The organism is Rugamonas brunnea (assembly GCF_014042345.1).
Classification (GTDB): Bacteria; Pseudomonadota; Gammaproteobacteria; order Burkholderiales; family Burkholderiaceae_D; genus Rugamonas; species Rugamonas brunnea.
In genome coordinates this window covers 1-57,671 of record NZ_JACEZT010000022.1, presented here as the reverse complement: position 1 = coordinate 57,671, position 57,671 = coordinate 1, and the positions used below count along the sequence as shown (strand labels likewise).

General features: G+C 66.0%; 44 protein-coding genes (1 of these 44 running past the window's edge). 16 read left to right on the top strand and 28 right to left on the bottom strand.

The features are described 5' to 3' along the window. The 9 genes from pbpC to H3H37_RS23300 form a co-directional block, all read right to left on the bottom strand. Window positions 1-2,030, bottom strand: partial view of a penicillin-binding protein 1C gene (pbpC, locus tag H3H37_RS23340; protein WP_182167018.1) — the 5' portion only. Its footprint begins 94 nt before the window's first position; only the first 2,030 of its 2,124 coding nucleotides appear in the window; the start codon lies at window positions 2,028-2,030; the stop codon falls past the left edge of the window. Then, complete coding sequence (locus tag H3H37_RS23335; RefSeq protein WP_182167040.1) at window positions 2,030-7,750, bottom strand: alpha-2-macroglobulin family protein; 5,721 nt, start codon at window positions 7,748-7,750, stop codon at window positions 2,030-2,032. The genes pbpC and H3H37_RS23335 overlap by 1 nt, the downstream gene beginning before the upstream one ends. Before the next feature lie 245 nt (window positions 7,751-7,995). Then, a complete protein-coding gene (rlmD, locus tag H3H37_RS23330; RefSeq protein ID WP_182167016.1) occupies window positions 7,996-9,336 on the bottom strand; it encodes a 23S rRNA (uracil(1939)-C(5))-methyltransferase RlmD in 1,341 nt (446 codons plus the stop codon). A 157-nt stretch (window positions 9,337-9,493) separates the two neighbouring features. Continuing rightward, window positions 9,494-10,519, bottom strand: a complete 1,026-nt coding sequence (rpoS, locus tag H3H37_RS23325) for an RNA polymerase sigma factor RpoS (protein ID WP_182167014.1) — start codon at window positions 10,517-10,519, stop codon at window positions 9,494-9,496. A 10-nt stretch (window positions 10,520-10,529) separates the two neighbouring features. Continuing rightward, complete coding sequence (locus tag H3H37_RS23320; protein ID WP_182167012.1) at window positions 10,530-11,453, bottom strand: peptidoglycan DD-metalloendopeptidase family protein; 924 nt, start codon at window positions 11,451-11,453, stop codon at window positions 10,530-10,532. A 76-nt stretch (window positions 11,454-11,529) separates the two neighbouring features. Next, window positions 11,530-12,432: a protein-L-isoaspartate(D-aspartate) O-methyltransferase gene (locus H3H37_RS23315; protein WP_182167010.1), complete on the bottom strand. Its 903-nt coding sequence runs from the start codon at window positions 12,430-12,432 to the stop codon at window positions 11,530-11,532. Next, window positions 12,429-13,166 (bottom strand): 5'/3'-nucleotidase SurE, encoded by a 738-nt coding sequence (gene surE, locus H3H37_RS23310; protein ID WP_182167008.1) that lies wholly within the window; start codon window positions 13,164-13,166, stop codon window positions 12,429-12,431. Before surE ends, H3H37_RS23315 begins: the two co-directional genes overlap by 4 nt. Window positions 13,167-13,259: 93 nt before the next feature. After that, a complete protein-coding gene (locus H3H37_RS23305; protein WP_182167006.1) occupies window positions 13,260-15,203 on the bottom strand; it encodes a KGGVGR-motif variant AAA ATPase in 1,944 nt (647 codons plus the stop codon). A 9-nt stretch (window positions 15,204-15,212) separates the two neighbouring features. Then, window positions 15,213-15,818: a toll/interleukin-1 receptor domain-containing protein gene (locus H3H37_RS23300; RefSeq protein ID WP_182167004.1), complete on the bottom strand. Its 606-nt coding sequence runs from the start codon at window positions 15,816-15,818 to the stop codon at window positions 15,213-15,215. Between the two features lie 187 nt (window positions 15,819-16,005). Here H3H37_RS23300 and H3H37_RS23295 point away from each other — a divergent pair, with 187 nt between their 5' ends. Then, complete coding sequence (locus tag H3H37_RS23295) at window positions 16,006-16,986, top strand: NADPH:quinone oxidoreductase family protein (protein WP_182167002.1); 981 nt, start codon at window positions 16,006-16,008, stop codon at window positions 16,984-16,986. A gap of 92 nt (window positions 16,987-17,078) precedes the next feature. Here H3H37_RS23295 and yoaA read toward each other — a convergent pair whose 3' ends face one another. Both yoaA and H3H37_RS23285 read right to left on the bottom strand, forming a co-directional pair. Further along, a complete protein-coding gene (gene yoaA / locus H3H37_RS23290; RefSeq protein WP_229218999.1) occupies window positions 17,079-19,166 on the bottom strand; it encodes a DNA repair helicase YoaA in 2,088 nt (695 codons plus the stop codon). Window positions 19,167-19,200: 34 nt separating this feature from the next. Next, entirely contained in the window at window positions 19,201-19,401 is a 201-nt protein-coding gene (locus H3H37_RS23285) for a YdcH family protein (RefSeq protein ID WP_182155475.1), read from the bottom strand. A gap of 197 nt (window positions 19,402-19,598) precedes the next feature. Here H3H37_RS23285 and H3H37_RS23280 point away from each other — a divergent pair, with 197 nt between their 5' ends. Next, on the top strand, window positions 19,599-20,405 hold the full coding sequence (locus H3H37_RS23280; protein ID WP_182167000.1) for a PP2C family protein-serine/threonine phosphatase: 807 nt from the start codon (window positions 19,599-19,601) through the stop codon (window positions 20,403-20,405). Window positions 20,406-20,411: 6 nt separating this feature from the next. Here H3H37_RS23280 and H3H37_RS23275 read toward each other — a convergent pair whose 3' ends face one another. The 7 genes from H3H37_RS23275 to H3H37_RS23245 all read right to left on the bottom strand — a co-directional run bounded on the left by H3H37_RS23275 (window position 20,412) and on the right by H3H37_RS23245 (window position 29,602). Further along, on the bottom strand, window positions 20,412-21,140 hold the full coding sequence (locus tag H3H37_RS23275; RefSeq protein ID WP_182166998.1) for a hypothetical protein: 729 nt from the start codon (window positions 21,138-21,140) through the stop codon (window positions 20,412-20,414). 32 nt (window positions 21,141-21,172) lie between these two features. Further along, window positions 21,173-22,270 (bottom strand): cell division protein ZapE, encoded by a 1,098-nt coding sequence (zapE, locus tag H3H37_RS23270; RefSeq protein ID WP_182166996.1) that lies wholly within the window; start codon window positions 22,268-22,270, stop codon window positions 21,173-21,175. A 102-nt stretch (window positions 22,271-22,372) separates the two neighbouring features. Beyond that, a complete protein-coding gene (gene lpdA / locus H3H37_RS23265) occupies window positions 22,373-23,806 on the bottom strand; it encodes a dihydrolipoyl dehydrogenase (RefSeq protein WP_182166994.1) in 1,434 nt (477 codons plus the stop codon). Window positions 23,807-23,813: 7 nt separating this feature from the next. Continuing rightward, complete coding sequence (locus tag H3H37_RS23260) at window positions 23,814-24,155, bottom strand: PspC domain-containing protein (protein WP_182166992.1); 342 nt, start codon at window positions 24,153-24,155, stop codon at window positions 23,814-23,816. A gap of 83 nt (window positions 24,156-24,238) precedes the next feature. Beyond that, window positions 24,239-25,474, bottom strand: a complete 1,236-nt coding sequence (gene odhB / locus H3H37_RS23255; protein WP_182166991.1) for a 2-oxoglutarate dehydrogenase complex dihydrolipoyllysine-residue succinyltransferase — start codon at window positions 25,472-25,474, stop codon at window positions 24,239-24,241. A gap of 87 nt (window positions 25,475-25,561) precedes the next feature. After that, the gene (locus H3H37_RS23250; RefSeq protein WP_182166989.1) at window positions 25,562-28,417 is read right to left on the bottom strand and encodes a 2-oxoglutarate dehydrogenase E1 component; all 2,856 of its coding nucleotides are present in this window, start codon (window positions 28,415-28,417) and stop codon (window positions 25,562-25,564) included. A 291-nt stretch (window positions 28,418-28,708) separates the two neighbouring features. Next, window positions 28,709-29,602, bottom strand: a complete 894-nt coding sequence (locus tag H3H37_RS23245) for a LysR family transcriptional regulator (RefSeq protein ID WP_182166987.1) — start codon at window positions 29,600-29,602, stop codon at window positions 28,709-28,711. A gap of 103 nt (window positions 29,603-29,705) precedes the next feature. On the opposite strand from H3H37_RS23245, the gene H3H37_RS23240 reads away from it, so the two are divergent. The 3 genes from H3H37_RS23240 (at window position 29,706) to H3H37_RS23230 (ending at window position 34,695) form a co-directional block, all read left to right on the top strand. Beyond that, a complete protein-coding gene (locus H3H37_RS23240; protein WP_182166985.1) occupies window positions 29,706-30,593 on the top strand; it encodes an MBL fold metallo-hydrolase in 888 nt (295 codons plus the stop codon). 230 nt (window positions 30,594-30,823) lie between these two features. Further along, on the top strand, window positions 30,824-33,217 hold the full coding sequence (locus H3H37_RS23235) for a TonB-dependent receptor (protein ID WP_182166983.1): 2,394 nt from the start codon (window positions 30,824-30,826) through the stop codon (window positions 33,215-33,217). A gap of 200 nt (window positions 33,218-33,417) precedes the next feature. Continuing rightward, entirely contained in the window at window positions 33,418-34,695 is a 1,278-nt protein-coding gene (locus H3H37_RS23230; protein WP_182166981.1) for a maltoporin, read from the top strand. A gap of 33 nt (window positions 34,696-34,728) precedes the next feature. Here H3H37_RS23230 and H3H37_RS23225 read toward each other — a convergent pair whose 3' ends face one another. Both H3H37_RS23225 and H3H37_RS23220 read right to left on the bottom strand, forming a co-directional pair. Beyond that, window positions 34,729-35,976, bottom strand: a complete 1,248-nt coding sequence (locus tag H3H37_RS23225; RefSeq protein WP_182166979.1) for an ROK family protein — start codon at window positions 35,974-35,976, stop codon at window positions 34,729-34,731. Between the two features lie 109 nt (window positions 35,977-36,085). Further along, window positions 36,086-36,706, bottom strand: coding sequence for a nucleoside/nucleotide kinase family protein (locus H3H37_RS23220; protein WP_311197580.1), 621 nt, complete (start codon window positions 36,704-36,706; stop codon window positions 36,086-36,088). A 204-nt stretch (window positions 36,707-36,910) separates the two neighbouring features. On the opposite strand from H3H37_RS23220, the gene H3H37_RS23215 reads away from it, so the two are divergent. The 7 genes from H3H37_RS23215 (at window position 36,911) to H3H37_RS23185 (ending at window position 44,731) form a co-directional block, all read left to right on the top strand. Then, a complete protein-coding gene (locus tag H3H37_RS23215; protein ID WP_182166977.1) occupies window positions 36,911-37,903 on the top strand; it encodes a sugar ABC transporter substrate-binding protein in 993 nt (330 codons plus the stop codon). A gap of 135 nt (window positions 37,904-38,038) precedes the next feature. Beyond that, window positions 38,039-38,998, top strand: a complete 960-nt coding sequence (locus H3H37_RS23210; RefSeq protein ID WP_182167034.1) for an ABC transporter permease — start codon at window positions 38,039-38,041, stop codon at window positions 38,996-38,998. Between the two features lie 4 nt (window positions 38,999-39,002). Then, window positions 39,003-39,797, top strand: coding sequence for an ATP-binding cassette domain-containing protein (locus H3H37_RS23205; protein ID WP_182166975.1), 795 nt, complete (start codon window positions 39,003-39,005; stop codon window positions 39,795-39,797). Continuing rightward, window positions 39,790-40,242 carry an RbsD/FucU family protein gene (locus H3H37_RS23200; protein ID WP_182166973.1) on the top strand — a complete coding sequence of 151 codons (453 nt, stop codon included), beginning with the start codon at window positions 39,790-39,792 and terminating at the stop codon, window positions 40,240-40,242. The genes H3H37_RS23205 and H3H37_RS23200 overlap by 8 nt, the downstream gene beginning before the upstream one ends. Continuing rightward, a complete protein-coding gene (locus H3H37_RS23195) occupies window positions 40,239-41,489 on the top strand; it encodes an ROK family transcriptional regulator (RefSeq protein ID WP_229218998.1) in 1,251 nt (416 codons plus the stop codon). Before H3H37_RS23200 ends, H3H37_RS23195 begins: the two co-directional genes overlap by 4 nt. Before the next feature lie 51 nt (window positions 41,490-41,540). After that, window positions 41,541-42,482, top strand: coding sequence for a PfkB family carbohydrate kinase (locus tag H3H37_RS23190; protein ID WP_182166971.1), 942 nt, complete (start codon window positions 41,541-41,543; stop codon window positions 42,480-42,482). Between the two features lie 107 nt (window positions 42,483-42,589). Beyond that, window positions 42,590-44,731, top strand: coding sequence for a TonB-dependent receptor plug domain-containing protein (locus tag H3H37_RS23185; RefSeq protein WP_229218997.1), 2,142 nt, complete (start codon window positions 42,590-42,592; stop codon window positions 44,729-44,731). Between the two features lie 24 nt (window positions 44,732-44,755). Here H3H37_RS23185 and H3H37_RS23180 read toward each other — a convergent pair whose 3' ends face one another. From H3H37_RS23180 to H3H37_RS23145, 8 genes are all read right to left on the bottom strand, one after another. Beyond that, window positions 44,756-45,472, bottom strand: coding sequence for a DUF6058 family natural product biosynthesis protein (locus H3H37_RS23180; RefSeq protein WP_182166969.1), 717 nt, complete (start codon window positions 45,470-45,472; stop codon window positions 44,756-44,758). Between the two features lie 148 nt (window positions 45,473-45,620). Then, window positions 45,621-46,925 carry a citrate synthase gene (gene gltA / locus H3H37_RS23175; protein WP_182166967.1) on the bottom strand — a complete coding sequence of 435 codons (1,305 nt, stop codon included), beginning with the start codon at window positions 46,923-46,925 and terminating at the stop codon, window positions 45,621-45,623. A gap of 104 nt (window positions 46,926-47,029) precedes the next feature. After that, window positions 47,030-47,311 (bottom strand): FAD assembly factor SdhE, encoded by a 282-nt coding sequence (locus H3H37_RS23170; protein ID WP_182166965.1) that lies wholly within the window; start codon window positions 47,309-47,311, stop codon window positions 47,030-47,032. Window positions 47,312-47,389: 78 nt separating this feature from the next. Further along, window positions 47,390-48,100: a succinate dehydrogenase iron-sulfur subunit gene (locus H3H37_RS23165; RefSeq protein WP_182166963.1), complete on the bottom strand. Its 711-nt coding sequence runs from the start codon at window positions 48,098-48,100 to the stop codon at window positions 47,390-47,392. Between the two features lie 10 nt (window positions 48,101-48,110). Continuing rightward, window positions 48,111-49,889, bottom strand: coding sequence for a succinate dehydrogenase flavoprotein subunit (gene sdhA / locus H3H37_RS23160; protein WP_182166961.1), 1,779 nt, complete (start codon window positions 49,887-49,889; stop codon window positions 48,111-48,113). Window positions 49,890-49,891: 2 nt separating this feature from the next. After that, on the bottom strand, window positions 49,892-50,257 hold the full coding sequence (gene sdhD, locus H3H37_RS23155) for a succinate dehydrogenase, hydrophobic membrane anchor protein (RefSeq protein ID WP_182166959.1): 366 nt from the start codon (window positions 50,255-50,257) through the stop codon (window positions 49,892-49,894). Beyond that, the gene (gene sdhC / locus H3H37_RS23150; protein WP_182166957.1) at window positions 50,257-50,679 is read right to left on the bottom strand and encodes a succinate dehydrogenase, cytochrome b556 subunit; all 423 of its coding nucleotides are present in this window, start codon (window positions 50,677-50,679) and stop codon (window positions 50,257-50,259) included. The genes sdhD and sdhC overlap by 1 nt, the downstream gene beginning before the upstream one ends. A gap of 233 nt (window positions 50,680-50,912) precedes the next feature. Then, window positions 50,913-51,722, bottom strand: a complete 810-nt coding sequence (locus tag H3H37_RS23145; RefSeq protein ID WP_182166955.1) for a GntR family transcriptional regulator — start codon at window positions 51,720-51,722, stop codon at window positions 50,913-50,915. Between the two features lie 346 nt (window positions 51,723-52,068). Here H3H37_RS23145 and H3H37_RS23140 point away from each other — a divergent pair, with 346 nt between their 5' ends. The 4 genes from H3H37_RS23140 (at window position 52,069) to acnA (ending at window position 57,466) form a co-directional block, all read left to right on the top strand. Then, entirely contained in the window at window positions 52,069-53,058 is a 990-nt protein-coding gene (locus H3H37_RS23140) for a malate dehydrogenase (protein WP_182166953.1), read from the top strand. A 117-nt stretch (window positions 53,059-53,175) separates the two neighbouring features. Next, window positions 53,176-54,168, top strand: coding sequence for an HpcH/HpaI aldolase/citrate lyase family protein (locus tag H3H37_RS23135; protein ID WP_182166951.1), 993 nt, complete (start codon window positions 53,176-53,178; stop codon window positions 54,166-54,168). A gap of 11 nt (window positions 54,169-54,179) precedes the next feature. Beyond that, window positions 54,180-54,659 (top strand): hypothetical protein, encoded by a 480-nt coding sequence (locus tag H3H37_RS23130; RefSeq protein ID WP_182166949.1) that lies wholly within the window; start codon window positions 54,180-54,182, stop codon window positions 54,657-54,659. A gap of 95 nt (window positions 54,660-54,754) precedes the next feature. Beyond that, entirely contained in the window at window positions 54,755-57,466 is a 2,712-nt protein-coding gene (gene acnA, locus H3H37_RS23125) for an aconitate hydratase AcnA (protein ID WP_182166947.1), read from the top strand. Window positions 57,467-57,671: the final 205 nt, after the last annotated feature.

Here is a 57,671-nt window from a genome sequence, read left to right as displayed (position 1 = left end):
TCGGCGCCGGCCTGGCCCAACACGGCGCCGTCCAGCCGCCATTGCAGGCCCTGCCCGGCTTGCGCCTGGAAGGTGACGCGCTGGCTGGCGTCGGGAATATCGGGGTCGATGGCGATGATGCTGGACTGGCCGGGATAGAGGATGCGCGGCGCGCGGCGCCCGTCGTCCACCAGCGCCACCACGGGGGTCTCCGTGCCGGCCAGGAACCATTCGGCGCGCGGCGCTTCCAGAGCCGGTTCGAAGGCCACCTGGCGCCGCAGCACGCCGGCCGGCGCCACCGGGGCGCGGCTCGGTTCATGCTGGTGCAGATAATCGATCACGTCCCGCCACACGGGCGCCGCGCCGCTCACGCCGGACACATCCCACATCGACTGCCCGTCGAAATTGCCGACCCAGACGCCCACCGTGTAGCGCTCCGTGTAACCGAGGCACCAGTTGTCACGCATGTCCTTGCTGGTGCCGGTCTTGACGGCGCTCCACACCGTCGTGGCCAGCTCGTTCTTCAATCCGAAGGTGACGCTGCGGGCGGCGCGGTCGGCCAGCACATCGCCGACGATGAAGGTGGCGCCGGCATCGAGCACGCGGCGGCGCGCCTGTGCCGGACGGGGCAGCAGCCCGACCGTTCCTTGCAGGCCGCCGCTGGCCAGCGTCCGGTAGGCATTGGTCAATTCCAGCAGGCTCACTTCGGCCGAACCAAGCGCCAGCGAGTAGCCGTAGTAGTCGGCGCCCTCCGTCAGGCTGTCGAGTCCCACCACGTGCAGGCGCTCATAGAATCGGTCCAGCCCCGTCATCAGCAGTGTGCGCACGGCGGGCACGTTCAGGGAACTGGCCAGGCTGGTGCGCGCGCTCACGTAACCCTTGAATTCCTTGTCGTAGTTCTGCGGGATGTACAGGCCGGACGGCGTGGAGATGTCGATCTGACTATCCTCCAGCAGCGAGGCGGCCGTGATCAGGCGCCGCTCCAGCGCCAGCTCATACAGGAAAGGCTTGAGCGTGGACCCGGCCTGCCGCAGCGCCGCCACGCCATCGACGTCGCTGCCGCCCGCGTTGCCGACGTAGGCCAGGATGTCGCCGCTGGCGTTGTCGAGCACGACGACGGCGCCATCATTGACGTTGCGCGTGCGGAGCGCCATCAGCTGCTGGCGCAGCGCGGCTTGGGCGTAGCGCTGCAGGTCGCCGTCGAGCGTGCTACGCACGGGGCCGGCCCCCTCCTTCAGCAACTGGCGCGCCACCTGCGGCGCCGGCGGCAGCGGCGAGGCCAGCAAAGGACGGCTCAACGCCAGCACCGTGCTTTGTTCGATGGCGGCGCAGCTGTCGGCCAGGCGCAGCTCGCGCGCCAGCGCACACGCGCGGCTGGCCACCTGCGGCGCCGGCGCCTCGGGCGCGCGCAGCAGGCTGGCCAGGATCACCGATTCCGTCTGATTGAGCCCGGACGGCGCCTTGCCGAACAGACCGCGCGCGGCCGCACCCACGCCTTGCAGCTCGCCCCGGAATGACACCAGGTTCAGGTACGCTTCCAGGATCTGCGGTTTACTCCATCCGGCTTCCAGCTGGCGGGCGGCCAGCATCTGGTCCCACTTCTGGCCCCAGCTGCGGCCAGCCGCGCCGCCCCGTATGGCCGGATCGAGCTGCGCGGCCAGTTGCATGGTGACAGTGGACGCGCCGCGCGCGCGCTTGCGCCACAGGTTGTCCCAGGCCGCCTTGCCGATCGCCTTCAGGTCCACGCCGTCGTGCTGGTAAAAGCGCTGGTCCTCGGCCTGCAACACAGCGCCCGGCAGGCTGGGCGAGATGTCATCCAGCGCCGTCCACGGCAGGCGCCGCACCCGCAAATTGACCCGCAGCGATTGCACGGGCTGGCCGTGGCGGTCCAGCAGTTGCGCGTCCGAAGGCATGTAAGCGGCCCGCACCTGCTCCGGCGTGGGGATGGCGGCTGCGCCAGCCGGCGCGGCCTTTGCCGGCGCGCCGCCCATCGCCAATTCCGCCGCCAGCGCCGCCGCCAGCACCGTGGCCGCGCTCCCGCCTCTGCCCATCACTGCACCCCCACCGCCGCATTGGGCGACTGGCCGAACATCTCGGGGCTGTACATGGCTTCCACACGCGTGGGCGGCAGCACGAACTGGCCGGCGTTATTCAGCCGCACCGTGTATTCGACGCTCCACTTCCCTTTCGGGACGAAGGCGTAGTAGGCACGGAAGGCATCGAAGCTGCGCTCCTCGAACGCGGGCCAGGTCCAGCCGGCACGCTGCTCGCCACCACTCAATATCTTCGAATCGCGGCCCAGCCCAGTGCCCAGCACACTGGCGCCGGCTGGAATCGGATCATCCACCACCACCCAGGTCATGTCCGACTGCGCCTCCAGGTCAAGGTGCACGCGGTACACATCCCCCCGTGACCAGACGCCGGGCGCCTTGCGCTCGATGGGCGTGACCGTGCGGCTGATGGTGTAGCCACTCGATTGCGGCTTGTGCAAGGGCATGGCGGCCAGGCTTTGCACCGTCACCCACGGTTTGCCCTTGCCCGCATGTTCCAGTTGCAGTTCCCCTTCCCCGCGCGGCCAGGGCAGCAAGGCGCTGCCGCCGGCCACGTTCTTGTCGAACGCGATACTCTTGGTCGATTCCGCCAGCGAGGCGCTGCTGATACCTGTCACTGGCGTCGCTTCGAACTTACGGGTGAATTTGTCGAACGCCAGCACACCCCAGGTATTGGCCACCGTGGTGCGCCAGCGGCCCTGCACCTGCCGCCCCAGCGCGCCGCGCGCCAGCCGGCCCATGTCCGCCTGCCAGGCCGGGTTGTCCATCACAGCCAGCAGCAGGCGGTTGGCGTTGACGTCGGGTGAAGCCATCAGCCACCACCAGTCGTCGCTGCGCTCGGTGGAAAAGCCCATTGTCGTGCCCTGCAGGTTCAGGCGCGTGCGCAGCACCTGCTGCGCGTGGGCCATCCGTTCCGTATGGTGCGGCAAACCGGCGCTGCGCTGCAGGATCAGATACCAGTCGATCACGGCGGAGGTGGGCCACAGGTCGGGCGCCAGCGTGAACGATTCCAGCTCGCGCGCCGCCACCGGACGGCTGCGCGACAGCGCTTCCAGCGCGGCCAGCTTGCGCACCGCCAGGTCAGCCGTGTGCAAGGCGGAACCGCGGATCACCTTGCCTTGCACGAAGCCCAGCAAGCCCTCCTCCATACGCGCCTTGAGTTCCGGCGGGATCTCGTAGCCCGCCTCGTCGGCCGCCGACAGCACGTAGGCCGTCAGGCTGTCGCTCCCCTCCGGCATCACCGGGAAATATTTGAGCAAGCCATCCGCATCCATGTGGGCCGGCAGCGTGCCCACCAGCGCTTGCCAGCGGGCCTTGTCCTGCAACACGATGGCGCGCGAAGCCTGCTGCTCCAGGCACGTGTAGGGATAGCTGCGCATGTATTCACGCACACCGGGCAGCTCGTTGCCCAGCCGCGCGCTGAACGTGGCCTGTACGCCGCCACGGCCCGGAATGGCGCCGGCCGGCAGCCGTACCGTCATGTTGTTGGTCTTCTCCAGTTGCAGCAGCGTGGCCTGCACCGTGCGCACCGGTACGGCCGGTACCACCTTCTGCCGCACGCGCAGGCGGTCGGCCGATCCGGCGACGGCGCCGTCGCTGCCGTGGATGGCTGCGCTCACGTCCCACTGCAATTCCTCCGCTCCCGCCGGCGCCTGATACTCCCAGCCGATCTCGCGCGCCTGCCCGGCCGCCAGCGCCAGCTTCTGCGGCGGCAGCGCCTTGCCGCCGACGCTGGCGCCCAGGTCCACCTGCACCTCGCCATCGGTCGTATTGCGCAGCGTGAAACCGGCGCGGAACTTGTCCCCCTCGCGCACCAGCGCCGGCAGGCCGGACAACAGGATCAAGTCCTGCGTGCTGCGCACCTCCGTGCGGCCGGTGCCGAACAGGTCGGCGTTCGCACTGGCCACGGCGACGATGCGGAACGCCGTCAGCGAATCATTGAGCGGCACCTGCACGGTGGCCTCGCCGTTCGCATCCAGCGTCACGCGCGCCTTCCAGAACAGCAGCGTGTCGAACAGTTCGCGGCCCGCGCCCTTGCCGCCGCCACCGCCGGCCGGCACGGCCTTGCGGCCGAAGTGGCGCTTGCCCACCACCTGCATCTGCGCCGTCGCCGTCTGCACCTGCAGGCTGCGCTGGCCCATCATCGCCTCCAGCAGATCCCAGCTGGCGTTGGGCATCAGTTCCAGCAGGCCTACATCGACGGCCGCCAGCGCCACCTCGGCGCCGGCCGGCGCGGGCGTGCCGTCCGGCCGCGTGACCTTGACGGCCACCGTGGCCTTCTCGCGGATCTTGTACACCGGCTTGTCGGCATGGACCTGCACTTTCAATTCATTAGCCGACCAGCCCACCCGCAGCGGCGCGATGCCCAGCTTGTAGGCCGGCTTGCCCAAGTCCACCAGCGCCGTCGGCTGCACGCCCGCCACGCGCCCGCGCACCACCAGCGCCGACACGTAGACGTTCGGCGCGTACTGCGGCTTGACCGGAATCGTGAACACGGGCGCGCTGCCGGACAGCTGGCGCACGTAGGTGTCGATCACGCCTTCGCGCTCCACCGTCACCAGCGCAGTGGCGCTGCGGAACGGCATGCGCAACTGGAAGCTGGCCGTGTCGCCCGGTTCGTAGCGCTTCTTCTCGGGCAGCAGGTCGATGCGGTCGTTGTCGGTGGCCTTGAACCACCAGTCGTCGCCGTCGGCCACCCAGGTTTCGCGGTTGGTCACGGCTTCGTGGCCGGCGCTGTCCCTGGTGCGGGCGTGCAGGATCAGGTTGCCCGCCGCGGGGGCCTTCACTTCGCAGATGAGCAAGCCCTTGTTGTCGGTCTTGCCTTCGCAGGCGGCGCCCAGCGCCTTCACTTCGCTGCTGTTCTCGTAGGCGTAGAAGCCGCCGATCAGGCGCCGCCGGTGCGAGTAATTCTCGCGCTGGAAGTAATCCACGTTGACGGGCGCACCGGCCACTGGCTTGCCCTGCAGGTCCAGCACCACCACCTGGAATTTGAGCGCGGCGCGACTCATCACCCAGCCATCGGGCTGGATGCCGATCACGTAGGCCGACGGCCAGAGGGCGATGCCAGTCGACGCCGTCAGCGTTTCGCCGTTCGCGTCCTGGTAGGACATCTCGGCCACCAGCTGGCGCGGCACGGCCGATGGCGTGAGCCCGTCCAGCGCCACGCGCGCGCCGCCGGCGCGGTCCAGGGTCAGCTCACGCGTGCGCGCGGCGCTGGGCGCGGACTGGCCGCCGCTGTCGTCGTAGCCACCTTCATCCTCATCGAACACCGGTGTGTCATCTTCCTTGCCAACGCGGACATCGCCGGCGCTGAAGGTGAAATCGTCGTAGTCGTCGAAGTGCACGCTCTTGGGTTCGACCATGGTGCGCAGCTTGACGGCGGCGCCACCTGCTCCGCCGCCGGACAGGTAGCTGAGCTGCACATCGAGGTCCACGCTGGACGCCTGCACGGCCGGCGTCTTTGGCCCCTGCAGGATGGCTTTCATGGTCGGCACGCGGAACTGTTCGACACGGAAGCGTCCCGCGCTCTGCCCGCCCAGCATGATCTCGTACCAGCCCTGCTTGGCGTCGGCCGGAATCACCCAGTCGTTGGCGGCCGTGCCGTTGTCGCGCCAGCGCAGCGGCAGTTCGTATTTCTGCTCGCTGCCCTCGTGGATGACGAACATCTTCTCCGGCAGCGCGGCCCGGTCCTGCGCGCCCAGGCGGCGCGCGCGCCAGTCGCGGCTGCTGGTGCGCGGCTCGTCGCTGGCCCGCACGTAGCGCAAGCCCTGCTCTACGTGGCGGCGCAGGAAGTGCTTCATGTGCACCGTCTCGCCGGCCCGCAGCAGGGTGCGGTCGAACACCGTGGCGGCGATGATGTTGTCGGCCTTGAATTCGTCGGTGGGCACATTGAAGCGCCAGGTCTCGATGCCACGGTTCCAGTCCGACAGCGTGAACGTCATGTCGGCGCCGCTGCGGGCGCTGACGAAATAGCCCTCTTTGCCATGGCACGCCAGCAGCGGCAGTTCCTGCGCGATGGCGGCCACGCCCTGGGCGTTGGTGGCCCCCTGCCACAGCAGCTTGCCGGCGCAATCGCGCACCGCCACTTGCGCGCGGGCCACGGGCTGGCCCTTATCGAGCGACGTCACCCACACCAGCGACGAACTGGCGCCATGCTTGAAGTGCGCCACCAGGTTGGTCACCAGCGCGGCGGCGCTGACGTAGGCGGTCGAGGGCTTGGCGTTGAGCGCCGCGCCCAGTTTCGGGCTGGCCAGTTCGACCACGTAAAACCCCGGCTTGCGCAGCGGGATGCCGACCACTTCGAAGGCCCGCTTGCCGCCCGGCTTCGGCAGCGTGAAATGGTCCACCGGGGCGTCCTTGCCGCCATCGAGCAGGGCGTGCGCCATGCCGCTCGCGTAGAGCTCAGCGGGCTCCCAATCGCCGTTGCCATATGACAGACGGGTGAGCCACTCCATTACTTGCTGGTCCTGCTGGTCGGCCACGCGCAGCATGGCACCCTTGACGGCGGCGCCATCGACGCGCGCCAGATTCCCCGCCAGCGCCGGCTCCACATTGCGCACCGTGACCGGCAGCATGCGGTCGCCGCGCGCCTCGATGATGCCGAAACGGGCCGGGAACTTGACCAGCGGCGGCTGCGCATCCATGCGCACGGCCAGAGGGAAGCGGGCCTGGTTCAGCAGGGTGCGCCCCGCGTCGTCCTTCAACGCGGGCGGCAGCGACAGCATCAACTTGCTCTGCTCGGGGAACGGGCCGGCGATGGTGACGCTGCCCACGAATTCGGCCTTCTGCTCGGCCTTGTCGACGGTGGCGGCGTAGCTTTTCCCACCCGGCCCGGTGAGGCGCACGGCCAGCGCATCGGCCATGCGCACGGGCGCGGAAAAGTCCAGCCGCACCGGCAAGAACGGGATGCAGCCGCCATTGGGCTGCAGGCGCTCGCAACTGAAGCGGGCCGTGAAGTCGGGCCGCGTCTTGTAGCTCAGGGTCTGGTCCTGGGTATTGGCGATGCCGCTGTCGGCCGCGATGCCCGCGCCCCACACCAGCGCCACGCCGGCGTCGGCCGGCAGGCGGCGCTTGCATTGCAGGACCACGATGGGCATTTGTTCCAGCCGCTTGCTGCGCACGCCCGTGGTGGCGCGCCACATCACGCCGCGTGCGCGGAAGTACAGCGACAGGTAGCGTTCCGTGAAGTCCTTGCGCTGGGCCAGGATCTGATCGCGCTCGGCGCCGGCCAGCACGCGCACGGGAATGCGCTCGTTGATGCCGTCGGCGCGGCACCACGCGTGTTCGGCCACCGTGTCCTCGCGCGGCAGCGCGTCCAGGCCCAGCACGAACACCTGCTGCTCGTCGACCACCATGCTGCCCTCGCGCGGCATGGCCTGCACGATGGCGGGGCCGCCCGTGTTGAAGCTGTATGGCGCGGCATCGGCCAGCGGCTGGCCGGCCAGGTTCTTCAGGCCGGGCTTAAGGGTGAAGCGGCACGCCACGCCGCCGGGCAGGTCGCGCACGAAATCGTAGCTCCAGTTGGCGCCGTCAATCCAGCGCCCGGCGCCCGCTTCCGGACAATCGATGGTGAACGGGTCGGCCAGGGCCAGATCGCCGAAGGCCACCATCTGCGTATTGAAGCGCACCTGCACCTGGCGCACGGCCTTGGCCGCGCCGCTGGGCGAGAACGACAGCACGCCCGGCGCGGGCAGGCACCAGGCCGGGGCCGCGCAGCACATCAGAATCGGGACGAGGATATGACGCAGGAGGATATGACGCAAGACAGGCATGCCGGCTCCGGTAAGTGTCGCACCACCGGGGCAGTCGGTGCACAAGCACTGCGGCCTGGCGCATGCTTCAGGAATTGGGGGATGGAGCCAGTGTTACAAAGCCGCCTGCGGCTGTCAATAAAATTATAAAAAAGCCATCACAAAAGCGACGCGCCCCAGCTTGTGGGGCGCGTTGTTCAAGCCAGAGCAGCGGTTCAGGCCAGATCGAACACGGCCATCGATTCCACGTGCGAGGTGTGGGGGAACATGTTGACCACGCCGGCCTTGCTCAGCCTGTAGCCGGCCACGTTGACCAGCACGTTGGCGTCGCGCGCCAGCGTGGACGGGCTGCACGAGACGTAGACGATGCGCTTGGGCATCAGCTCGGGCTGCTGCTCGCGCAGCGCGCCCAGCGCCAGGCTGACGGCCATGGCGCCGTCGCGCGGCGGGTCGATCAGCATGCGGTCGAACTTGCCCAGCGCGATCAGGTCTTCCACCGTCACCTCGAACAGATTGCGGGTCGAGAACGAGGTCTTGGCCGACAGACCATTGGCCTTGGCGTTGTCGAGCGCGCGTTCCGTCAGGGCCGTGCTGCCTTCGATACCCACCACTTCGCGGCCCTGGGTGGCCAACGGCAGCGTGAAGTTGCCCAGGCCGCAGAACAGGTCGGCCACGCGGTCTTCCGGCTGCACATCCAGCAGGCCCAACGCCTTGTGCACCAGCACGCGGTTGATGTGGTGGTTGACCTGGGTGAAGTCGACCGGCTTGAACGGCATGCGCACGCCGAACTCGGGCAGCAGGTAGTGCAGCTGCGGCTCCAGCGGATAGTACGGCGCGGCCGTGTCCGGGCCCTTGGTCTGCAGCCAGAACTGGATCTGGTACTGGTCGGCGAACGCTTTCAGCTTGGTTTCGTCGTCGGCCGTCAGCGGGCCCATGATGCGCAGCACCAGCGCCGTCACGTCCTCGCCCACGGCCACTTCCACCTGCGGGATCTGGTTGTACAGCGACAGCGAACCGATCAGCGCGCGCAGCGGCAGCAGCATGTCCGACACGTGCGGCGGCAGGATCTGGCAGCTGCTGATGTCGGCCACGTAGATGGATTTCTTTTCGTGGAAGCCGACCAGCACCGTGCCCTTCTTGACCACGTGGCGCACCGACAGGCGGGCGCGGTAGCGGTAGCCCCAGGTGGGGCCATACATGGGACGCATCACCGTCTCGGCCTTGACCTTGCCGATGTGCCACAGGTTATCCTCCAGCACACGCTGCTTGATGGCGACCTGGGCCGACGGCTCCAGGTGCTGCATCGAGCAGCCGCCGCAGTAGTCGAAGTGCACGCACTTGGGCTTGACGCGCAGCGACGATTCGCGGTGCAGCGCGGTCATGCGGGCCGCTTCCCAGTTCTTCTTTTTCTTGAACGTCTCGAAGCTGACGCGTTCACCGGGCAGCGCGCCCTCCACAAACACCACCTTGCCCGGCGAGCCGTCTTCATTGTCGATGTGGCCGATACCGCGCGCATCCATGTCGAGCGATTTGATGTCGATGATATTTTCTTGCATAACGTTTAATCAATGAAGGAGGGACAGGCCGGCCGGCGCGACGCCAGGGCGGGCCGTATGATAGCAGAAAGCGGGACGGGAGCCTTGTGATTGGGGGGCAATAAACCGGGGTCAAGCCCCCTTTGGGGTCAGACCCCAACCCCTGTCCCGGGTGGGGTTACAGCAGCGAGTCGCGCACCACGCCGCGGGCGGCCATGGCCCGCTTCAGCTTGACCAGCGCTTCCTGCTGGATCTGGCGCACGCGCTCGCGCGTGACGCCCATTTCCTCGGCCAGCGTTTCGAGCGTGGCCGGATCGTCGTTGTCCAGGCCGAAACGGCGCATGATGACGATGCGCTGCTTGTCGGGCAGCTTGGTGAGCCAGTCGCGCACCAGCACCGTCATCTCGTGGTGTTCGGCGCGGGCGTCGGGGCTGTCCTCGCTGTCGCCGGGCAGCATGTCCATCAGCGAGGACTGGGGATCGTTGTCGAGCGGCGCGTCGAGCGAGGTGGCGTGCTCGGACAGGGCCAAGATGTCCTGCACCTCCTCCACGGGACGGCCCACCAGCTCCGCGATGTCCTCGGCGGTGGCGTCCTTGCCGTTGTGGTGGCGCGCTTCGAGGTGGTATTTGCCGCGCAGGATCTGGTTCAGCTCGCGCACCATGTGCACCGGCAGGCGCACCGTGCGGGCCTGGTTCATGATGGCGCGCTCGATGCTCTGGCGTATCCACCAGGTCGCGTAGGTCGAGAAGCGGAAACCGCGCTCGGGCTCGAACTTGTCGATGGCCCGCATCAGGCCGATGTTGCCTTCCTCGATCATGTCGAGCAGCACCACGCCGCGGTTGATGTAGTGCTTGGCGATCGACACCACGAGACGCAGGTTGTGCTCGATCATGGTCTGGCGGGCGCTGAAATCGCCCTGCTTGGCCAGGGTGGCGTAATGCACTTCCTGCGGCGCCGTCAGCAGCGGCCGGGTGCCGATCTGGTTCAGGTAGTGCTGGGTGGTGTCGGTCGACAGCTCGGCCGCCAGCACCTTCTTCAGTTCGTCGACACTTTCCAGCACCGCGCCCACTTCCACGGCCGCCTCGCCCTCGCCCGGGCCATCGGCATGGTCGATGGTGTCGATGACGAGCTCGTCGCCCGGTTCATCCGGAAATTCATCCGGCGCCGAGTCGTCGTCCAGCGGGTCGTGCGGCGTGTGTGTCATAAACGGTACGCTAACGGTTAGGCAGGAATTTCGACGGATCGACCGGCTTGCCCTGCTGGCGGATTTCAAAGTGCAGCTTGACGGAGTCGGCATCCGAATCGCCCATCTCCGCGATGGCCTGTCCCTTGTTCACCGTCTGGCCTTCCTTCACCAGGATGCTGCGGTTGTGGGCATAGGCCGACAGCAAGCTGTTACTGTGCTTCACAATGACGAGATTACCATAACCACGGATGCCGCTACCGGCGTACATGACTTTTCCCGCGCCGGCCGCCACGACTTGCTGTCCGGCACGTCCGGCGATGTCCACGCCCTTGTTCTTGCCCTCGTCGAAACTGGCCACCACCTTGCCGTCGGCCGGCCACATCCAGCTCAGCTTTTCCTCGTCGGCGCCCAGCGGCGGCAAGGCCGGCGCGGCCGGCGGCGGCAGCGAGGCCGGCTTGACCAGCGCCACTTCGGTGCGCTCCGGCGTCACGCCGTCCGCCTTCTGCAGCTCGGCCAGGGTGGCGTCCGTGTACGGCCGTTTCTCTCCCTTGGGCCCCGTCTTGCGCGGCACCGGGGCGGCCGGCGGCGCCTTGGTATCGGAGGGCGGCATCACCACGGCGGCCGTCTGCACGGCGGCGCTGTCGGGCGGCTGCACGCGCAGCACCTGGTCGACCTTGATGTCGTCCGGGTTGGCCAGGTTGTTCCAAGTCGCGATGTCGCGGTAGCTCTGGCCGTGCTCGAGCGCGATGCGGATCAGCGTGTCGCCCTTCTTGACCGTGTACAGGCCGCGCTCGTCGCGCTCCTTCTGCGCTTCCTCGCTGGGGGTGACAGGCTTGGGCTGGGGCGCGGTGGGCGTGCGCTCCACCACCGGCGCCTGGTTGGGGGTGGTGGTACAGGCGCTCAACAGGGCGAGCGTCAGGGTCGCAATCAGCAGGGAACTTTTATTCGTCATTCTCATCTTAATCTTTGTATTCGGGCCTCGCGGTACGACGGTATCCGGTGGGTGGCTTGGCGCCTGCCAGGACCGGTTATACCGTGCCCGGGCGCAGTGGCACAAAATGGCAATCTTCCAGCGTGGTGCTGACCCACTCGGCCTTGGCCGTGCGCGTGATCAGTTCCAGGTGCTGGGCGCGGGCGCCCACGGGCGCCACCAGCCGGCCGCCGATGGCCAGCTGTTCCAACAATGCGCGCGGCACTTCCAGTCCCGCCGCGGCCAGAATGATACCGTCAAATGGCGCCGCTTGCGGCAGGCCTAGCATACCATCTCCATAATGCAAACGCAGGTTCGGCACGCGCAGCGGCCGTAAATTGGCTTTGGCCAGCTCATGCAGCGGCTTGATGCGCTCGATCGACCAGACCTCGCGCGCCACGCAGGCGAGCACCGCGGCCTGGTAGCCGCAGCCGGTGCCGATCTCCAATACGCGCTTGAGTTCGCCCCCGTTGCGCATCACCTCGATCATGCGCGCCACGATGTAGGGCTGGGAAATGGTCTGGTGGTGGCCGATCGGCAGCGAAGCGTCGATGTAGGCCTGGGCCGCCAGCCCCTCCTCCATGAACAGGTGGCGCGGCACGGTATCGAGCGCGGCCAGCACCACGCCGTCCTGCACGCCCTGCTTGGCCACCCGCTCCACCATGGCCCGCCGCACGGCGTCGGACACCAGCGGATTCTGGCGCGGCGCGGGGGCGGCGGCCTGCACGGCCCGCTCCAGCGCCTCGCGGTGCGATTTCGATGGCGAGGCGACGGCGCGCCCTCCCTGGTACAGCGGCTGGCCCGCTGCGCCGCCCCGGCTGGCATGCTGGGCCGCGTTTTGGGCGGCATTCTGGGTCGCCGTCTGCGGCGTGGCCACCGGTCCCCGCACGACCGGCTTCTTGCCGCCCGCATCGACCACCGAGGACAGCGGCAAGGGGAATGTGCGGGGTTTGTCGTTCATGCCAGGCCCGATGCCAGCAGGTCGAGCTGGCTCTTGTGGGTCAGGTCGATCTGGAGCGGCGTCATCGACGTCCAGCCTTGGGCGCAGGCATGGAAATCCGTGCCCGGGCCGGCATCGCGGGTGGCGCCCGGCGGGCCGATCCAGAAAATTTCCTTGCCGCGCGGATCGTGCGCCCTGATCACCGGCTCGGCCTGGTGCCGCCGTCCGAGCCGCGTGGCCACCACCTTGGTCAGGGCGTCATACGGCTGGTTCGGGATGTTGACGTTGAGCAGGTAGGGACTGGGCAGCGTGGCGCCGTAGCGCACGATGATGTCGCGCGCATGGCGGGCCGCGTCCTCCACGTGCTCCCAGCCGAAGGAACCCTGGGAAAACGCGATCGAAGGGATGCCGAACAGATAGCCTTCCGTGGCGGCCGCCACCGTGCCGGAATACAGCGTGTCGTCGCCCATGTTGGGGCCGTTGTTGATGCCGGACACGACCAGGTCGGGCCGGTAGTCGAGCATGCCCGTCAGCGCCACGTGCACGCAATCGGTCGGCGTGCCGTTGACAAAATAGAAACCATTGCTCGCGCGCTGGACGGACAGCGGCCGGTCCAGCGACAGCGAATTGGAGGCGCCGGAGCGATTGCTGTCGGGCGCCACCACCACGATATCGGCGATGGGCGCCAGCGCCTCGGCCAGGGCATTGATGCCGGGCGCCAGGTAGCCGTCGTCATTACTGATCAGGATTCTCATACGACGATTTTACCTGAAGCAATGGCCGTGCTGCGCATGGCCGGGCACCGGCGCGCAGATAAATTTCACGGCGCAGGGCCGGCGCAAGCTGCGCTAGCGTGGCGTGCCGCGCGGTTCGGCCAGCAAGCCATCGAGCGTGAGCAGGATATCCTGCCGGTACGGGTCGGGCGCCGGCTGGCGCGCGCTCAGCAAGGTCGCATCGAGGCCGCCCAGCGCCAGCACCGGATCGGCGCCGCCATCGTCGGGCGCGCCGGCTTCCTGGTACAGGGCCGGCATGGCCGGCTCGCCCAGGCGCCGCTGGATCTCGGCCAGGCGGGCCCGCGCCAGGCGGGTATCGGCATGCTCAGGCCCCTGCCGGCGCAGACGGGCCCGCAGCACCCGTTCTGCCAGACAACGGGCGGTATCGAGTTCGTCCAGCTGGACCAGGGTCGCGGCCAAGGCCGCCTTGGCGCGCAGCGTATCGTCGTGCTCGGCGCCCAGCAAGCGCATGCGCGCGGCCAGCACCTGCTCCTGCACGTCGCGCGCCAGCCCGTGGTCGCCGCGCTGGCACAGCATGTCGGCGCGCGCCGCCTGGCTGTCCAGCGCCAGCGGATGATGCGGCCCCAGCAGGCGCTGGTAACTGCCCAGCACCGCTTCCTGCAAGGCCAGCGCGTCGGCGCCCTGCCCTTGCAGCGCCAGCGTGGCCGCCAGTTGCGACTGGGCGGCCAGCGTGGCCGGATGGTCGCGCCCATGCGCGGCGGCGCAGGCGTCCACTATGCACTCCTGCAGGAAACGGGCATCGTCGAGCTGGCCCTGCTGGCGCAGCAGCACGGCCAGGCTGGCCTTGCTGGCCAGCGTGTCCGCATGGTCCTCGCCCAGCATGCGCTGGCGCAAGGCCAGGCTTTCGTTGAAGCAGGACAAGGCCTGGGCCAGCCGTCCCTCGCAGCGGTACAACTCGCCCAGCCGGCGCAACTGGCTGGCCAGCGGCAAGGCCTGGCCACGCCCGCCCGGCTCCATGTCGCGCCGGACGGCGGCGATGGCGGCCAGCAGAGTGATCTCGCCCTTCGACTGCCAGGGGAAATAATCGCCGTCCAGCCAGTCGAGCAGGGTGGCGAAGGTGCGCGTCAGCGAAAAGCGGTCGCCGCCCTGCTCCAGCCGCACGGCCAATTGCTCGCCGTAAGCGAAGCCGCGAGCCTGCTGCAACTGCACTTCGTCGAAATAACTGTCCAGGCTCAGGTCGGACAGGCCGTAGCAATCACCGAGCAGGCGTTCGAACACGGGCTGGTAACCGGCGATGCCCAGTGGCGCGTCGCCACGCCGCCATTGCGCGCGCTGGGCACTGTCGGCCATCTCGACGCGCGCCGGCAGCGGATAGATCAGCAGCGGCCGCTGCTCGTCCTCGTGGCTGCGGCGGTAGGCGGCCGCGTGCGTCAGCACGGTCTGCAGGCCTTCCAGGTTTTGCCGGTCCGGCGTGAACACCACCACCAGCTTGCGCGGCAGCAGCGTGGTGCAGATGCCGGCGCTGTCGGCGCGGCCCGTGCGCGCATCGACCAGCACGTGGCGGAAATGGCGGGTCAGCATGTCGGCGAAGCAGCGGAACAGGGCCGGACAGCGGTCGAACAGGGCATCCCAGCGCAGCGCCGCCAGCCGTTCCGCGTAATCGTCGTCAAAGCGCCCGGCCCGCATCAGGTACAACGGACTGGACTGGTCGACCCGGCACACATACTGCTCCCAGCCCACGGCCTGCAACACGTCGTGCGCCAGGGCCACCTCGTCCATGCCGGGCATGGCGCGCCGCTGCAACTGGTCGCGGCAAGCCTCGAACAGTTCCAGCACGCCCGGCCCCGGCTCCAGGCAGGGAAAATAATGGTGCAAGCTGGGCGCCTCCAGGTCCCAGTCCACCATCAACACCGGCGTGCTGGCGTGGCGCTGCCCGGCCAGCAGCACGGCCAGGTTGGACAAGGCCAGCGTGCGCCCGGTGCCGCCCTTGTAGGAATAGAAGGTCACGACTTCGCCGGGCGCCGTCAATGGCGGCAGGGAAAGGGAGGAGAGTTCCATGACGTACCTTTAGCGTGGAAAGTGGGGAGGCGGAATGGCGCGCCACTCCGGTGGAATGTCGGGCAGCACAAAACGGCCGCAATCATGCTCGGGCGGCATGCAGCGTTTCAGGTAGTGGTAATGGGCGGCGATACGCTGGACGATTCTTTCTATGTCGGGCAGGAAGTCCGGGTTGGTCTTGAGGTCGGTGCTGGCCAGCGTGTAGCGCGAGAAATCGACGTACATGCCCGGCTCCGTGATCTGCGGCGGCAGGTTCAGCGGGTGGCGCGTCATGATCACGGGGATGGTCAGGTGGCTGGGCAGCGGATACCACAGCCGGCGCTCGGCCTCGATCAACTGCATGGCGGCGAACTCGCGCCGGGTGTACGCATGCGCCTCGTACTTGGGCGTGTAGATGACGATCATGCACACGCTCTCGCACATGGCGCGCGCGATTCGCTGGTCCAGGTCGTCGCCGCCGCCCAGTTGCTCGCTATCGACGAACAGCTCCTTTTCCGTGTCGAAATGGGGTTCCAGATAGCACTTGAGCGCCTCGACCAGGTCGTTCTTGAATTTGCTCATGTACGCATGCCGGCCATGCGCGTAGCTAAAGAAACAGCCGTAGCGGATCGTCATCACATCCCCTCCGTTTCTTCTCCCAGGCGACAGCACGCAAACCTACTCTAGCGCCGCCCCCGCCCCGCACTTTGCGCGCGCGCAAACACGCACGGACGTGCACGGCAGCCATGGATTTCAGGCATAATAAAAAATCTAACGGTCGTACTATTTTCGATTTCCACCCACCAACGAGGAACACACAAGAATGAAAGCCATCGTTTGCAAGGCATGGGGACTGCCCGACACCCTCACCCTGGAGGAATTACCGGAGTTGCAGCCGGGTCCCGGCCAGGTGGTGCTCGACGTGCAGGCGGCCGGGGTCAACTTCCCCGACGTGCTCATCATCCAGGGCAAGTACCAGGTCAAGCCGGCGCTGCCGTTCACGCCCGGCAGCGAAGTGGCTGGCGTGGTGCGCGCCGTGGCCGCCGACGTGCAGGGCTACAAGGTGGGCGACCGCGTGATCGCCTTCACCGGCCAGGGCGGCTTCGCCCAGCAACTGGCAGTGCCGGTGCAGGCGTTGATGCCCATGCCACCCGGCATGGACTTCGACACGGCGGCCGCCATCACCCTCACCTACGGCACCTCGCACCACGCGGTGGTGGACCGGGCCGGCCTCAAGGCGGGCGAAACCATGCTGGTGCTGGGCGCGGCCGGCGGCGTGGGACTGGCCGCCATCGAGATCGGCAAGGCGCTGGGCGCGCGCGTGATCGCGGCCGCCTCGACCGACGCCAAGCTGGAAGTGTGCAAGGCGCATGGCGCGGACGTGCTGATCAACTACAGCAACGACGACTGGCGCGACGCCGTCAAGGCCGCCACGGACGGCAAGGGGCCGGACGTGATCTATGACCCGGTGGGCGGCGTGTACGCGGAACCGGCGTTCCGTTCCATCGCCTGGCGCGGGCGCTACCTGGTAGTCGGTTTCGCCAATGGCGAGATCCCGCGCCTGCCGCTGAACCTGGCGCTGTTGAAAGGCGCGTCGCTGGTGGGCGTGTTCTGGGGTGAGTTCGTCAAGCGCGAGCCGAAGGCCAACCTGGCGGCCATGGCACAGTTGCTGGGCTGGCTCAAGGAAGGCAAGATCCAGCCCCACATCTCGGCCCGCTACCCGCTGGCCGACACGGCCTCGGCCCTGAACGACATGGCCGCGCGGCTGGTGACGGGCAAGGTGGTGATCCTGCCGCAGGCGTAAGCGAACAGCGCCCAGGGTCAAAACCGGGGTCAGGTCATACCATTAAGCAATCTGCGCACAGCTTGCTTAATGGTATGACCTGACCCCGGTTGTTATTTGTCGCGGAAGAAGGCCACCACGTCGTCCTGCTCGCGGGTGCGCTTGAACGAGGGCAGGCTTTGCCAGATGCGCCGGCCGTAGGGCTTGGAGATCACGCGCGGGTCGCACAGCATCAGCACGCCGCGGTCGCCCTCGTCGCGGATCAGGCGGCCGGCGCCCTGCTTGAGGTTGATGATCGCTTCCGGCAGCGTGTGATGCATGAAGCCGTTCATGCCTTGCTTTTCCATCACTTCGATGCGGGCCGCCAACACGGGATCGTCGGGCGGCGCGAACGGCAGCTTGTCGATGATCACCAGCGACAGCGCGTCACCGCGCACGTCCACCCCTTCCCAGAAACTCTGGCTGCCGATCAGCACGCCATTGCCGGCCTTGCGGAACTGGTCCAGCAATTCCGTGCGGCCCTTGTCGCCCTGCACGAACAGGGGGAACGGCAAGTTGCGCTTAGCGAACTCGTCACGCAGGCGCTCGGCGGCGCGCTTGACGGCGCGCAGCGTGGTGCACAGCAGGAAGGTCTTGCCGCCGGCCGCTTCGATCACGGGCAGGGCCTTGTCGAGCACGGCGTCCGTGTAGCCGATGGAATTGGGGTCGGGCAAGCCCTGCGGCACGTACAGGATGCCTTGCTGCTCGTAATTGAACGGGCTGGGCCAGGACATCGACAACTCGCCCGTCAGCCCCATCTGGTTGGCGAAATGGCTGAAGTCATTCTTCACGGCCAGCGTGGCCGAGGTGAAGATCCAACTGCGCGGCACGCCTTCGCGCTGGCCGTTGAAGATGGGCGCGATCGACAGCGGCGTCTTGTGCAGCTGCAGCGACATGGTGTAGGCCTCGACCCAGAACACGGCTTCCTCGCCCTTCTCCACCTTGGCCTTGGGATCGTACTTCCACGCGGCCAGTTGCTGGGCCAGCTCGATGCCGCGCACGCGGCACTGTTCCAGCGTCTCGGCGCGGATGGCCTGGGTTTCCAGCACGGCGTTCAGGCCGTCGAGCTCGTCCTTGAGGGTTTGCAGGGCCGGGAAGAAGTCGCTCGATGGCGCGATCTGGGGTAGCGACAGGCGCACGATGTCCTGCGGGAAGGTCAGGCGCAGGTCGCGCGCGGCCTTCTCCACCACCGTCACCACCTTGCCCCACTCGGCGCCGTCGCGCGCGTGGGCCAGGCCCTCGGCCAGCACGTCGCGGCACAGTTCCAGCACTTGCGAGGTGGAGAAGGTGTCGCCGAAGAACAGCGTGGCCGTGTCGGGCAGCTGGTGGGCCTCGTCGAAGATGATGGTGTTGGCCGACGGCAGCAGCTCGGCCACGCCGGTGTCCTTCAGGGCCACGTCGGCGAAGAACAGGTGGTGGTTGACCACCACCACGTCGGCCTGCTGGGCTTCCTTGCGCGCCTTCATCACGAAGCAGTCCTGGTAGTACTGGCACTCGGCGCCCATGCAGTTCTCACGGGTGGACGTGACCAGGTTCCAGATCAGCGCATTCTCGGGCACGCGGGCCAGCTCGGCCTTGTCGCCGGAACTGGTCATCTTCAGGAAGCGCGAGATTTCACGCAGGTGGCCGACGTCATCGCGCGAGGTCATGCGACCATTCTGCAACGTGCGCTCCAGGTGGTAATGGCACACGTAGTTGGAGCGCCCCTTGAGCAGCGCCACCGACACCGGCGCCTGCAGCGCGGTGCGCACGGTGGGGATGTCGCGCAGGAACAGTTGATCCTGCAAGTTCTTGGTACCGGTGGAAACGATGGTCTTGCCGCCCCACAGCAGGGCCGGCACCAGGTAGGCGAAGGTCTTGCCCGTGCCCGTGCCCGCCTCGGCGATCAGGGTCTGCTGCTCTGCGATCGCCTGCGCCACGGCCTTGGCCATCTCCGTCTGCGAGCGGCGCGGACGGTAGCTGCCCACGGCCGGCCCCAGCGGGCCGCCGGCGCCGAACAGGCGCTCGATCTCGGCGTCATGCCGGCCCGGCACATGGGGCACGGCGGGGGTGGTGGAAGATGCGGCGGCAGAGGCTGCGGAAGGCGTGGCGGCGGCCGGCGGCGCGCCGGATTCGGCTGGATCAGCCGGCTCAGCTGCGGGCGGTAACTGGGGTTCGGTCAAAATAAGCTTCGTGGTGGCGTGCGGGCGCCTGGCGTCAGGCCGGCACGTCCGGCACTAATTGCATCTTTAGCAATGTGATATAGTCTTTCAACTGCAGCTTGCGCTTTTTCAGGCGACGCAGTTGCAACTGGTCGTGGTGGCCATCGCGCGTCAGCATTTCGATCACCGCGTCGAGGTCGCGGTGTTCCACGTCAAGTTCGATCAGGCGTCGCTGTATTTCTTGTGCATCAGTCATGGTGAGGTTTTCTGTTACAAATTGTTCCGTGCGTTCCGGGCAGATACGCATACAATCCAAATAGTTTCGCTTAGCCAACAACCATGCTTGCCACAAAACTGCGTAACGGTGCATAGTTTAATCTACCCCAGCCCAGCCGCCAACAGAATTGATGTGACGGACGCCACGGCTAACCCAGCCGGGATACAGTGTGAGATATGAGCGCGTACAAAATCGAAGCCGGCACGGCCCAACACATTGGCAACCGTGCCCAGCAAAATGACCGGGTGGCCCTGTACACGGCCGCCCAGGCGCCCGGCTACGTGCTCGCGGTGCTGGCCGACGGCGTGAGCGGCGGCGCCATCGCCTCCGAGCAGGTGCTGTTGACCAGCAAGCACCTGTTCGACGAATTCCGCGTCGGCGACACCCCCAACCTGCAACGGCTGGAAGAGCTGCTGCGCGCCATCGCGCACGAGGCGCACGAGGTCATCAAGATGAACCCCATCGCCGCCAGCAGCGAGCCGCAAAGCACGCTGGTGTTGCTGGTGCTCACACCGCAGCGCCAGGCCGTGTGGGCTTGCGTGGGCGATTCGCGCCTGTACCGCTTCGCCGGCCAGGCCTGCGCCGCCCGCAGCAACGACGCCGCCTATGTCGACTATCTGGTCACCAACGACAAGCTGCCACTGGAGGCGGCCAAGAAACACCGCAGCTCCAAGCTGCTCAGCAACGTGCTGGGCAACAGCCTCAAGCCGCCCTTCGTCACCGTGGGCCGGCATGAGCACCTGCAGGCCGGCGACGCCTTCCTGCTGTGCTCGGACGGCCTGTGGCAATACTTCACCGACCTCGAACTGGCCGCCGCGCTGGCACGCAACACGCCGCGCCAGGCGTCGGAAATGCTGATCAACAAGGCCATCGAACGGGCCGCCGGCAAGGGTGACAACTGCTCGATGGCCATCATCAAGCTGGTCGCGCCGCCCAAGGAAAAACCCAGCTACACCGTGCAGCGGCTGAAGCGGGCCGTCTGACGCCGGTTACTGTTTGAGCGCCGAGGCGGCTGCGGCCCTCGCGGCTTCGGCCTTCTTGCGCTCGGCTTCCTCGCGCGCCGCGCGCTTGGCGCCTGCCTCCTGCTTTTTCTTGGCGATGGCCGCCTTGCGCTCGGCCGATTCCTGCTGCTTGCGCTCATAGGCGGCCACGTTGGCGGCGCGCCGGGCGGCGCCGGCGGCTTCCTCGGCCTGCCGACGCTGCTCGCGCGCGTCATGCTCGGCCTGGCGTTCGGCCAGCGTGGGGCCGGCCTTGGGCGCGGCCACTGGCTTGTCGTCGGCCGCCGCCGGGGTCTTGACCACGCGCGGCTGGGCAGCCCGCGCGGCCTGGTCTTCGGCATCCTTGCGGGCCCGCTCGGCCAGGTCGGCGTCGCGCTTGTCGACCGAATCCTGGCGCTTGAAATGACTGGCTTCCACTTCCACCGCGCGCAAGTCGGCCAAGGCCGCGCGCCGTTTTTCGCGCGCCTGGTCCAGGCAGCGGTTGACGAAGAACTTGCCGTAGCAGACTTGCTCGTCCTGCGCATAGCGCGCATGCACGGCGGCGCGGTCGCGCGCCACCTGGGCCAGCGTGGCGTCGGCCTGCTCGACCGAATGGGTGGCCGGCACGCGCGGCGCACCTTGCGGCGCCTGGCCTATGGTCTGGGCCCGGGCTGGCGCCAGTAAGGCCGCGCCCAACAGGGGCAGCAGCAACGCCAGCTTCAGGGAAGTGGTGGGTGTCATGTTCAGTTTCAGTTCCGTTTACGCGTGTTGGATCATGCCAGCGCGTCGGCTGCGCCGCGCTGTTGCTTGTCCATGTAGTCGCGCGACTGCATCTCGACGATGCGCGAGACGGTGCGGTGGAACTCGTTGGCCAGCGTGCCGGTCGTGTACAACTCCTCCGGCTCCACCTCGGCCGACATCAGCAGCTTGACCTTCTGATCGTAGAACACGTCGATCAGCCAGGTGAAGCGGCGCGCCTCGGAAGACATGGCCGCCGACATCATGGGAATCCCGGACAATATCACGGTATGGAAGCGGCTGGCGATTTCCAGGTAATCGTTCTGCGAACGGGGACCGCCGCACAGGGTGGCGAAATCGAACCAGATGGTGGTGCCGGCGCGGCGCAGGGCGCGGATTTCGCGGCTCTCGATGCGCACCACCGGGTCTTCGTCGGCCGATTCGGCCACGCTGGCGTACGCTTCGCGCAGCGCCTCGTCGGTGGCCGCGCCCAGCGGCGTGTAGTAGGACTGCACCTGCTCCAGCGCGCGGCCGCGGTAGTCGATGCCGGCGTCGATGTTCATCACGTCCAGCTTGTCGTACAGCAGGCGGATGGTGGGCAGGATGCGGTCGCGGTGCAGGCCGTCCGGGTACAGCAGCTGCGGGTCGTAATTGGAGGTCATGATGAACGTGACGCCGTTGTCGAACAGGGCCGACAACAGGTTGTACATGATCATGGCGTCGGCCACGTCCGATATGTGGAACTCGTCGAAGCAGATCAAACGGTATTTCTTGGCCACGCGGCGCGCCACCTCGTTGAGCGGATCGGCCACGCCTTTCAGCTCATCGAGCTGGCGGTGCACGCCGCGCATGAATTCATGGAAGTGCAAACGGGTCTTGCGCACCACCGGCACCACCGAATAGAAGCTGTCCATCAGGAAGGACTTGCCGCGCCCCACCCCGCCCCACATGTACACGCCGCGCGGCACCTCGGGGCGGTTGATGAACCGTTTCAGGCTGTTCGAGCGCTGGCCCTTGTAGGCCACCCACTCGTCGTAGCAACGTTGCAGGCGGTCGACGGCACGGCGCTGCTCCGGGTCGGCCTTGAAATCGCGCTGCTCCAGCGCGTGCTGGTAAAACTCTAGGACGTTCATGACATTCACTTCAGTGTGCGACGGCTGCGCAAAAAAAACGGCGGGCCTGCGCCCGCCCTACCTGTACCCGGTAGGACGGACGTGGGCCCGCCGCGTACTGCTTTAGAAGTTCAGGGTACGCTTGTCAATGGCCAGCGCCGCTTCCTTGGTCGCTTCCGACAGCGATGGGTGCGCGTGGCAGATGCGTGCGATGTCTTCCGCCGAGGCCTTGAACTCCATCGCCACCACGGCTTCCGAGATCAGCTCGGATGCCATTGGGCCGATGATGTGCACGCCCAGGATTTCGTCGGTGGTCGCATCAGCAAGGAACTTGACCATGCCCGAAGTGTCGCCCAGCGCGCGCGCGCGGCCGTTGGCCAGGAACGGGAAGGTGCCGGCCTTGTAGGCCACGCCTTCGGCCTTCAGCTGCTGCTCGGTCTTGCCCACCCACGCGATTTCCGGCGAGGTGTAGATGACCCAGGGGATGGTGTTGAAGTTGGTGTGACCGTGCTGGCCGGCGATACGCTCGGCCACGGCAACGCCCTCTTCCTCGGCCTTGTGCGCCAGCATCGGGCCGCGCACCACGTCGCCCACCGCCCACACGCCCGGCAGGTTGGTCTTGCAGTCGCCGTCCACGGCCACGAAGCCGCGCTCGTCGAGCTGCAGGCCGACCTTGTCGGCGCCCAGGCCGTTGGTGTTGGGGGTGCGGCCGATCGAGACGATCAGCTTGTCGAACACGGCGCTCTGGGCTTCGCCCTTGGCGTTCTCGTATTCCACGGTGACGTTGTTCTTGCCGGTGCTGATCTTGCCGATCTTGCAGCCCAGGTTGATCGACAGGCCCTGCTTGGCGAACAGCTTGCCCGCTTCCTTGGCGATCTGCTCGTCGACGGCGCCCAGGAACACAGGCAGGCCTTCCAGCACGGTCACTTCGGAGCCCAGACGGCGCCACACGGAGCCCATTTCCAGGCCGATCACGCCGGCGCCGATCACGCCCAGCTTGGCCGGGACGGCGTCGATGTTCAGCGCGCCGGTGTTCGACAGGATCAGTTTCTCGTCGAACGGTGCGCCTGGCAGTTCGCGGGCGTTGGATCCGGTGGCGATGATGACCTGCTTGGCGTTGATGGTCTCATTGGCCGGTGCCGAGACGACGATAGGATAGCCGTCTGCCGTGGCGGCGCCGCCGAACGAGGCGCGGCCGTGGAAGAAGGAGACCTTGTTCTTCTTGAACAGGAACAGGATGCCGTCGTTGTTCTGCTTGACGACGGTGTCCTTGCGCTTGATCATCTGGCCCAGGTTCAGCGACAGGCCGGCGACGTCGATGCCGTGCTCCTTGAAGGCATGGCCGGCGTGCTCGTAGTGCTCGGACGATTGCAGCAGCGCCTTGGACGGGATGCAGCCGACGTTGGTGCAGGTGCCGCCTGGAGCGGGGCCGCCCTTGGCGTTTTCCCATGCGTCCACGCAGGCCACGGAGAAGCCCAGCTGCGCTGCGCGGATGGCGGCGATGTAACCGCCAGGACCGGCGCCAATCACGACGACGTCAAATTGTTTAGTGCTCATATTTTTCTCAATTCCCAATCAGTTCCTCGTCCGGGACGAAGATCCATAACAGTAGGTAGACCACCAGTCCGAAGCCGAAGGACACCGTGAACAGCGCAAAGATCAGGCGCCACACCCACGATTCCATGCCCGACGCCTTGGCCAGGCCGCCGCACACGCCACCGAGCCAGCGGTCGCTGCGCGAGCGGCGCAGGCGGTTCAATTCGCCCGGCAGGTCGACGTCGGCGCCGTCGCGCGGGGGCGGACTGGCGTTCAGCAGCCTGGCCTTGGCCTGGGCGAATTCCTCGTCGGACAAGGCGCCCGCCTGGTGCAGCTCGTGCAGGCGCTTGATTTCTTCGGATACGTTCATGGCGGCCTTTCGGGCTAGTCGTGCTTCAAACCAGGGTCTGACCCGTACGGGTCAGACCCTTTGGACTGGCGAAACGCGGGGGATTACAGTTCCAGCAGCAGGCGGGCTGGATCTTCCAGCGCTTCCTTCATGGCCACCAGGCCCAGCACGGCTTCGCGGCCGTCGATGATACGGTGGTCGTACGACATGGCCAGGTAGTTCATCGGACGGATCACGATCTGACCGTTTTCAACGACAGCGCGGTCCTTGGTCGCGTGCACGCCCAGGATGGCCGATTGTGGCGGGTTGATGATCGGGGTCGACAGCATGGAGCCGAAGGTACCGCCGTTCGAGATCGAGAACGTACCGCCGGTCAGGTCGTCCAGCGTCAGCTTGCCTTCCTTGGCCTTGGCGCCGAATTCGCCGATCTTCTTCTCGATGTCGGCGATCGACATCTGGTCCGCATTACGCAGGATAGGCACCACCAGGCCGCGTGGCGAACCGACGGCGATACCGATGTCGAAGTAGCCGTGGTAGACGATGTCGTTGCCGTCAACCGAAGCGTTCAGGATCGGGTACTTCTTCAGCGCGGCCACGGCGGCCTTGACGAAGAAGGACATGAAGCCCAGCTTGACGCCGTGCTCTTTCTCGAACTTGTCCTTGTACTTGTTACGCAGGTCCATCACCGGCGCCATGTTCACCTCGTTGAAGGTGGTCAGGATGGCGTTGGTCGATTGCGACTGGATCAGACGCTCGGCGATACGGGCGCGCAGACGGCTCATCGGCACGCGCTCTTCCGGACGGTCGCCCAGGTTAGGCGCGGCCACGGCCACTTGCTGCAGCGCTGGTTTGGCAGCGGCTGGCGCCAGCGGCGCGACGGCAGGAGCCGGCTTGGCGGCGGCGGCCAGGGCGTCGCCCTTGGTCACGCGGCCATCTTTGCCGGTGCCGGCCACTTGCGAGGCCGACAGGTTGGCTTCCGACAGGATCTTGGCGGCGGCAGGCATGGCCACGTCGCCCTTGTTGGCGGCAGCAGCTGGGGCAGCGACTGGTGCGGCGGCTGGTGCGGCAGCGGCGGCAGGCGCAGCGGCGGCAGCCGAACCTTCGGTGTCGATGATGGCGATCACTTCGCCGGCGACGACGGTGCTGCCGTCGCCCTTGATGATCTGCACCAGCACGCCAGCGCCCGGCGCTGGCAGTTCCAGCACCACTTTGTCGGTTTCGATATCGATCAGGTTTTCGTCGCGGGCCACTGCCTCGCCGACTTTCTTATGCCAGGTCAGCATGGTCGCTTCGGCGACCGACTCGGACAGTTGAGGAACCTTGACTTCGATTTGTGCCATGTAAAACTCCGTATATTTTGTTGTTGCGGCGCCGCGCTGGCCGGCCTTGCGGGCCGCGCGGCGCACCGTCAGTGTGTGTGTGCTTGATTACTTGGTCAGCACGAAGCCTTTGAGCTTCGAGAACGCCGTCTCCAGCAGGTCTTTTTGCTGGGCGTAGTGCTTGTCGTAGTAGCCGACAGCCGGCGAAGCCGAAGCCGGACGACCGGCGTAGGCCAGGCGCTGGCCTGCTTCCATGCTCTCGAAGATGCTGTGCTGAATCTGGAACCATGGGCCCTGATTCTGCGGCTCGTCCTGCGCCCACACCACTTCGGCCAGGTTCGGGAACTTCTTCAGTTCAGCCGTGAACGACTTGTGCGGGAACGGATACAGCTGCTCGATACGGACAATGGCCGTATCGGTCTGGCCGCGCGTCTTGCGGGCGTTGACCAGGTCGTAGTACACCTTGCCCGAGCAGGCGATCACGCGCTTGACCTTCTTGGCGTCGATCTTGTCGTCCACCTCGCCGATCACGGTCTGGAACGCGCCCTTCGACAGTTCGGTCAGCGGGGTGCCGGCGTCCTTGTTGCGCAGCAGCGATTTCGGGGTCAGGATCACCAGCGGCTTGCGGAACTGGCGCACCATCTGACGGCGCAGCACGTGGAAGATCTGCGACGCGGTGGTCGGCTGCACCACTTGCATGTTGTTGTCGGCGCACAGCTGCAGGAAACGCTCAGGACGGGCCGACGAGTGCTCAGGACCCTGGCCTTCGTAACCGTGCGGCAGCATCATGACCAGACCCGAAGCGCGGCCCCACTTCACTTCGCCGGAGCTGATGAACTGGTCGATCACCACTTGGGCGCCGTTGACGAAGTCGCCGAACTGGGCTTCCCAGATCGTCAGCGTGTTCGGTTCAGCAGTCGAGTAGCCGTATTCGAAGCCCAGCACCGCCTCTTCCGACAGCACGGAGTCGATCACGGTGAATGGCGCCTGGCCTTCGGCGATGTTCTGCAGCGGCACGTAGGTACCGGCGTCCCAACGCTCGCGGTTCTGGTCGTGCAGCACGGCGTGGCGGTGCACGAAGGTGCCGCGGCCGGCGTCCTGGCCGGTCAGGCGCACGGCGTAGCCGGACGACACCAGCGAGGCGTAGGCCAGGTGTTCGCCCATGCCCCAGTCCAGGTTCAGTTCACCACGGCCCATGGAAGCGCGGTCAGCCAGCACTTTTTCGACCAGCGAGTGCACCTTGAAGCCTTCTGGCACGGTGGTGATACGGCCGGCCAGGCGCTTCAGTTCCGTCATCGGCACGGCGGTGTCGGCCGAGTCGGTCCACTTGCGGTTCAGGAACGGCAGCCAGTCAACGGCGAACTTGTTCTTGAAGTTGGAGATGACCGGGTCGATCGTGTGCTTGCCGGCGTCCATCGCTTCGCGGTAGGCGGCCACCATCTTGTCGCCGCCGTCGGCGGGGATCACGCCTTGCGCGGCCAGCTTGTCCGCGTACAGCTTGCGGGTGCCTGGGTGCTGGGCGATCTTCTTGTACATCAGCGGCTGGGTCAGGGCAGGCGTGTCCTGCTCGTTGTGGCCCAGTTTGCGGTAGCAGATGATATCGACCACGATATCCTTCTGGAACTGCTGGCGGTAGTCCATCGCGATCTGCGAGGCCAGCACCACGGCTTCAGGATCGTCGGCGTTCACGTGCAGCACGGGCGCTTCGATCATCTTGACCACGTCCGAGCAGTAGATGGTCGAACGGGCGTCGCGCGGGTCCGAGGTGGTGAAACCGATCTGGTTGTTGATGACGATGTGCACCGTACCGCCCGTGCCGTAGCCGCGGGTCTGGGCCAGGTTCAGGGTTTCCATGACCACGCCCTGGCCGGCGAAAGCGGCATCGCCGTGCACCAGGATAGGCAGCACTTGCGCGCCTTGCGCGTCGCCGCGGCGGTCCATACGGGCCTTGACCGAACCTTCAACCACAGGGTTGACGATTTCCAGGTGCGACGGGTTGAACGCCAGCGACAGGTGGACCGGGCCGCCGACGGTGGAGATGTCGGACGAGAAGCCCTGGTGGTATTTCACGTCGCCGGCCGGCAGGTCGTCGCCATGCTTGCCTTCGAATTCTTCGAACAGCTCTTTCGGGCTCTTGCCCAGGGTGTTGACCAGCACGTTCAGACGGCCACGGTGGGCCATGCCGATCACGATTTCCTGCACGCCCTTTTCGCCGGCGCGCTGGATGATCTCGTCGATCGAGGCGATGAACGTCTCGCCGCCTTCCAGCGAGAAGCGCTTCTGGCCGACGTACTTGGTGTGCAGGTAGCGTTCCAGGCCTTCAGCGGCCGTCAGGCGCTCGAGGATGTGCTGCTTCTTCTCGGCGGTGAAATTCGGGGTGGAGCGGATCGATTCCAGGCGTTCCTGCAGCCAGCGCTTTTCGGCCGGGTCGGAGATGTACATGTATTCCGCGCCGATGGAACGGGTGTAGGTGTCGCGCAGGAAGTTGGTCAGGTCGCGCAGGGTCGCGGTTTCAGGACCGAAGTAGGTGTTGCTGATGTTGAACACGGTGTCCATGTCCGCGTCGGCGAAGCCGTAGAAGCTGGGGTCCAGCTCGGGGATCATCGGACGTTCCTGGCGCTGCAGCGGGTCCAGGTTGGCCCAGCGCGAGCCCAGGTAGCGGTAGGCGGCGATCAGCTGGGTCGCGGCGACGCGCTTGCGGCCCATTTCGGGGTCGCCCGAGGCGGTCACGGTGCGGATCGGGCCAGCTTTGGCGCGCTCGGCGAACGAGGAGATGACGGGGGCGTGGGCGACGTCAGGCTTGTTGGAACCATCGACGGCCGGCACGTGCTGCATGGCGTCGAAGTAGGCGCGCCAGTTGTCTGGCACGGAACCGGGGTTGTTGAGATACGCTTCGTACAGCTCTTCGACGTACGGCGCGTTCCCACCAAACAGGTAGGAGTTGGACGTATATTGTTGCATCATATTGCTCACCTTTCTTCGCGCTTCGCGAGATTAGCGGGTTAATCTAACCTTCCGCGACACGGCCTGACCGGTTAGCGGATTGCACATCAAGTTGTGGGGAAGGACTCTTGTTTCTTTCGGTAGAACTAAAATCGGTCAATCAGGATAGCACGCGGCATTGTATCTCAACAACCATTTGTGCGTGAAAAATGCGCACGAAAAAAAGGGCTTTTTTTCGCCCGCAGGCCGCATCCACGCGCGCTGCGGCCGAAACATGGCCATAAGATTAACGCTTATTGGGCCCACCCTGGCCTACCAGCCCGGCTGGCTGCCGAACCACTCCAGCAGGAAGTCCAGCATGGCGCGCAGCGCCGGCGGCAGGTACTGGCGCGAACTGTAGATGCCGTAGATGCCCATGCGCTGCGGCGCGCACTCGGGCAGCAGCGCCACCAGCTGGCCGGACGCGATCAGCGGCGCCGCGCTGTAGGTCGGCTGCAGCGCGATGCCCGCCCCCTGCAAGGCGGCCGCCAGCAGCACGAATTCGTCGTTGGCCGACAGGTTGCCATCCACCGGCACCGACAACGCCTCGCCCGCGCGCGTGAACTGCCACAGGCTCTTGCCGAAATAGCTATAGGTAAGACAGTTATGGTCGGCCAGCTCCTCGGCGCGGTGCGGCGTGCCATGCTCCGCCAGATAGGCCGGCGACGCGCAGACCACGGAATCGCAACTGGCCAGCCGGCGCGCGATCAGGTTGGGGTCGAGCGCGTTGGTGATGCGCAGCGCGAGGTCGATGCGCTCCTCGACCAGGTTGACAGCGCGGTTGTTCACAAGCAGATCGACCTTCATGCGCGGATAGCGGCGCAGGTAGGCCGGCACGGCCGACGCCAGTGCGGCCTGCCCCAGCGACTGCGAACAGCTGATGCGCAGCAGGCCGTGTGGCGTATCGGGTTCGTCGGGCGGCGCGGCGTCGATGGCGGCGGCCAGTTCCAGCATGCGGCGGCAGCGCGCCAGCGTCACTTCGCCCGCATCCGTGAGACTCAGGCGGCGCGTGCTCCGGTGCAGCAGGCGGGCGCCGGCCCACTGCTCCATCTCGGCCAGGTAGCGCGTGACCATGGCGCGCGACATGTCCAGCGAGTCCGCCGCCGCGATCATGCTGCCGCGCTCGACAATACTGACAAACACGGTGGCGGCGGTGATGCGATCCATTATTCGTCCGATTTATGCAATTAATCATTGCAGAATACGCGGTTTTTCCATCGAATCAAGCAATTTAAGATGACGTCATTCCCACTTTCACAGAAAGACGATCATGTTCAAGCACACCATCCTGTCCGCCGCCCTCGCTGCCACCACCACCCTCGGCGTCGTTCCCGCCGCCCCGGCCGCCGCCCCTGCCCCGCTGACGCTGGACGTCTACAACCCGGGCGAAGCGGCCATCTTCCCGGTCGCCTCGGTGCTGGTGGCGGGCCAGCACGACGCGGTGCTGATCGACGCCCAGTTCTCGCGCGGCGAGGCGCTCAAGCTGGCCGAGCGCATCCGCGCCAGCGGCAAGCGCCTGACCACCGTTTACGTGAGCCACGGCGACCCCGATTTCTACTTCGGCCTGGACGTGATCCACGCGGCCTTCCCGGATGCCCGCATCGTGGCCACGCCGCAGACCATCGCCGCCATGCAGCAAAAGGCCGCCGCCAAAGTCGCCTACTGGGGCCCCATCCTGAAGGACAACGCACCGCAAGCCATCGTGATGCCGCAACCGCTGCAGGGCGACACCATCACGCTCGAAGGCCAGACGCTGAAGATCGAAGGCTTGCAGGGCAAATCGCCCGAGCGCAGCTACGTGTGGATTCCGTCGATTCAAGCCGTGGTGGGCGGCGTGGTGCTGTTCAACGACCTGCACGTATGGACGGCAGATACCCAGACCGTCGCCTCGCGCCAGCAGTGGCTGGCCACGCTGGACGCCATAGCAGCGCTGAAGCCGGTGACCGTGGTGCCCGGCCACTTCAAGGTCGGCGCAGCCTACACGCCCGGCAGCATCGCCTACACCCGCGCCTACCTGCAGCGCTTTGAAGCGGAAACGCCGAAGGCAGCCGACGCCGCCGGCCTGATCGCCGCCATGAAAGCCGCCTACCCGGCCGCCGGCCTGGCCGGCGCACTGGAGACCTCGGCCAAGGTGGCCAAGGGCGAAATGCGCTGGTAAGCACGCCGCGCGGCCGGGCGGCCCCGTGGACAGCAGCGCAGCCGGGGGGCGCCATGGGCAGCCGCCCGGCGCGCGAGGGCCGCTGGCCCGCAACAGGATGGCGCGTCAAAAAAAACCACGATTCCCGCAAAATTGTTGTATATACAATCAATTCTGCAACGCAACAATATAGGACAATAACGGCCCTTGCCAATATTGCGGCCGCGACTGCCCGCCGGCCCTGTCCTCACATGAAAATCCAACGCACCCGTTTGCAACTGGCGATCGCCACCCTCTTCACCACCGGCGCCACCCTGGGCGCCTCCGCCTGGGCCCAGCAGGAAGCGCCCACCGCCGGCACCGAAAATGCCGCAACGCCGGCCAAGGCCGCGCGCAGCGAACAGATCCAGACCATCCAGGTCACGGCGCAAAAACGCAAGGAAGACGCCAGCAAGGTGCCCATCAGCATGTCCGTGGTGCGCGGCGAAGACCTGGCTGCCCAGCACATCGCCGGGCTGGAAGATATCACCCGCAACGTGCCCAACATCTCGTTCTCGGGCGGCACGCAGGGCAACGGCCCCGGCCTGTCGAACATCGAGATGCGCGGCATCGCCTCGTCGGCCGGTTCGGGCACGGTGGGCATCTACATGGACGACGTGTCCATGACCACCCGCAACCTGTACAGCCTGGGTAGCCCGGAGCCGAAGTTCTTCGACGTGGACCGCATCGAAGTGCTGCGCGGCCCGCAGGGCACGCTGTACGGCGCCAGCTCCATGGGCGGCACGCTGAAAGTGCTGCTGAACCAGCCGGACCTGAAGAAGATGGACAACAGCGCCATGGCCGAAGTGTCGTCCACCTCGCACGGCGGCATCAACCACAGCGTCAACGCGGTGCTCAACGTGCCGCTGGTGGCCAACGAGATGGCGCTGCGCGTGGGTGTGCAGAGCACCCACGTGAGCGGCTATATCACGCAGGTCGATCCCGACACGCTGGCCACCGTGCGCCGCCGTACCAATTCGGAAGATGACGCCGTGCTGCGCATGGCGCTCAAATGGGCCGTCAACCGCGACCTGACCGTCACGCCGGCCCTGTTCTACCAGGAAGTGAAGACGGGCGACCTGCCCACCGAATACCCGGTCTCGCAAACGACCGGCGCCGCGCTGCAACCGTACCAGGTCAGCAAGCCGGTGCTGGAGCCAGGCAAGGACAAGCTGTTCACGCCCAGCCTGACCATCAACTACGACCTGGGCAAGGCCGACCTGGTATCCGTCACCAGCTTCTACCAGCGCGACTTCAATCGCACCCAGGACGGCACCCAGGCCAACAGCGCCTACCTGGCCACCCTGCTGCAACCGGGCGCGCCGGCCGGCCTGGCGTCCACGCTGGCCGTCACGCCCGCCTACGTCTACCTGAACAACCAGGTGCGCCAGTTCTCGCAGGAGTTCCGCCTGGCCTCCAAGGGCTACGACGCCAAGGCCCCCACGCCCGTCACCTGGCTGGCCGGCGCCTACTTCTCCAACCTGCACACCACCGTCAACGACAACGAGCCGGTGCCGGGCATGAACGCGCTGTTCGCCAAGTACGGCCTGAACGCGGAAGACCCGGCCGTCATGTCGGGCACCTTCCCGGGCGCGTTCAGCAACGACAGCGCCTACTTCACGGCGCGCCACTACCGCACCACGCAGAAGGCCGCGTTCGGCGAAGCGAGCTACCACTTCTCGCCCGACCTGCGCGTGACGGCCGGCCTGCGCGACCTGTACGCCACCGACTCGCTGGCGCGCGAAGCGTCCAACTACTTCGCCGCCATGCCGGGCATGACCATCCAGCAGGCGCACGACGAAAGCACGCATGCGGTCACGCCGAAGTTCGCCGTATCGTGGAACGTGGACCCGACCGATATGTTGTACTTCAACGCGGCCAAGGGCTTCCGCCTCGGCGGCCAGAACCGCGACATTCCGCTGTCGATCTGCGGCGCCGAGTTGAACAGCCTGGGGCTGGCGAAAGCACCGGCCAGCTTCGGTTCCGACTCGCTGTGGAGCTATGAGGTGGGCAACAAGTCGCGCTTCCTCAACAACCGCCTGGCCATCAACGCGGCGGCCTACTACATCGACTGGAAGAACATCCAGGTCGACCGCGCGCTGAGCTGCACCTTCGACTACGAAACCAACGCCGGCAAGGCCCGCAGCACGGGCGTGGAACTGGAAGTGAAGGCCAAGCCGACGCCCGACCTGACCATCGACCTGGCGGCCGGCTACACCAACGCCTACCTGGTGGACGCCAACGAAGCCCTCGGTTCGCTGGCCGGCCAGAAAGTGCCGGGCGCGCCCAAGTTCAACGCCACGCTGGGCGGCGAGTACCGCTACACCATCACCGGCACCACCGACGGCTTCGCGCGCCTGACGGCCCACTGGACCGGCTCCAGCTACGGCACCGCCCACATCGGCGACAGCGATTACCAGCGCCCGGCCTACGCGACGGTGGACGCCAGCGTCGGCGTCAACTTCGAGAAGTGGCAAGTGTCGCTGTTCGCCAAGAACGTGGCCAACAATAACAAGGTGATCCAGCGTCCCAACGTGCAGTTCTTCCAGGAAGCCTACCGCCTGGTGCCGCGCACGATCGGCCTGAACGTCTCCGGCAGCCTGTAAGCGTTTCAACCCGGCAAACCGGGGTCAGGTCATGCCCTCACGCAAGATGCGCGCATCTTGCGTGAGGGCATGACCTGACCCCGGTTTCTTTTTGTGTTGCAATTTCGCATCCAATTAAATAAAACAAATTGATTTAATTAGTAAGCGGCCGCACAATCGCTCTCGCTGTATCAACAATCACAACGATCAGGAGACACAAGATGAACCGTCTGACCCGGAAAGCCCTCCCCTTGGCGCTGGCCATTGCCTGCGGCTGCGCCCATGCCGATTCCTACAACGACACGGAAGGCTTCCATGGCTACCTGCGCGCCAGCGCCGGCAGCAGTTCCACCCACGGCCCGCAAAGCTGCTACGCGCTGGGCGGCCCGACCTCGTCCTACCGCCTGGGCAACGAGTGCGATTCGTACACGGAGTTCGGCTACACCAAGGAAATCGCCAAGGCCGACAACGGCGTCAGCTTCGTCAGCACGCTGTGGGTCAACGCCTACTCGCCCGGCTCGGACTTCCGCGACGCCAAGCTGCAACTGCTGAAAGGCTATGTGGAGGCGAAAGGCCTGCCCTTCCTGGGCGGCGGCACGGCCTGGATGGGCAAGCGTTACTACTACCGTCCCGACATCCACATGCTGGATATGCAGTACATCAACATGAACGGCACCGGCGGTGGCCTGGACAAGATCCCGCTGGGCGCGGGCCGCATCAGCTACGCCGTCTTCAAGGACAACGACACCAACGCCACCGGTGCCGGCGGCGCCATCGTCAACACCCCGGCCGCCGTGCGCCAGAACCTGCTGTATGAAGGCTTGCCCACCAATCCGGGCGGCACGCTCGATATCGCGCTGACGCTGATCACGGCCCAGGGCCGCGACCGCGCCGCGCAAGGCCAGGGTGACCAGAGCCACGGCGGCTGGGCGGCCGGCGTGTTCCACAAGCAGGAGCTGCTGGGCGGCGCCAACCTGGTTGGCCTGCAGTACGGCAGCGGCCCCGGCACCGGCATCGGCATCTGCTGCTCGCGCATGGGTCCCTCGGGCAGCACCACGCTCGGCTCGGACGTGACCCGCGTGCGCGTGCTGGACGACCTGGTGATCCAGCCCACCCGCCAGTTCAGCATGGAGTTCGCGGCGCTGTACCAGAAGGACAAGGCCGACGACGCGGCGCTGCGCAACACCTGGACCACCATGGGCGTCCGTCCCGTGTATGCGATCCTGCCGAACCTGAAGCTGCAGGGGGAACTGGGCGTGACCACGCTCAAGCAGGACAGCACGGGCCAGACCGCGCGCCTGACCAAGCTGACCTTCGCGCCGGCCATCGCCATGGGCGAGAGCTACTGGTCGCGCCCGGAACTGCGCGCCTTCGTCACCTACGGCAAATGGAATGGCGCCGCCACGCCGCTGGTCAACGCGGCCAACAACAGCGGCCCTGTGTACGGCAGCAACACCAGCGGCCTGTCGGCCGGCCTGCAGGTCGAGGCGTGGTGGTAAGCGTTTGGTGAGATAGCCGGCTGCGGCCTGTCGTTAAGCTTCGAGCTTGAGGAACAGGTCGCGGTCCGGCGCGAAATTGGCGTACAGCGGCAGCAGCGCGCCCCCGAGCGCGCGCGCATCCGGGCCGATGGTGCCCATCTGGATCTGCGGCCGCTGCACACCTTCCCAGTTGTAGCGCGCCAGCGCGGCCGACACGCCGGCCATCAGCCGCTCCAGCAGCGCGCGGCTGCACGAACCATCCACGATCACCCCTTCCAGGTCCAGCAGGCAGCTGGCGTTGGTGACGGCCATCGCGATCGCGTTGGCGGCCTGCGCCACCCACACGGTGCTGTGTTCATCGCACTCCCCTTGCGTGGCCCGCTCGTCGTAGGCGGCCAGCGGATCAAGGCCCGCCTGCTGGAACAGATTCTCCAGTCCCAGCAGCGAGGCGGTGGACAGCAATTGCGCCGGCGGCGCGCCGGCGTCCGCGCCCGCCATCCCCACTGGCAAGGAACCGATGGCGCCGGCGTTGCCGTGCAGGCCGGCGTGCAGGTGGCTGTCGATCACGAGGCCGCCGCCGATGAAGGTGTCGATGTACAGGTACAGGAAACTCTTGACGCTGCGCCCGCGCCCGGCCACCAGTTCGGCCACGCAGGCGGCCGCCGTGTCCTTGGCGAAGCGCACCGGCAGGCCTGTGTCGGCTTCGATCTGGCGCGCGATGTCGAGCCGGTTCCAGCGTCCGCCCTCCTCGGGCGCCATGCCGATCAACTCGCGCCAGCTGCCCAGCGACAGCGGCGCCGCCACGCCGATGCCCTGGATGCGGCTGCGCAGTTCCGGCGCCAGCGAGGCCTGCATCCGCCGCACCTGCTCGGCGATGGTGCGGAACACCTGGTCCGGCTCGGGAAAGCGGTAGCCCAGCGAATAGCGGTTGCGCACATTGCCGACGAAATCAAGCAGCAGCACGTCCAGGCTGCGGCGGCCGATCTTGACGCCGATGGAAAATGCACCATCCGGCTTGAGCGCGATCGGCACCGAGGGCTGGCCTATCTTGCCGCGCAGCGGCTCCAGCTTCATCACCAGGTCGTCGTCGGTCAGGCGGGCGATGATCAAGGCCACGGTCTGGGTGCTGAGCGTGGTCAGGCGGGCCAGGTCGGCCTTGGGCAGGCTGCCGTGCAGGCGGATCGCCTGCAGGACCACGCGCTCGTTGAACTGGCGCATGCCGGTCTGGTTCGAGCCCCGCGGCCGCAGATTGTCGGCGACGGCTTCGTCAGCGTCGGCGGCGGTGGGGGGAGTTTGCTGCATGGGAACGGCTCCTGGGCGCGCGTGCGCCTGTGTTGACAAAGCAGGGAGTCTGCACCATCGCGCCCGGGTTGGCAACTTGCGGTATCAACCCGCCGCCGGCCACCTGCGCTCAGCACAGCAACAGGTCGGCCCGCACCTTGCTCGCCTCCACCAGCACGGCGTTCGGTTCATCCGTCTGCCACACCCAATCGCGCGCCTGTTCGGCCGTGCGGCCAAAGCGCATGTGGCGCGCGGCCAGCCGTTCGCGCCGCAGCGCATGGTCGACATCGACGTACCAGATGGCGTCCAGTTGCGCGCGCACGCCAGCCCAATGGCCCTGGTCCAGCAACAGGTAATTACCTTCCGTGATCACCAGCTCGATCTCGGGCGGCACGGCGATGGCGCCCGCCACGCCCTCCTCGATCTCGCGCCGGTATTCGGGCGCGTACACCACTTCGCCCGGCGCGCGCTGGCGCAAGCGCGCCAGCAGGGCCACGTAGCCGGCACTGTCGAAAGTGTCGGGCGCGCCCTTGCGGCCGGCCCGTCCCAGCCGCGCCAGTTCCGTGTTGGCCAGGTGGTAGCCGTCCATCGGCACCACCACGGCGCGGCCGGGCAGCGCTTCCAGCAGGCGCTGGGCCACGGTCGACTTGCCCGCGCCGGGCGCGCCGGCCAGCCCGAGCATGGTGCGCCGGCCCGGCGCCAGCATGGCCAGCAGCTGCGCCGGCGCTTGTTCGAAACGGATCGTTTCCACACGTTCTCCTGGGCAATTTCAGCGGCCATACAACAGCCGACCCTTGTTTTTGTTGCCATGTTACCTCAATCGAAGGCGACTTCCGCACGATTAAATAAAATAGATTGATTTATTAATCGAAGCAGCCTATATTTCAATCAGCGCCACCGGCGCCACGTCGACCGCCCCGGTCGGATAACCAATAAAAGACACTTAGGAGACAGCATGTACGCCAAGCATTGCATCGCAGTGGGTTTGATCGCATCCGTCGCCGGCTACGCCGCCGCAGCCGAGCCCGTTATCGGCCTGATCACCAAGACGGAAACCAACCCCTTCTTCGTCAAGATGAAGGAAGGCGCGCAACATGCGGCCAAGCTGCAGGGCGCCAAGCTGCTGACGGCGGCCGGCAAGGCCGACGGCGACAACGCGGGCCAGGTGACGGCCATCGAGAACATGGTGTCGGCCGGCGCCAAGGCCATCCTGATCACGCCCAACGATTCCAAGGCCATCGTCCCGGCCATCAAGAAGGCGCGCGACGCCGGCGTGATGGTGATCGCGCTCGACAGCCCGGCCGAACCGGCCAACGCCACCGACGCCCTGTTCGCCACCGATAACTTCAAGGCCGGCCTGCTGATCGGTGAATACGCCAAGGCCGCCATGGCCGGCAAGCCCGCCAGGATCGCCACGCTGGACCTGTTCCCCGGCCACCCGGTGGGCATCGCCCGCCACAACGGCTTCCTGTCCGGCTTCGGCGTGCCCGGCGTGGATGCCAAGACGGCCGGCCTGGCCAAGAGCGCGGACGTGGTCTGCATGGCCGACAGCTACGGCGACCAGGGCAAGGGCCAGACGGCGATGGAAAACTGCCTGCAGAAGAACCCCGACATCAATGTGGTCTACACCATCAATGAACCGGCGGCCGCTGGCGCCTACAAGGCCCTGAAAGCAGCCGGCAAGGAAAAAGGCGTGTTGATCGTGTCGGTCGACGGTGGCTGCGCCGGCGTGCGCGACGTCAAGGCCGGCGTGATCGCGGCCACCTCGCAGCAGTATCCGCTGAAGATGGCCGGCCTGGCCGTGGACGCCGGCATGACCTACGCCAAGACCGGCAAGAAGGTGAGCGGCTACGTCGACACGGGCGTGACCCTGATCACGGACCAGAAGCAGGCCAGCGTGCCCAGCCAGGACACGGCCTTCGGCCTGAGCGCCTGCTGGGGCAAGTAAGGTCAGCCGTCCAGGATCGCGGGCGGCCACGGCCGCCCCCACCCTACCGAAAGGAATATCATGCAAAGCAATCTGAACCAGGGTTCCGTGGCCGCCGCCGCCGTCCGCCCCTCCCCTGCCCTCCCGGGAAAAACCATGTCACTGCGCCTGAAAGAGGTACTGCCGCCGGTCACCGTGCTGGGGCCGCTGCTGGCCTTGCTGGCCGCCTGCCTGTTCTTCGCCACCCAATCGGACCGCTTCCTGAGCGGCCAGAATTTCTCGCTGATCCTGCAACAGGTGATGGTGGTGGGCGTGATCGCCATCGGCCAGACCCTGATCATCCTGACCGCCGGCATCGACCTGTCGTGCGGCATGGCGATGGCGCTGGGCTCGGTGGTCGCCACCAAGTTCGCCGTCGACTACGGCATGCATCCCTACCTGGCCGTGGCCTGCGGCATGGGCGTGTGCGTGCTGATCGGCTACCTCAATGGCGCGCTGGTCACCTCGATCAAGCTGCCGCCGTTCATCGTCACGCTGGGCACCATGAACATCGCCTTCGCCGTGACCCAGATTTATTCGCAAGCCCAGACCGTGACCGGCCTGCCGGACGCGATGACCTTCTTCGGCAACACCTTGCACCTGGGCCAGACCACCCTCACCTACGGCACCGTGCTGATGCTGGCCCTGTACGTGCTGACCTGGCTGTTCCTGCGCGAGACGGCGCCCGGCCGCCACCTGTACGCGGTTGGCAACAACCCGGAAGCGGCGCGCCTGACCGGCATCGCCACCTCGCGCGTGCTGATCGGCGTGTACATGATGGCCGGCCTGTTCTACGGCGTGGCGGCCATGCTGTCCGTGGCCCGCATGGGCGTGGGCGATCCGCAAGGCGGCCAGACCGACAACCTCGACAGCATCACGGCCGTGGTGCTGGGCGGCACCAGCCTGTTCGGCGGACGCGGCTCGATCATGGGCACCTTCGTCGGCGTGCTGATCGTGGGCGTGTTCCGCAACGGCCTGACCCTGATGGGCGTGCCCTCCGTGTACCAAATCCTCGTGACCGGCGTGCTGGTGATCCTCGCTGTCGCCACCGACCAACTGACGCACAAGAAAGGCTGAGATCATGACCGCAACCAACTCCGCGACCATCTTCCAGGCACGCGGCCTGGTCAAGCGCTACGGCGGCGTGACCGCCCTGGACGGCACCGACTTCGACTTGCGCGCCGGTGAAATCCTGGCCGTGATCGGCGACAACGGCGCCGGCAAATCCTCGCTGATCAAGGCCCTGTCGGGCGCCGTGATCCCGGACGAAGGCCAGTTGACGCTCGACGGCGAACCGGTGCGCTTCAAGTCCCCGATCGACGCGCGCCGCCACGGCATCGAAACCGTGTACCAGGACCTGGCCGTGGCGCCGGCCATGACCATCGCGGAAAACCTGTTCCTGGGCCGCGAGATCCTGCGCCCCGGCCTGCTGGGCCGCTGGCTGCGCCTGATCGACAAGAAGCGCATGCTGGCCGAAGCCGTGGGCCACATGCAGGACCTGAAGATCGGCATCCGCTCCATGAAACAGGCGGTGGGCACGCTGTCGGGCGGCCAGCGCCAGGGCGTGGCCGTGGCGCGCAGCACGGCATTCGCCAAGCACGTGGTGATCCTCGACGAGCCGACGGCCGCGCTGGGCGTCAAGGAAGGCAATATGGTGCTGGAACTGATCCGGCGCGTGCGCGACCGCGGCCTGCCCGTGATCCTCATCAGCCACAATATGCCGCACGTGTTCGAGATCGCCGACCGTATCCACATCCAGCGGCTGGGCAAGCGCGTGGCCGTGGTCGATCCCAAGCACATCAGCATGTCCGACACGGTGGCCGTGATGACGGGCGCCAAGGACCCGCGCGATCTTCCGGAGCAGGCCCATGCTTAAAGGACTCGATCCGCTGCTCAGCCCGGAGCTGCTCAAGGTGCTGGCCGAGATGGGCCACGGCGACGCCGTGGTGCTGGTGGACGCCAACTTCACGGCCGCCTCGCTGGGCCGCGGCAAACCGCTGATCCGCCTGCCCGGCGTGGACCTGGCGCGCGCCGCCAGCGCCGTGCTGTCGGTGTTCCCGCTCGACCTGGCCGAGCGGCCGGTGGACTTCATGGCCGTCTGCGACAGGCCTGCGGACTACCGCACGCCGCTGCAGCAAGCCATGCTGGGCCTGTGCCAGCGGGCCGGCGACGCGCTGCCCGCGCAGTGCGAGGCGGTGGAGCGCTTCGCCTTCTATGAGCGGGTGAAACAGGCGTATGCGATCGTCCAGACCGGCGAGCTGCAACCGTACGCCAACTTCCTGTTCCGCAAAGGCGTGCTGACGGGAGCGCAGGCAGCATGATGAACCTGTCCCACGCCGCCGCGCCGTCCGACGCCAGCATCTGGCTGCGTCCGCGCGGCTCCAACCAGAGCGGCATGGGGCAGTTCAACGAACGCGTGGTGCTGCAGGCGATCCGGCTGCATGGCAGCCTGGCCAAGGCCGACCTGGCCCGCCTCACGCACCTGAGCACGCAGACCGTCTCGCTGATCATCAACCGCCTGCTGGAACAGGGGCTGGTGCTCAAGCGCGCGCCGCAGCGCGGCAAGGTGGGACAACCGTCCGTGCCCATCATGCTCAACGCCGACGGCGCCTACTTCATTGGCATCAAGATCGGCCGGCGCAGCCTGGACCTGCTGCTGATCGACTTCCATGGCGCGGTGCGCGAACGGCGCGCCCTCAGCTACCGCTATCCCGACCCGCAACTGCTGTTCGGCCAGATCGCCGCCATGCAGCGCGAGCTGCTCAAGCAACTGGGGCCGTTGCGGGCGGCGCGGCTGGCCGGCATCGGCGTGGCCGCGCCGCTGGGCCTGGGTGGCTGGCAAGCCTTGCTGGGCAGCGCCCCGGCCCAGGCAGGCCAATGGGAACGGCTCGACATCCGCGCCGAGATCCAGGCCGTCAGCCACGTGCCGGTGGTGTTCGCCAAGGACACCATGGCCGCCTGCGTGGCCGAACTGGTGGCGGGACGGGGCCGCAGCATCGGCAGCTATCTGTACATTTTCGTCGGCACCTTCATCGGCGGCGGCCTGGTGCTCGACAGCAGCGTGCACGCCGGCCTGTCGGGCAACGCCGGTGCGCTCGGCTCCATGCCGCTGCAACTGGCGCCCGGCGCGGGCGCCGCGCCCGAGCAGTTGCTGAGCACCGCCTCGCTGTTCAGCCTCGAACAGTTGTACGCGGCGGCCGGCCTGGACGAATCGGCCGCCTACGACGCGCGCGCCTTGCAGCAGCCGTGGCTGACCCACACGGAAGCGTGGCTGGACGACGCCGCGCGCGCCATCGCGCTGGCCGTCAGCAACGGCACCTGTCTGCTGGACCTGGACGAGGTGGTGCTCGACGGCTCCAGCCACCCCGACCTGCTGGCGCGGCTGCTGGAACAGACCAAGCAGGCGCTGGCCCGCTACAGCTGGGAAGGCGTGCGCCAGCCCGCGCTGCGCGCCGGCGCCATCGGCGCGGACGCGCGCGCCATCGGCGCCGCGCTGCTGCCGCTGCACGCCAACTTCGCGCCCGACCGCGAACTGTTTTTGAAATTGCTGCACACGGCCGCGCGCTGAACGGCGGCCCTCATCCCCATCACACGATACGAAACAAGCAGGAGAACAACCATGATAGTGACCTACGGCGAAGCGCTGGTGGACATGATAGAAATGCCGGACGGCCGCTTTGGCGCCGCGCTCGGTGGCGCCGTGTGCAACTTCACGCTGGCCACCGCGCGCCAGGGGCTGGAGGTCACCTACCTGAACCCGCTGTCGGTGGACAGCTTCGGCCACGGCTTCGCGCGCCTGCTGGGACAAGCCGACGTGCGCCTGGGCAGCCCGGCGCGCAGCGCCCGCCCCACCTCGCTGGCCATCGTCACGCTGGACGAGAACAAATCGCCCAGTTACGCCTTCCACCGCCAGGGCGTGGCCGACCGCGACATCACGCCCGCACAAGCGCGCGCCGCCCTGCCGGCGGGCACGCGATTGTTCCACACGGGCGGCCTGGCGCTGGTGCCGGAAGACCTGGACGCGACGCTGGAGATCGTGGCCACCGCCGCCAAAGCCGGCGCGCTGATCTCGATCGACGCCAACATGCGCCCGCTGGCCTGCGGCGACCTGCCCGCCTACGCGGCCGGCGTGCGGCGCGCGCTGCGCCATGCGCACCTGATCAAGGTCAGCGAGGAAGACCTGGCCCACCTGGGCCTGACGGCGCAGCCGCCGCTGGAGGCGGCCCGCACGCTGCTCGACCTGCCCCAGGTGGAGCTGATCGCGCTGACGCTGGGCGCCGACGGCGCCATCCTGCTGTCGCGCGACGCCACCATCGCCCTGCCCGCGCCGTCCGGCATCGTGGTGCGCGATACGGTCGGCTGCGGCGACTGCTTCCTGGCCGGCCTGGTGGCCGCGCTGGCCGCGCAAGACAGCCTGTCGGCCGCCGCGCTGGCCGACGCCGGCGAGGAAACGCTGCGGCCCGCCCTGCGGCGCGCCATCGCCAGCGCCAGCCTGAACGCCATGCGCGAAGGCTGCAATCCCCCCACGGCGAACGAGGTGGCGGACTTCAGCGATCGCTAGTGGCGACATGCCAGCAAGACAATACATGAGGTAAATTGACAACATGCAATTGTTGAAATACCCATGCCCGTGTATTGTGTTGCTCTGCCCGTTGTTCAACTAGCGAAATGACACCGTTCCCCGCCCTGCACGCCCCACGCCCACGTCTGGCCCATCGCCGTCTGCACTGGCTGACCGCCCTGCTGATGCTGGCAAGCCATCCGCTGTCAGTGTACGCAGCGCAGCCGGAGGAAGAGGACATGGCCCTGTACGGCATGGACCGCTCTGCGATCAGCCTGGCGACCGGCTCCGCGCAGTCGCTGCGGCGCGCGCCGGCGGTGGCCTCCGTGGTCACGGCCGCCGACATCGCCGCCATGGGCGCGACCGACCTGGACCAGGTGCTGGAGACGGTGGCCGGCATCCACGTCACGCGCGTGGCGACGCTGTACGCGTCGAGCTACATCATCCGCGGCATCGGCGGTGGCGGCATCACCAATCCGCAAGTGCTGGTCCTGCTCAACGGCCTGCGGATCAACACCGACTTCAACGGCGACAAAGGCAATATGTGGATGAGCATGCCGCTGACCAATGTGGCGCGCATCGAAGTCATCCGCGGTCCCGGTTCGGCGCTGTACGGGGCCGACGCCTTCGCCGGCGTCATCAACATCATCACCAAGACGGCGGAACAGATGCCGGGGCTGCGCGTGGGCGCGCGGGCCGGCAACCTGGGCACGCATGACGCGTGGCTGGAATATGGCCACCAGCACGAGCAACTGGCGGTGGCCGCCTACCTGGAAGTGGGCCGCACTGACGGCACCGACCAAGTGGTCGCCGCCGATGCGCAAACCCTGAACGACCACCGCTTCGGCACCCACGTCAGCAAGGCCCCCGGTGCGATCAACGCCGGCTACCAGGCATGGGACGGCGCGCTCGACCTGTCCTACCAGCGCTGGCGCTGGCGCAGCAATCTCAAATGGCGCGGCGACGTGGGCACCGGCCTGGGCGTCAATTCGGCGCTGGACCCCGACCACAAGACCCGCAGCGGCTATGGGCTGAGCGAACTGTCCTGGACCGCGCCCGACTTGTCCGACACGTGGAGCGCGGGCGGCTCGCTCAGCTACATGTTCTTCACCGAACAGTCACCGGACGGCCTGGGCTTGTTCCCGGCCGGCGCGCGCATCGGCCCCAGCTTCTTCCCCGATGGCATGATCGGCGGCCCCGGCCGTTGGGAACGCAATCTGCGCAGCGCGGTCTACGCCACCTACAGCGGCTGGCAACGACACGCGCTGCGCATCGGCGCCGGCCATGACGTGCAGAACCTGTACCACGTCAGCACCATGAAGAACTTCCTGATCAGTCCGGCCGGCTTGCCGATCCCGACCGGCCCGGTGATCGACTATGGCGCCATCCAGCCCCACATCGAGCCTCAGCGGCGCACGATAAACTATGCCTACCTGCAGGACGAATGGGATTTTGCGCCCGACTGGGCGCTGACAGCCGGCGTGCGGCACGACCATTTCTCCGACTTCGGCGGCACCACCAATCCGCGCCTGGCGCTGGTGTGGGATGCCGACCTGGACCTGACCCTCAAGCTGCTCCATGGCCGCGCCTTCCGCTCGCCGAGCTTTAACGAGCAGCGCGGCATCAACCCGGTCAACATGGGCAATCCGCAGGTGCAGCCGGAGACCATCGCCACCACGGAAGCGGCGCTGACCTGGCAGGCGCGCAGCGACCTGTCGGTCAACCTCAGCCTGTTCCGCTACGCGATGAAAGACCTGATCCGCTCCGTGGCGAATCCGGCGCCCGCGCCCGGCGCCTCGTACCAGAACAGCGGCAGCGTGAACGGCAATGGCGGCGAAGCCGAGTTGACGTGGGAGCTGGCACCGGACCTGCGCTGGCTGGCCAACTACGCGCGCCAGAACGCCCGCGACCAGGCCACGGGCCAGGACCCGGGCTATGCGCCGCGCCACCACGCCTTTACCCGGCTGGACTGGAGCGTGGGCCAGGGCTGGCGTTTCACGCCGCAATGGAACTGGGTCGCCGGCCGCCACCGCGCGCCCGGCGACGCGCGCGCGCCTGTGGCGGACTACCGCACCGTGGACGCCACGCTGACGCGCCAGCTGCCACACGGCTGGACCGTGTCGGCCATGGTGCGCAACCTGTTCAACGCTGATGCGCGCGAACCGAGCCTGGCGCCCGGGCTGGCGCTGCCGTTCGACATCCCGGTGTCGCCGCGCACCTTCATGCTCCAGGCCAGCGTCAAACTCTGACGCTACAGGTGGCGACGGCAGCAATCAGGCCGTTTCCGCAAACAGGCTCGCACTCCTGATGCGCGCCGCCAGATCCTCGACCAGCCGCTTGCGGCTGCTCACCGCGTATTCGACGGGCGAAAACGGCATGGCGCTGTCGGCGTAGGCATCGATCAGGTCCAGCATGGCCAGCGCCTCGTCGGCCGAATAGGCGAACCGGGTGCCGTTCACGCTCAGCACGGTGAGCTTTTCCTGCAGCACCTCCTTGCGCGCGATGTCCGCTTCCGACACGGGGTTGGCCACGCACAACCCGAACGTGCCGTGGATGAAATGGGCCCAGATGCTTTGCATGCGCCTGGCGATGCCTTCGGCGATCACCGAGCCATCTTCAGCGAAGCAGTCCGGCAGCCGCCAGGTCGAGCCATTGAGTCTGGCCAGCGCGTCCTGCATCCGCTCGGCGAACCTGGCGCGCAGCGCCACGCCGGCCTGTTCCCGCCCCACCTTGGCGATGGTTTGCATGGCGCGCTCCACCCATACCGCGGTCGCCGGATGGAAGTAACTGCCATCCTTCGCCCCGCTGGTGGCCATCTCACCGAACACATAGGATTTCAGCGTCGTGCCGTTCGCCACCACATAGGAAGGCCCGGGCACGAGCCGTTCCCGCACCAGAGCAAGCAACTCCGCGACGGGCAGTTGGCACGCAGTTGCCATCTGCTCCGTATCGAAGAAATACTGCGACAAGTAAACATCCAACTCGGACATATGATGGCTCCCTCAATAATTACAGGAAGCTATTTTATACTGTTTTTATGTACAGTAGTTTACTTTACTATGTTAGGTTCGCAGTAACGTCTCAAACATAAAAAAAGCGGGCCGCAGCCCGCTTTTTGGTCCAACCTGACAGCCTCGCTTAGGCGCGCTTGTCGATAGGCAGCACTTCGCGCGTGGTCGAGCCGACGAACAGCTGACGTGGGCGGCCGATCTTCTGCTCTGGATCGGAGATCATTTCGTTCCACTGGGCGATCCAGCCGATGGTACGGGCCATGGCGAAGATACCGGTGAACAGCGACACAGGGATGCCCAGTGCCGACTGCACGATGCCCGAGTAGAAGTCGACGTTCGGGTACAGCTTGCGCGACACGAAGTATTCGTCGTTCAGGGCGATCTTTTCCAGTTCCATGGCCAGCTTGAACAGCGGGTCGTCGTGCAGGCCCAGCTCGTTCAGCACTTCGTGGCAGGTTTCGCGCATCAGCTTGGCGCGCGGGTCGAAGTTCTTGTACACGCGGTGACCGAAGCCCATCAGCTTCACGCCCGAGTTCTTGTCCTTGACCTTGGCGATGAACTCAGGGATCTTGTCGACCGTGCCGATTTCCTTCAGCATGTTCAGTGCCGCTTCGTTGGCGCCGCCGTGGGCAGGGCCCCACAGGCAGGCGATACCGGCAGCGATACAGGCGAACGGGTTGGCGCCCGACGAACCGGACAGACGAACCGTCGAGGTCGAAGCGTTCTGCTCGTGGTCGGCGTGCAGGATCAGGATACGGTCCAGCGCGCGCACCAGCACGTCGTTGACCTTGTATTCTTCGCATGGGTTGCCGAACATCATGCGCATGAAGTTGGCGCTGTACGACAGGTCGTTGCGTGGGTACACGAACGGCTGGCCGATCGAGTACTTGTACGACATGGCGACCAGGGTTGGCATCTTGGCGATCAGGCGGATGGCCGACACTTCGCGGTGGTGCGGGTCGTTGATGTCCAGCGAGTCGTGGTAGAACGAGGCCAGCGCGCCGACCGTGCCCACCAGCACCGACATCGGGTGCGCGTCACGACGGAAGCCGCGGAAGAAGAACTGCATCTGCTCGTGCACCATGGTGTGCTTGGAGACGGTGTCGACGAATTTCTTCTTCTGGGCTGCGTTAGGCAGTTCGCCGTTCAGCAGCAGGTAGCACGATTCCATGAAGTCGGCGTTCACGGCCAGCTGCTCGATCGGGTAGCCGCGGTACAGCAGCTCGCCCTTGTCGCCGTCGATGTAGGTGATCGACGAGTTGCAGGCGGCGGTCGACATGAAGCCAGGATCGTAGGTGAACTTGCCGGTGCCGGCGTACAGTTTGCGGATGTCGATCACGTCCGGGCCAACGGTGCCCTTGTAGATGGGGAAGTCGATCGACGGGCTGCCGTCGGAGAACGATAGGGTAGCTTTGTTTTCAGAGGTGTTCATGGACTCTTCCTTCTTGGAGAGATGAGGCAAGTAAAAAAAAGGCGTTAATTCTGGACATGCAGGCCGGCGGGCGCCGCGTCGTGCGCGGCGTGACCGCCCAACCGTCAAGCTTGGCGCAGACGCTGCAGCAGTGCGTGCACGTGCGGCAGATCGACTTCGCCATCCGGCTCTTTTCGAGCCAGCACCAGATCCATCAGGGCATTGTCCGACAAATCGAGGAGCCGCGTGAATGCGTCCACTTCCTCGTCGGTCAATTCGGTTTCATGCGCATCAAGAAAACGGGTCAGGATAATGTCGTTTTCCAGCAGGCCGCGGCGGGCGCGCCAGCGCAAGCGCGCGCGGTTGGCCGGGTCGGACTGATGCGCAGCGGGTTTCGATACTGTCATGTTGATTTCGCACCTTGCAGCGAGGTCTACAGCGGGCGGCGGCCGGCGCCGCCCGCAAAGGGTCCAGCTTCGCCTTGCTTAGATCGCGCGGCGGACCATCAATTCCTTGATCTTGCCGATCGCCTTGTTCGGGTTCAGACCCTTGGGGCAAACGTCGACGCAGTTCATGATCGAGTGGCAGCGGAACAGGCGGTATGGATCTTCCAGGTTGTCCAGACGCGCGCCGGTGGCTTCGTCGCGCGAGTCGGCGATGAAGCGGTAGGCTTGCAGCAGGCCGGCCGGGCCGACGAACTTGTCCGGATTCCACCAGAACGACGGGCACGAGGTCGAGCAGCAAGCGCACAGGATGCACTCGTACAGGCCGTCGAGTTCCTCGCGCTGGGCGGGCGACTGCAGGCGCTCTTTCTCGGGCGGGATCGAGTCGTTGATCAGGAACGGCTTGATCGAGTCGTACTGCTTGAAGAACTGGGTCATGTCCACGATCAGGTCGCGGATCACGGGCAGGCCAGGCAGCGGACGCAGCACGATAGGCTCGGTCAGCTCGTTCAGGTTGGTGGTGCAGGCCAGGCCGTTCTTGCCGTTGATGTTCATGGCGTCCGAACCGCACACGCCTTCACGGCAGGAGCGGCGCAGGGCCAGCGAATCGTCCACGTCCGACTTGATGCGCTGCAGCGCGTCGAGCAGCATCTTGTCGGTGTCCTTCAGCTCGACGGTCAGGTCTTGCATGTAAGGCTTGCTATCCTTGTCCGGATCGTAACGGTAAATCTTGAATTTGAGAGTGCGTGCCATGTTCTGACCCTTAGAAAGTACGTGGTTTCGGTTTGAAGGTGTCGACCGTCAGCGGCTTGGTGACCACCGGCTTGTATTCCAGACGGTTGCCTTCCGAGAACCACAGGGTGTGTTTCATCCAGTTGTCGTCGTCGCGGTTAGGGAAATCGCTGTGCGCGTGGGCGCCGCGCGATTCCTTGCGGGCCACAGCCGAGGTGATGGTGGCCTTGGCCGTTTCGATCAGGTTGTCCAGTTCCAGCGCTTCCACGCGGGCGGTGTTGAAGACCTTGGACTTGTCCTTGAACGAGACGTGCTTGCGGCGCTCGTCAAGCTTCATGATCTCGGTGTAACCCTGCTTGAGCAGTTCGTCGGTACGGAACACGCCGCAGTATTTCTGCATCGTGGCGCGGATGTCGTTGGCGACGCCCTGCACTTTTTCCGAACCGGTCGACGTTTCCAGCTTGTTCAGGCGGTTCATGGCGAAGTCGGCGGCGTCCTTCGGCAGCGGCTTGTTTTCCTTCTGCTTCAGGTTGGAGGCGACCACGTGGTTGCCGGCCGCACGGCCGAACACCACCAAGTCCAGCAGCGAGTTGGTGCCCAGGCGGTTGGCGCCGTGCACCGAGACGCAGGCGCATTCGCCGATCGCGTACAGGCCGTTGACCACTTTCTGGGTGCCGTCGCCGGCCGGGGTGACCACCTGGCCGTGGATGTTGGTGGGGATACCGCCCATCTGGTAGTGGATGGTCGGCACGACAGGGATCGGTTCCTTGGTGGCGTCCACGTTGGCGAACTTGTGGCCGATTTCCAGGATCGACGGCAGACGCTTCTGGATGGTGTCGGCGCCGATGTGACGCAGGTCCAGCATCACGTGGTCCTTGTTCGGACCGCAGCCGCGGCCTTCCTTGATCTCCTGGTCCATCGAACGGGACACGAAGTCGCGTGGCGCCAGGTCTTTCAGGGTCGGTGCGTAGCGTTCCATGAAGCGCTCGCCTTCCGAGTTGATCAGGATGCCGCCTTCGCCGCGCACGCCTTCGGTGATCAGCACGCCCGCGCCGGCCACGCCGGTCGGGTGGAACTGCCAGAATTCCATGTCCTGCAGCGGCAGGCCGGCGCGTGCCGCCATGCCCATGCCGTCGCCGGTGTTGATGAAGGCGTTGGTGGAAGCGGCGAAGATACGGCCGGCGCCGCCGGTGGCGAAGATGGTGGTCTTCGCTTCCAGGATCATGCATTCACCGGTTTCCATCTCCAGGGCCACCACACCGACCACGTCGCCGTCTGCGTCGCGGATCAGGTCCAGCGCCATCCATTCGACGAAGAAGTGGGTGCGGGCGCGCACGTTGCGCTGGTACAGGGTGTGCAGCAGGGCGTGGCCGGTACGGTCGGCCGCGGCGCAGGCGCGCTGCACGGCTTTTTCGCCGAAGTTGGCGGTGTGGCCGCCGAACGGACGCTGGTAGATGGTGCCGTCGGGGTTGCGGTCGAACGGCATGCCGAAGTGTTCGAGCTCGTACACGACCTTCGGTGCTTCGCGGCACATGAATTCGATCGCGTCCTGGTCGCCCAGATAGTCGCCGCCCTTGACGGTGTCGAACATGTGCCAGAACCAGTTGTCCTCGGCCATGTTGCCCAGCGAGGCGCCGATGCCGCCCTGCGCTGCCACCGTGTGCGAGCGGGTCGGGAACACCTTCGACAGCACCGCCACGTTCAGGCCGGCTTCGGCCAGCTGCAGGGATGCGCGCATGCCGGAGCCGCCGGCGCCGACGATTACCGCGTCAAAGCGGCGGGTTGGGATTGCAGATTTAATTGCTGCCACGATTAAACACTCCAGAGAATTTGCACAGCGTAGAACGCGCAACCGATCAGCCACAGGATGGTGGCGATTTGCAGGGTCAGGCGCAGACCGACGGGCTTGACGTAGTCCATCCAGATGTCACGCACGCCAACCCAGGCGTGGTAGAACAGGCCGAACAGGGTCACGGCGCTGAACAGCTTGAACCATTGCTGGGCGAACAGGCCGGCCCAGCCTTCGTAGCTGAAGTTGCTGCCGGTGAGGAAGGACACCAGCAGGGTGACGGTGTAGATCACCATCAGGATGCCGGTCATGCGTTGCGCCAGCCAGTCTTTCAGACCGTAGTGGGCGCCCACGACGAGGCGCTTGGGGCCGATATTGTTGTTTGCCATCAGAATACTCCGAACAATTTGAGGGCGACCAGGGCGGTCAGGGACAGGCTCACGGCCAGCACGGTGGCCGCCGATTTACGGGCCGACAGCTTGTCCAGGCCGAAGTGCAGGTCCATGAACAGGTGGCGCACGCCGGCGCAGAAGTGGTGCATATAGCCCCAGACCAGGGCCAGGATGATCAGCTTGACGATAGGCTGCGAGGCAATGCCCTGCAGGTAGGCGAACGTCATTTCCGACAGCAGGCTTTGCTGCAGCAGGTAGAGCACGAATGGCAGCAGGGCAAACATCATGAAGCCGCTGATGCGGTGCAGGATGGAGACGATGCTGGCCAAAGGCATACGGTAGTTGGACAATTCCGTAACGTGGATATTGCGGAATTCGGGCCGTTCCTTTTTAGGCGCTTCCCTGACGGCTTCTGACATAACAAACCTCCCTTTGATCTTAGACAAAATGTTGCGAGACTGCGATTTTCGCTTATTTCGCAGCTACCACCAATATCTATTCCTACATATAACAAAAATAGTGTTTTACAACACTGTCGGTCGGCCACCTTTGGTAGCTCGTCGTATTATCAGTCCAGCAACACCCGGATTACCGATGCGGCTGGCTGGTTAGGCGCCGCGAACGGCGCCCCTGTCTCACAATCTGTCGGCGCTCAGTTCAGCTCATTCTGGTAATGATGGTGGGCTGTCAGGTACAAGCCGCGGCGCAGTTCCACCGGTTTATCGCCATAGGTGAACGACACGCGCTCGGCGCACAGCAGCGGCGTGCCCTCCGCGATCCCGAGCAGCTCGGCGGCGGCGCCGTCGGCGCACACGGCGCGGATTTTCTCGGCCGCGCGGATCATGCGCGTGCCGAATTCGGATTCGAACAGGCCGTACATCGGCCCCTTGTATTCCATCAGGCGCTCCGCCGTCAGGCCCTTGAAGGTTTGCCCCGGCAGCCACAATTCCTCGACGATGGTGGGCACGCCGTCAAAAGATTGCACGCGCTTGATAAAGATCAAGGCGTCGCCCGTCTTCATGTCCAGCAGCCGGGCCACGTCGGCCGGGGCGCGGATACGCTTGACTTCGATAATCTTGCTTTCGGGATAGTGCGGCACGCCCTCGTCGGGCATCAGGCGCAGGAAGCGGAAATGGGCGCGCGCCTCGTGGTGGGTGGACACGAACGTGCCCTTGCCCTGGCGCCGCATGACGAGGTTCTCGGCGGCCAGCTCGTCGATGGCCTTGCGCACGGTGCCCTGGCTGACCTTGAAACGGTTGGCCAGCTCCACCTCGCTGGGGATCAGTTCACCGGGCTTCCACTCGCCCGACTGCAGGCTCTGCGTGATCAGGGCCTTGATTTGCTGGTACAGTGGCGAAAACGTGGGCGAGCTGCCCGTTGCCGGCGCCGGGCTCGCGGCCGGACCGGCCGTCCCGCTGGCGGCTGTGCTGTTCTGGTTTTGGTTGGGCGGGACGGGATTCATAGACCGCGATTTCACCACAAAACCCCCTTCCCGTCCAGCAAAAACCTGTCTAGTTATGTGTCTTATATAAGACATAAGATAGGATTGACAGAAGCCAAGTACGCGCCTACACTCGCCAGGCTAGCGGTTTCAGGACCTGTGGCGACGCCCCCATCGACCCGCCCCAGGCATCCCGAAAAGCAACGCCCGACCGCCGCCATGCCCGGCTGACCATCGCCAGGCACGGCAGTAACAATGGCCCGTGAACGGCGCTGGTTTTGGTATCATTACTGTTTTCCCGGACTAGCGCATTCCACTGGTCACCAGCTCAGACAGAACGTTTTCATTCCCAACTTGGAGATTCATCATGGCTAAAACCCCAATGCGTGTTGCAGTGACCGGCGCCGCCGGCCAGATCGGCTACGCCCTGCTGTTCCGCATCGCCAACGGCGACATGCTCGGCAAGGATCAACCAGTGATCCTGCAACTGCTGGAAATCAATGACGAGAAAGCCCAGAAAGCGCTGAAAGGCGTCATGATGGAAATCGACGACTGCGCGTTCCCGCTGCTGACCGAGATGACCGCCCACTCCGACCCGATGACCGCCTTCAAGGACGCCGACGTGGCCGTGCTGGTTGGCGCCCGTCCCCGCGGCCCAGGCATGGAGCGCAAGGACCTGCTGGAAGCGAACGCCCAGATCTTCACCGTGCAGGGCAAGGCGCTGGACGCCGTCGCTTCGCGCAACGTGAAAGTGCTGGTGGTGGGCAACCCTGCCAACACCAACGCCTACATCGCCATGAAATCGGCTCCTTCGCTGCCAGCAAAGAACTTCACCGCCATGCTGCGCCTGGACCACAACCGCGCCCTGTCGCAAGTGGCCGCCAAGACCGGCACCGCCGTCAAGGACATCGAGAAGCTGTGCGTGTGGGGCAACCACTCGCCGACCATGTACGCCGACTACCGTTTCGCCACCGTGAACGGCAAATCGGTCAAGGACATGATCAACGACCAGGAATGGAACGCCAACACCTTCCTGCCAACCGTGGGCAAGCGCGGCGCCGCCATCATCGACGCACGCGGCCTGTCGTCGGCTGCCTCGGCCGCCAACGCCGCCATCGACCACATCCACGACTGGATGCTGGGCACGGCCGGCAAGTGGACCACCATGGGCGTTCCTTCGGATGGTTCGTACGGCATCCCTGAAGGCACCGTGTTCGGCTTCCCTGTCACCACCGAAAACGGCGAGTACAAGATCATTCAAGGCCTGGAAATCGATGCCTTCTCGCAAGAGCGCATCAACCTGACCCTGAAGGAACTGACCGAAGAGCGCGAAGGCGTCAAGCACCTGCTGCCGTAATTCCCTTCCGTGGACCCGGTTGACAAACCGATCCGCCGCACCCGCCGCGCCGCCCCGAGCGACGCGGCGGGTTTGCATTTAGACTCCCCCGCTTCCGCTTCCACTACCCCTACCCGCATGCATCCATCCGAGGTTTTATTCCAGGGCAATCGCCAGCCGCTGTTGCTGCCCGTGTGCGACCATTACGCCGGCTCCGAGAAGCTGATGCGCAAGTCGATTGCTTTGCAACAAGAACTTGGCCCCGTGTTCGACATCACCCTCGATTGCGAGGACGGCGCCAGCGCCGGCAACGAGGAGGCCCACGCGCGCCTGGTGGCTGAACTACTCTTGTCGGACGACAACAAATTCAACCGCATCGGCGCCCGCGTGCACGATGTGGCCAGTCCCCATTTCGCGCGCGACGTGGCCATCATCTGCGCCGCCGCGCCCAAACTGGCCTACCTGGTCTTGCCCAAAGTCAACAGCGCGCGCGAGACCAAGGACGCCATCGCCCTCGTCAACCGCCACGCCAAGGCGGCCGGCCGCAGCGATTTGCCGATCCACGTGCTGATCGAAACCCACGGCGCGCTGCACGAGGTGCATGCCATCGCCGCCCTGCCCCAGGTCGAATGCCTGTCGTTCGGCATCATGGACTTCGTCTCGGCCCACTACGGCGCCGTGCCCGGCAACGCCATGCGCACCCCGGGCCAGTTCGTGCACCCGCTGGTGGTGCGCGCCAAGCTGGAGATCGCGGCCGCCTGCCACGCCCACGGCAAGGTGCCGTCGCACAACGTGACGACGGAGATCAAGGACACGGCCGTGGTGGCCAACGACGCCCAGCGCGCGGCGGCTGAATTCGGCTACACCCGCATGTGGAGCATCCATCCGAGCCAGATCAAGCCCGTGGTGAAGGCCTTCACGCCACGCGTTTCCGAGGTACACGAGGCGGCCGCCATCCTGCACGAGGCGGCCCAGGTGCAATGGGGCCCGATCTCGTTGAACGGACGCTTGCATGACCGCGCCAGCTACCGATATTATTGGACCGTTTTACAGCGGGCCAAACTGGCCGGGCTTACGCTGCCCGAGTCGGTGGCCGCCATGATCAACAATGGTCCCAGCGACCCTACGTAGGAGGCATAACCATGTCCATCTCTAAACTTTTCCTGGCATGCAGCCTCGCGCTGGCCTCCCTGACCCTGGCCACCAGCGCCCAGGCGGAAGTGAAAAAGCCGGTCAAACACAAAGTCAGCAAGGCCGCAGCCACCGCTGCTGCGCCCAAGACCGGCGACGAGGATGCCGATGAACCGTCCGTGACCGGCGCCACCGTGGTCGATTTCGACTGCGAACTGGGCAACAAGGTCACGCTGTACAAGAACGACGCCGACGACAGCCACATCGCGCTGCGCTGGAAGAAGCGCCTGATGCGCCTGACCCGGGTGGGCACCACCACGGGCGCCCAGCGTTTCGAGAACAAGCTGCTGGGCCTAGTGTGGATCGGTATCCCCGCCAAGAGCATGCTGCTGGACTCCAAGGGCGGCCACCAGCTGGCCAACGAATGCCGCAACGCTGAACAGAACAAGGCCGTCAGCCTGGCCGCGCCGGCCACCGACGCCAAGCTGTAATCCCCACCGTTTTAGCACTGGCGGCGCCCGTCCGGGCGCCGCGTCGTACTGTTTTTCCTGCGATCAATAATAGACGAACCCCCGAAGGAGAAGTCATGTCCCGCAACACTCTGAACACGCTGAACGATTTCACCATTTCCGCCGGTAAGAAAGGCAAGTTCTACTCGCTGCCGGCCCTGGGAAAGAGCCTGGGCACCAATATTGCGCGCCTGCCCGTGTCGATCCGCGTGGTGCTGGAATCGGTGCTGCGCAACTGCGACGGCAAGAAAGTGACGGAAGAACACGTCAAGCAACTGGCCAACTGGGGCGCCACCGCCGAGCGCACCGATGAAATCCCGTTCGTCGTGGCCCGCGTGGTGCTGCAGGACTTCACCGGCGTGCCGCTGCTGGCCGACCTGGCCGCCATGCGCAACGTCGCCAGCAAGATGGGCATCAACGCCAAGAAGATCGAGCCGCTGGTGCCGGTGGACCTGGTGGTGGACCACTCGGTCACCATCGACCACTTCCGCGAAAAAGGCGCGCTGGACCTGAACATGAAGCTGGAATTCTCGCGCAACAACGAGCGCTACCAGTTCATGAAGTGGGGCATGCAGGCGTTCGACACCTTCGGCGTGGTGCCGCCGGGCTTCGGCATCGTGCACCAGGTCAACCTCGAATACCTGGCGCGCGGCGTGCACAAGGACAATGAGGGCGTGTACTACCCGGATACCCTGGTGGGCACGGACTCGCACACCACCATGATCAACGGCATCGGCGTGGTCGGCTGGGGCGTGGGCGGCATCGAGGCCGAGGCCGGCATGCTGGGCCAGCCCGTGTACTTCCTGACCCCGGACGTGATCGGCGTGAACCTGACCGGCGCGCTGCGCGAAGGCTGCACCGCCACCGACCTGGTGCTGACCATCACCGAACTGCTGCGCAAGGAAAAAGTGGTCGGCAAGTTCGTCGAATTCTTCGGCGAAGGCACTGAGACACTGTCGCTGACCGACCGCGCCACCATCGCCAACATGGCGCCCGAATACGGCGCCACCATGGGCTTCTTCCCCGTCGACGACGCCACCGTGGCCTACTTCGAAGGCACGGGCCGCACCAAGGCCGAGATCGACGCCTTCGCCAACTACTTCAAGGCCCAGGGCCTGTACGGCGTGCCCAAGGCCGGTGACATCGACTACACGCGCGTGGTGGAACTGAACCTGGGCAGCGTGACGCCCTCGCTGGCCGGCCCCAAGCGTCCGCAGGACCGCATCGAAATCGGCAACGTCAAGAACAACTTCATCGAACTGTTCTCCAAGCCCACCACCGAGAACGGCTTCAACAAGAAGGCCGCCGACCTGGGCCAGACCTACACCACCAGCAATGGCGTGAACGTCAAGAACGGCGACGTGCTGATCGCCGCCATCACCTCGTGCACCAACACCTCGAACCCGAGCGTGCTGCTGGGCGCCGGCCTGCTGGCCAAGAAAGCCGTGGAAGCGGGCCTGACGGTGGCGCCGCACATCAAGACCTCGCTGGCCCCCGGCTCGCGCGTGGTGACCGAATACCTGACGGCCGCCGGCCTGCTGCCCTACCTGGAGCAACTGGGCTTCGGTGTGACGGCCTACGGCTGCACCACCTGCATCGGCAACGCCGGCGACCTGACGCCTGAACTGAACGCGACCATCGCCGCCAACGACATCGTGGCCTCGGCCGTGCTGTCGGGCAACCGCAACTTCGAGGCGCGCATCCACCCGAACATCCGTTCCAACTTCCTGGCCTCGCCGCCGCTGGTGGTGGCCTACGCCATCGCCGGCAACATGACGGTGGACCTGATGACGGAACCGGTGGGCAAGGGCAAGGATGGCCACGACGTCTACCTGGGTGACATCTGGCCGACCTCGGCCGAGATCGCCAAGCTGATGAAGTTCGCCATGAACTCGGACGTGTTCAAGGCCAACTACGCCGACGTCAAGGGCAATCCGGGCAAGCTGTGGGAAAACGTGTCGTCCACCGAAGGCCAGGTGTACAACTGGCCGGCCTCGACCTACATCGCCGAGCCGCCATTCTTCGACGGCTTCGAGATGACGCCAAAGGCGGCCGCCACCGGCATCACCGGCGCGCGCGCGCTGGGCGTGTTCGGCGACTCGATCACCACCGACCACATCTCGCCAGCCGGCTCGATCAAGGAAGACGGCCCGGCCGGTAAATGGCTGCTGGCCAACGGCGTGACCAAGGCCGACTTCAACTCCTACGGCTCGCGCCGCGGCAACCACGAGATCATGATGCGCGGCACCTTCGCCAACGTACGCATCAAGAACAAGATGATCCCGCCGAAGGCCGACGGTTCCGCCGTGGAAGGCGGCATCACGATCCACCAGCCGTCCGGCGAGCAGATGTCGATCTACGACGCGGCCATGAAGTACGTGGCCGAAGGCACGCCAACCATGGTGTTCGGCGGCGAGGAATACGGCACCGGTTCGTCGCGCGACTGGGCCGCCAAGGGCACCCAGCTGCTGGGCGTGAAGGCCGTGATCACCCGTTCGTTCGAGCGCATCCACCGTTCCAACCTGGTGGGCATGGGCGTGCTGCCGCTGCAATTCCTCGGCAACGACAGCGTCGAAACGCTGGGCATCACCGGCAACGAAACGTTCGACCTGAAGGGCCTGGAAGGCGAGATCAAGCCGCAACAGCAGGCCACGCTGGTGATCCACCGCGCCGACGGCTCGACCCGTGAAGTGCAGCTGCTGCTGCGCATCGACACGCCGATCGAAGTCGACTACTACAAGCACGGCGGCATCCTGCCCTTCGTGCTGCGCCAGCTGCTGGTCGCCTAAGCCGCGCCAACGTAGGTAACAAACCGGGGTCAGGTCATCCCATCAGGCAACATGCGCGTTGGCATGTTGCCTGATGGGATGACCTGACCCCGGTTAATGAGATGGTCACCCTCACCCTATAAGTCCTAATCTTATAGGGTGTTTTCATTTCTGGAGGGCGCCATCATGGACAGCGTAACGTTGATCGGTATCGACCTTGGCAAAC

What these genes read in the sequence shown, in the direction of transcription:
- acnA (WP_182166947.1), top strand. Translation starts at nt 54,755, where the DNA reads ATGTCCCGCAACACTCTGAACACGCTGAACGATTTCACCATTTCCGCC.
- H3H37_RS23145 (WP_182166955.1), bottom strand. Translation starts at nt 51,722, where the DNA reads ATGAATCCCGTCCCGCCCAACCAAAACCAGAACAGCACAGCCGCCAGC.
- H3H37_RS23235 (WP_182166983.1), top strand. Translation starts at nt 30,824, where the DNA reads ATGAAAATCCAACGCACCCGTTTGCAACTGGCGATCGCCACCCTCTTC.
- H3H37_RS23250 (WP_182166989.1), bottom strand. Translation starts at nt 28,417, where the DNA reads ATGATGCAACAATATACGTCCAACTCCTACCTGTTTGGTGGGAACGCG.
- rpoS (WP_182167014.1), bottom strand. Translation starts at nt 10,519, where the DNA reads ATGACACACACGCCGCACGACCCGCTGGACGACGACTCGGCGCCGGAT.
- H3H37_RS23280 (WP_182167000.1), top strand. Translation starts at nt 19,599, where the DNA reads ATGAGCGCGTACAAAATCGAAGCCGGCACGGCCCAACACATTGGCAAC.
- H3H37_RS23225 (WP_182166979.1), bottom strand. Translation starts at nt 35,976, where the DNA reads ATGCAGCAAACTCCCCCCACCGCCGCCGACGCTGACGAAGCCGTCGCC.
- H3H37_RS23295 (WP_182167002.1), top strand. Translation starts at nt 16,006, where the DNA reads ATGAAAGCCATCGTTTGCAAGGCATGGGGACTGCCCGACACCCTCACC.
- H3H37_RS23275 (WP_182166998.1), bottom strand. Translation starts at nt 21,140, where the DNA reads ATGACACCCACCACTTCCCTGAAGCTGGCGTTGCTGCTGCCCCTGTTG.
- H3H37_RS23245 (WP_182166987.1), bottom strand. Translation starts at nt 29,602, where the DNA reads ATGGATCGCATCACCGCCGCCACCGTGTTTGTCAGTATTGTCGAGCGC.
- sdhD (WP_182166959.1), bottom strand. Translation starts at nt 50,257, where the DNA reads ATGGCAAACAACAATATCGGCCCCAAGCGCCTCGTCGTGGGCGCCCAC.
- H3H37_RS23185 (WP_229218997.1), top strand. Translation starts at nt 42,590, where the DNA reads ATGACACCGTTCCCCGCCCTGCACGCCCCACGCCCACGTCTGGCCCAT.
- H3H37_RS23170 (WP_182166965.1), bottom strand. Translation starts at nt 47,311, where the DNA reads ATGACAGTATCGAAACCCGCTGCGCATCAGTCCGACCCGGCCAACCGC.
- H3H37_RS23200 (WP_182166973.1), top strand. Translation starts at nt 39,790, where the DNA reads ATGCTTAAAGGACTCGATCCGCTGCTCAGCCCGGAGCTGCTCAAGGTG.
- surE (WP_182167008.1), bottom strand. Translation starts at nt 13,166, where the DNA reads ATGAGAATCCTGATCAGTAATGACGACGGCTACCTGGCGCCCGGCATC.
- H3H37_RS23320 (WP_182167012.1), bottom strand. Translation starts at nt 11,453, where the DNA reads ATGACGAATAAAAGTTCCCTGCTGATTGCGACCCTGACGCTCGCCCTG.
- lpdA (WP_182166994.1), bottom strand. Translation starts at nt 23,806, where the DNA reads ATGAGCACTAAACAATTTGACGTCGTCGTGATTGGCGCCGGTCCTGGC.
- H3H37_RS23140 (WP_182166953.1), top strand. Translation starts at nt 52,069, where the DNA reads ATGGCTAAAACCCCAATGCGTGTTGCAGTGACCGGCGCCGCCGGCCAG.
- H3H37_RS23180 (WP_182166969.1), bottom strand. Translation starts at nt 45,472, where the DNA reads ATGTCCGAGTTGGATGTTTACTTGTCGCAGTATTTCTTCGATACGGAG.
- H3H37_RS23315 (WP_182167010.1), bottom strand. Translation starts at nt 12,432, where the DNA reads ATGAACGACAAACCCCGCACATTCCCCTTGCCGCTGTCCTCGGTGGTC.
- H3H37_RS23240 (WP_182166985.1), top strand. Translation starts at nt 29,706, where the DNA reads ATGTTCAAGCACACCATCCTGTCCGCCGCCCTCGCTGCCACCACCACC.
- zapE (WP_182166996.1), bottom strand. Translation starts at nt 22,270, where the DNA reads ATGAACGTCCTAGAGTTTTACCAGCACGCGCTGGAGCAGCGCGATTTC.
- H3H37_RS23165 (WP_182166963.1), bottom strand. Translation starts at nt 48,100, where the DNA reads ATGGCACGCACTCTCAAATTCAAGATTTACCGTTACGATCCGGACAAG.
- H3H37_RS23135 (WP_182166951.1), top strand. Translation starts at nt 53,176, where the DNA reads ATGCATCCATCCGAGGTTTTATTCCAGGGCAATCGCCAGCCGCTGTTG.
- H3H37_RS23210 (WP_182167034.1), top strand. Translation starts at nt 38,039, where the DNA reads ATGTCACTGCGCCTGAAAGAGGTACTGCCGCCGGTCACCGTGCTGGGG.
- H3H37_RS23190 (WP_182166971.1), top strand. Translation starts at nt 41,541, where the DNA reads ATGATAGTGACCTACGGCGAAGCGCTGGTGGACATGATAGAAATGCCG.
- H3H37_RS23130 (WP_182166949.1), top strand. Translation starts at nt 54,180, where the DNA reads ATGTCCATCTCTAAACTTTTCCTGGCATGCAGCCTCGCGCTGGCCTCC.
- odhB (WP_182166991.1), bottom strand. Translation starts at nt 25,474, where the DNA reads ATGGCACAAATCGAAGTCAAGGTTCCTCAACTGTCCGAGTCGGTCGCC.
- H3H37_RS23305 (WP_182167006.1), bottom strand. Translation starts at nt 15,203, where the DNA reads ATGGAACTCTCCTCCCTTTCCCTGCCGCCATTGACGGCGCCCGGCGAA.
- gltA (WP_182166967.1), bottom strand. Translation starts at nt 46,925, where the DNA reads ATGAACACCTCTGAAAACAAAGCTACCCTATCGTTCTCCGACGGCAGC.
- H3H37_RS23285 (WP_182155475.1), bottom strand. Translation starts at nt 19,401, where the DNA reads ATGACTGATGCACAAGAAATACAGCGACGCCTGATCGAACTTGACGTG.
- H3H37_RS23260 (WP_182166992.1), bottom strand. Translation starts at nt 24,155, where the DNA reads ATGAACGTATCCGAAGAAATCAAGCGCCTGCACGAGCTGCACCAGGCG.
- H3H37_RS23230 (WP_182166981.1), top strand. Translation starts at nt 33,418, where the DNA reads ATGAACCGTCTGACCCGGAAAGCCCTCCCCTTGGCGCTGGCCATTGCC.
- H3H37_RS23215 (WP_182166977.1), top strand. Translation starts at nt 36,911, where the DNA reads ATGTACGCCAAGCATTGCATCGCAGTGGGTTTGATCGCATCCGTCGCC.
- H3H37_RS23335 (WP_182167040.1), bottom strand. Translation starts at nt 7,750, where the DNA reads ATGTGCTGCGCGGCCCCGGCCTGGTGCCTGCCCGCGCCGGGCGTGCTG.
- H3H37_RS23205 (WP_182166975.1), top strand. Translation starts at nt 39,003, where the DNA reads ATGACCGCAACCAACTCCGCGACCATCTTCCAGGCACGCGGCCTGGTC.
- sdhC (WP_182166957.1), bottom strand. Translation starts at nt 50,679, where the DNA reads ATGTCAGAAGCCGTCAGGGAAGCGCCTAAAAAGGAACGGCCCGAATTC.
- H3H37_RS23300 (WP_182167004.1), bottom strand. Translation starts at nt 15,818, where the DNA reads ATGACGATCCGCTACGGCTGTTTCTTTAGCTACGCGCATGGCCGGCAT.
- rlmD (WP_182167016.1), bottom strand. Translation starts at nt 9,336, where the DNA reads ATGCAAGAAAATATCATCGACATCAAATCGCTCGACATGGATGCGCGC.
- H3H37_RS23195 (WP_229218998.1), top strand. Translation starts at nt 40,239, where the DNA reads ATGATGAACCTGTCCCACGCCGCCGCGCCGTCCGACGCCAGCATCTGG.